At 40.6% G+C, this 46,878-nt stretch carries 52 protein-coding genes and 1 tRNA gene (1 of these 53 cut by a window edge); 19 read left to right on the top strand and 34 right to left on the bottom strand.

The features are described 5' to 3' along the window. Positions 1 to 346 precede the first annotated feature (346 nt). A complete protein-coding gene (locus H6G74_RS16775; RefSeq protein ID WP_190968749.1) occupies positions 347 to 820 on the top strand; it encodes a TspO/MBR family protein in 474 nt (157 codons plus the stop codon). Between the two features lie 69 nt (positions 821 to 889). Here the strand turns inward: H6G74_RS16775 and H6G74_RS16770 are convergent, their stop codons facing one another. Beyond that, entirely contained in the window at positions 890 to 1,597 is a 708-nt protein-coding gene (locus H6G74_RS16770) for a M15 family metallopeptidase (RefSeq protein WP_190968748.1), read from the bottom strand. A gap of 84 nt (positions 1,598 to 1,681) precedes the next feature. Continuing rightward, entirely contained in the window at positions 1,682 to 2,890 is a 1,209-nt protein-coding gene (locus H6G74_RS16765) for a hypothetical protein (RefSeq protein WP_190968747.1), read from the bottom strand. Between the two features lie 398 nt (positions 2,891 to 3,288). Here H6G74_RS16765 and H6G74_RS16760 point away from each other — a divergent pair, with 398 nt between their 5' ends. Beyond that, positions 3,289 to 3,909, top strand: coding sequence for a CBS domain-containing protein (locus tag H6G74_RS16760; RefSeq protein ID WP_190968746.1), 621 nt, complete (start codon positions 3,289 to 3,291; stop codon positions 3,907 to 3,909). A gap of 74 nt (positions 3,910 to 3,983) precedes the next feature. On the opposite strand, the gene gatC is transcribed toward H6G74_RS16760, so the two are convergent. From gatC to H6G74_RS16745, 3 genes are all read right to left on the bottom strand, one after another. Further along, positions 3,984 to 4,277, bottom strand: coding sequence for an Asp-tRNA(Asn)/Glu-tRNA(Gln) amidotransferase subunit GatC (gene gatC / locus H6G74_RS16755; protein WP_190968745.1), 294 nt, complete (start codon positions 4,275 to 4,277; stop codon positions 3,984 to 3,986). Between the two features lie 75 nt (positions 4,278 to 4,352). After that, positions 4,353 to 4,874 (bottom strand): photosystem I assembly protein Ycf3, encoded by a 522-nt coding sequence (locus tag H6G74_RS16750; RefSeq protein WP_190968744.1) that lies wholly within the window; start codon positions 4,872 to 4,874, stop codon positions 4,353 to 4,355. A 167-nt stretch (positions 4,875 to 5,041) separates the two neighbouring features. Further along, positions 5,042 to 5,743: an SOS response-associated peptidase gene (locus H6G74_RS16745; RefSeq protein ID WP_190968743.1), complete on the bottom strand. Its 702-nt coding sequence runs from the start codon at positions 5,741 to 5,743 to the stop codon at positions 5,042 to 5,044. A gap of 212 nt (positions 5,744 to 5,955) precedes the next feature. On the opposite strand from H6G74_RS16745, the gene H6G74_RS16740 reads away from it, so the two are divergent. Beyond that, complete coding sequence (locus H6G74_RS16740) at positions 5,956 to 6,594, top strand: glutathione S-transferase family protein (RefSeq protein WP_190968742.1); 639 nt, start codon at positions 5,956 to 5,958, stop codon at positions 6,592 to 6,594. Positions 6,595 to 6,610: 16 nt separating this feature from the next. Here the strand turns inward: H6G74_RS16740 and H6G74_RS16735 are convergent, their stop codons facing one another. After that, the gene (locus H6G74_RS16735; RefSeq protein WP_190968741.1) at positions 6,611 to 7,036 is read right to left on the bottom strand and encodes an acyl-CoA thioesterase; all 426 of its coding nucleotides are present in this window, start codon (positions 7,034 to 7,036) and stop codon (positions 6,611 to 6,613) included. A 167-nt stretch (positions 7,037 to 7,203) separates the two neighbouring features. On the opposite strand from H6G74_RS16735, the gene H6G74_RS16730 reads away from it, so the two are divergent. Beyond that, a complete protein-coding gene (locus H6G74_RS16730; protein WP_190968740.1) occupies positions 7,204 to 7,803 on the top strand; it encodes an MBL fold metallo-hydrolase in 600 nt (199 codons plus the stop codon). 106 nt (positions 7,804 to 7,909) lie between these two features. Continuing rightward, positions 7,910 to 8,788 carry a tRNA pseudouridine(55) synthase TruB gene (gene truB / locus H6G74_RS16725; RefSeq protein ID WP_190968739.1) on the top strand — a complete coding sequence of 293 codons (879 nt, stop codon included), beginning with the start codon at positions 7,910 to 7,912 and terminating at the stop codon, positions 8,786 to 8,788. Between the two features lie 216 nt (positions 8,789 to 9,004). On the opposite strand, the gene H6G74_RS16720 is transcribed toward truB, so the two are convergent. The 5 genes from H6G74_RS16720 to H6G74_RS16700 all read right to left on the bottom strand — a co-directional run bounded on the left by H6G74_RS16720 (position 9,005) and on the right by H6G74_RS16700 (position 12,145). After that, positions 9,005 to 9,511, bottom strand: a complete 507-nt coding sequence (locus H6G74_RS16720; RefSeq protein WP_190968738.1) for a GNAT family N-acetyltransferase — start codon at positions 9,509 to 9,511, stop codon at positions 9,005 to 9,007. Between the two features lie 4 nt (positions 9,512 to 9,515). Continuing rightward, positions 9,516 to 9,794: a type II toxin-antitoxin system TacA family antitoxin gene (locus tag H6G74_RS16715; protein WP_190968737.1), complete on the bottom strand. Its 279-nt coding sequence runs from the start codon at positions 9,792 to 9,794 to the stop codon at positions 9,516 to 9,518. Positions 9,795 to 9,910: 116 nt separating this feature from the next. After that, a complete protein-coding gene (locus tag H6G74_RS16710; protein WP_190968736.1) occupies positions 9,911 to 10,594 on the bottom strand; it encodes a J domain-containing protein in 684 nt (227 codons plus the stop codon). A gap of 195 nt (positions 10,595 to 10,789) precedes the next feature. Next, positions 10,790 to 11,383, bottom strand: a complete 594-nt coding sequence (locus H6G74_RS16705; protein WP_190968735.1) for an ATP-dependent Clp protease proteolytic subunit — start codon at positions 11,381 to 11,383, stop codon at positions 10,790 to 10,792. A 99-nt stretch (positions 11,384 to 11,482) separates the two neighbouring features. Continuing rightward, the gene (locus tag H6G74_RS16700; RefSeq protein ID WP_190968734.1) at positions 11,483 to 12,145 is read right to left on the bottom strand and encodes an ATP-dependent Clp protease proteolytic subunit; all 663 of its coding nucleotides are present in this window, start codon (positions 12,143 to 12,145) and stop codon (positions 11,483 to 11,485) included. A 324-nt stretch (positions 12,146 to 12,469) separates the two neighbouring features. Here H6G74_RS16700 and H6G74_RS16695 point away from each other — a divergent pair, with 324 nt between their 5' ends. From H6G74_RS16695 to H6G74_RS16685, 3 genes are all read left to right on the top strand, one after another. Continuing rightward, entirely contained in the window at positions 12,470 to 13,726 is a 1,257-nt protein-coding gene (locus H6G74_RS16695) for a vWA domain-containing protein (RefSeq protein WP_190968733.1), read from the top strand. Beyond that, on the top strand, positions 13,723 to 15,003 hold the full coding sequence (locus H6G74_RS16690; RefSeq protein ID WP_190968732.1) for a vWA domain-containing protein: 1,281 nt from the start codon (positions 13,723 to 13,725) through the stop codon (positions 15,001 to 15,003). The genes H6G74_RS16695 and H6G74_RS16690 overlap by 4 nt, the downstream gene beginning before the upstream one ends. Positions 15,004 to 15,362: 359 nt before the next feature. Further along, on the top strand, positions 15,363 to 16,127 hold the full coding sequence (locus tag H6G74_RS16685) for a hypothetical protein (RefSeq protein WP_190968731.1): 765 nt from the start codon (positions 15,363 to 15,365) through the stop codon (positions 16,125 to 16,127). A 121-nt stretch (positions 16,128 to 16,248) separates the two neighbouring features. Here H6G74_RS16685 and H6G74_RS16680 read toward each other — a convergent pair whose 3' ends face one another. The 4 genes from H6G74_RS16680 to H6G74_RS16665 all read right to left on the bottom strand — a co-directional run bounded on the left by H6G74_RS16680 (position 16,249) and on the right by H6G74_RS16665 (position 19,030). Continuing rightward, positions 16,249 to 16,830: a CPBP family intramembrane glutamic endopeptidase gene (locus H6G74_RS16680; RefSeq protein WP_190968730.1), complete on the bottom strand. Its 582-nt coding sequence runs from the start codon at positions 16,828 to 16,830 to the stop codon at positions 16,249 to 16,251. Between the two features lie 71 nt (positions 16,831 to 16,901). Further along, on the bottom strand, positions 16,902 to 17,939 hold the full coding sequence (locus H6G74_RS16675) for a DUF3326 domain-containing protein (RefSeq protein WP_190968729.1): 1,038 nt from the start codon (positions 17,937 to 17,939) through the stop codon (positions 16,902 to 16,904). 247 nt (positions 17,940 to 18,186) lie between these two features. Next, complete coding sequence (locus H6G74_RS16670; RefSeq protein WP_190968728.1) at positions 18,187 to 18,369, bottom strand: hypothetical protein; 183 nt, start codon at positions 18,367 to 18,369, stop codon at positions 18,187 to 18,189. Between the two features lie 343 nt (positions 18,370 to 18,712). Further along, positions 18,713 to 19,030: a 2Fe-2S iron-sulfur cluster-binding protein gene (locus H6G74_RS16665; RefSeq protein ID WP_190968727.1), complete on the bottom strand. Its 318-nt coding sequence runs from the start codon at positions 19,028 to 19,030 to the stop codon at positions 18,713 to 18,715. Between the two features lie 644 nt (positions 19,031 to 19,674). Here H6G74_RS16665 and H6G74_RS16660 point away from each other — a divergent pair. From H6G74_RS16660 to H6G74_RS16640, 5 genes are all read left to right on the top strand, one after another. Then, positions 19,675 to 20,091, top strand: coding sequence for a hypothetical protein (locus H6G74_RS16660; RefSeq protein WP_190968726.1), 417 nt, complete (start codon positions 19,675 to 19,677; stop codon positions 20,089 to 20,091). Between the two features lie 135 nt (positions 20,092 to 20,226). Beyond that, positions 20,227 to 21,147 carry a DUF4351 domain-containing protein gene (locus tag H6G74_RS16655; RefSeq protein ID WP_190968725.1) on the top strand — a complete coding sequence of 307 codons (921 nt, stop codon included), beginning with the start codon at positions 20,227 to 20,229 and terminating at the stop codon, positions 21,145 to 21,147. A 351-nt stretch (positions 21,148 to 21,498) separates the two neighbouring features. Then, positions 21,499 to 24,129: a bifunctional aconitate hydratase 2/2-methylisocitrate dehydratase gene (gene acnB, locus H6G74_RS16650; protein WP_190968724.1), complete on the top strand. Its 2,631-nt coding sequence runs from the start codon at positions 21,499 to 21,501 to the stop codon at positions 24,127 to 24,129. 57 nt (positions 24,130 to 24,186) lie between these two features. Further along, positions 24,187 to 24,435, top strand: a complete 249-nt coding sequence (locus H6G74_RS16645; RefSeq protein WP_190471851.1) for a type II toxin-antitoxin system RelE family toxin — start codon at positions 24,187 to 24,189, stop codon at positions 24,433 to 24,435. Positions 24,436 to 24,449: 14 nt separating this feature from the next. Beyond that, positions 24,450 to 24,647: a type II toxin-antitoxin system Phd/YefM family antitoxin gene (locus tag H6G74_RS16640; RefSeq protein ID WP_190968723.1), complete on the top strand. Its 198-nt coding sequence runs from the start codon at positions 24,450 to 24,452 to the stop codon at positions 24,645 to 24,647. 21 nt (positions 24,648 to 24,668) lie between these two features. Here H6G74_RS16640 and H6G74_RS16635 read toward each other — a convergent pair whose 3' ends face one another. The 5 genes from H6G74_RS16635 to H6G74_RS16615 all read right to left on the bottom strand — a co-directional run bounded on the left by H6G74_RS16635 (position 24,669) and on the right by H6G74_RS16615 (position 30,546). Next, complete coding sequence (locus tag H6G74_RS16635; RefSeq protein ID WP_190968722.1) at positions 24,669 to 25,139, bottom strand: hypothetical protein; 471 nt, start codon at positions 25,137 to 25,139, stop codon at positions 24,669 to 24,671. A 369-nt stretch (positions 25,140 to 25,508) separates the two neighbouring features. After that, the gene (locus H6G74_RS16630) at positions 25,509 to 25,994 is read right to left on the bottom strand and encodes a hypothetical protein (protein WP_190968721.1); all 486 of its coding nucleotides are present in this window, start codon (positions 25,992 to 25,994) and stop codon (positions 25,509 to 25,511) included. Positions 25,995 to 26,405: 411 nt separating this feature from the next. Further along, positions 26,406 to 26,960 carry an AAA family ATPase gene (locus H6G74_RS16625; RefSeq protein WP_190968720.1) on the bottom strand — a complete coding sequence of 185 codons (555 nt, stop codon included), beginning with the start codon at positions 26,958 to 26,960 and terminating at the stop codon, positions 26,406 to 26,408. Beyond that, a complete protein-coding gene (locus tag H6G74_RS16620) occupies positions 26,960 to 29,677 on the bottom strand; it encodes a TnsA endonuclease N-terminal domain-containing protein (RefSeq protein ID WP_190968719.1) in 2,718 nt (905 codons plus the stop codon). Before H6G74_RS16620 ends, H6G74_RS16625 begins: the two co-directional genes overlap by 1 nt. A gap of 296 nt (positions 29,678 to 29,973) precedes the next feature. After that, entirely contained in the window at positions 29,974 to 30,546 is a 573-nt protein-coding gene (locus H6G74_RS16615) for an endonuclease NucS domain-containing protein (RefSeq protein ID WP_190968718.1), read from the bottom strand. Positions 30,547 to 30,850: 304 nt separating this feature from the next. On the opposite strand from H6G74_RS16615, the gene H6G74_RS16610 reads away from it, so the two are divergent. The 3 genes from H6G74_RS16610 to H6G74_RS16600 all read left to right on the top strand — a co-directional run bounded on the left by H6G74_RS16610 (position 30,851) and on the right by H6G74_RS16600 (position 32,051). After that, entirely contained in the window at positions 30,851 to 31,180 is a 330-nt protein-coding gene (locus H6G74_RS16610; protein WP_242051252.1) for an endonuclease domain-containing protein, read from the top strand. Between the two features lie 162 nt (positions 31,181 to 31,342). Further along, positions 31,343 to 31,399 carry a hypothetical protein gene (locus tag H6G74_RS31745; RefSeq protein WP_313888488.1) on the top strand — a complete coding sequence of 19 codons (57 nt, stop codon included), beginning with the start codon at positions 31,343 to 31,345 and terminating at the stop codon, positions 31,397 to 31,399. A 40-nt stretch (positions 31,400 to 31,439) separates the two neighbouring features. Further along, a complete protein-coding gene (locus tag H6G74_RS16600) occupies positions 31,440 to 32,051 on the top strand; it encodes a 2OG-Fe(II) oxygenase (RefSeq protein WP_190968752.1) in 612 nt (203 codons plus the stop codon). A gap of 36 nt (positions 32,052 to 32,087) precedes the next feature. On the opposite strand, the gene H6G74_RS16595 is transcribed toward H6G74_RS16600, so the two are convergent. Together H6G74_RS16595 and alr are read right to left on the bottom strand one after the other, a co-directional pair. Further along, a tRNA-Leu gene (locus H6G74_RS16595) sits at positions 32,088 to 32,169 on the bottom strand. A gap of 206 nt (positions 32,170 to 32,375) precedes the next feature. Continuing rightward, a complete protein-coding gene (alr, locus tag H6G74_RS16590; RefSeq protein WP_190968716.1) occupies positions 32,376 to 33,563 on the bottom strand; it encodes an alanine racemase in 1,188 nt (395 codons plus the stop codon). A gap of 381 nt (positions 33,564 to 33,944) precedes the next feature. Here alr and H6G74_RS16585 point away from each other — a divergent pair, with 381 nt between their 5' ends. Together H6G74_RS16585 and H6G74_RS16580 are read left to right on the top strand one after the other, a co-directional pair. Beyond that, entirely contained in the window at positions 33,945 to 34,442 is a 498-nt protein-coding gene (locus tag H6G74_RS16585) for an HNH endonuclease (protein WP_062288673.1), read from the top strand. A 505-nt stretch (positions 34,443 to 34,947) separates the two neighbouring features. Then, complete coding sequence (locus H6G74_RS16580; RefSeq protein ID WP_190968715.1) at positions 34,948 to 36,237, top strand: DHH family phosphoesterase; 1,290 nt, start codon at positions 34,948 to 34,950, stop codon at positions 36,235 to 36,237. 79 nt (positions 36,238 to 36,316) lie between these two features. On the opposite strand, the gene H6G74_RS16575 is transcribed toward H6G74_RS16580, so the two are convergent. The 6 genes from H6G74_RS16575 to H6G74_RS16550 all read right to left on the bottom strand — a co-directional run bounded on the left by H6G74_RS16575 (position 36,317) and on the right by H6G74_RS16550 (position 42,727). Beyond that, positions 36,317 to 37,465 carry a cysteine desulfurase family protein gene (locus H6G74_RS16575; RefSeq protein WP_190968714.1) on the bottom strand — a complete coding sequence of 383 codons (1,149 nt, stop codon included), beginning with the start codon at positions 37,463 to 37,465 and terminating at the stop codon, positions 36,317 to 36,319. A 105-nt stretch (positions 37,466 to 37,570) separates the two neighbouring features. Continuing rightward, positions 37,571 to 38,017 (bottom strand): HNH endonuclease, encoded by a 447-nt coding sequence (locus tag H6G74_RS16570; protein ID WP_190968713.1) that lies wholly within the window; start codon positions 38,015 to 38,017, stop codon positions 37,571 to 37,573. Continuing rightward, positions 37,987 to 38,256, bottom strand: a complete 270-nt coding sequence (locus tag H6G74_RS16565) for a hypothetical protein (RefSeq protein WP_190968712.1) — start codon at positions 38,254 to 38,256, stop codon at positions 37,987 to 37,989. Before H6G74_RS16565 ends, H6G74_RS16570 begins: the two co-directional genes overlap by 31 nt. A 67-nt stretch (positions 38,257 to 38,323) precedes the next feature. Beyond that, positions 38,324 to 40,141: an ATP-binding protein gene (locus tag H6G74_RS16560; protein ID WP_190968711.1), complete on the bottom strand. Its 1,818-nt coding sequence runs from the start codon at positions 40,139 to 40,141 to the stop codon at positions 38,324 to 38,326. Further along, positions 40,134 to 41,243 (bottom strand): DEAD/DEAH box helicase, encoded by a 1,110-nt coding sequence (locus H6G74_RS16555; protein ID WP_313888487.1) that lies wholly within the window; start codon positions 41,241 to 41,243, stop codon positions 40,134 to 40,136. The genes H6G74_RS16560 and H6G74_RS16555 overlap by 8 nt, the downstream gene beginning before the upstream one ends. A 110-nt stretch (positions 41,244 to 41,353) precedes the next feature. Further along, positions 41,354 to 42,727 carry an HNH endonuclease domain-containing protein gene (locus H6G74_RS16550; RefSeq protein WP_190968710.1) on the bottom strand — a complete coding sequence of 458 codons (1,374 nt, stop codon included), beginning with the start codon at positions 42,725 to 42,727 and terminating at the stop codon, positions 41,354 to 41,356. A gap of 116 nt (positions 42,728 to 42,843) precedes the next feature. On the opposite strand from H6G74_RS16550, the gene H6G74_RS16545 reads away from it, so the two are divergent. Continuing rightward, entirely contained in the window at positions 42,844 to 43,074 is a 231-nt protein-coding gene (locus H6G74_RS16545) for a hypothetical protein (protein ID WP_190968709.1), read from the top strand. 73 nt (positions 43,075 to 43,147) lie between these two features. Here H6G74_RS16545 and H6G74_RS16540 read toward each other — a convergent pair whose 3' ends face one another. The 6 genes in view from H6G74_RS16540 to H6G74_RS16515 are tightly spaced (at most 55 nt apart) and all read right to left on the bottom strand, a layout consistent with a single transcriptional unit that may run on beyond the window. Next, positions 43,148 to 43,390, bottom strand: a complete 243-nt coding sequence (locus H6G74_RS16540) for a hypothetical protein (RefSeq protein WP_242051251.1) — start codon at positions 43,388 to 43,390, stop codon at positions 43,148 to 43,150. Positions 43,391 to 43,414: 24 nt separating this feature from the next. Continuing rightward, positions 43,415 to 43,702 carry a hypothetical protein gene (locus H6G74_RS16535; protein ID WP_190968708.1) on the bottom strand — a complete coding sequence of 96 codons (288 nt, stop codon included), beginning with the start codon at positions 43,700 to 43,702 and terminating at the stop codon, positions 43,415 to 43,417. A 55-nt stretch (positions 43,703 to 43,757) separates the two neighbouring features. Further along, positions 43,758 to 43,982 carry a hypothetical protein gene (locus H6G74_RS16530; protein ID WP_190968707.1) on the bottom strand — a complete coding sequence of 75 codons (225 nt, stop codon included), beginning with the start codon at positions 43,980 to 43,982 and terminating at the stop codon, positions 43,758 to 43,760. Positions 43,983 to 44,011: 29 nt separating this feature from the next. Further along, positions 44,012 to 44,173 (bottom strand): hypothetical protein, encoded by a 162-nt coding sequence (locus H6G74_RS16525; protein WP_242051250.1) that lies wholly within the window; start codon positions 44,171 to 44,173, stop codon positions 44,012 to 44,014. Then, the gene (locus tag H6G74_RS16520; RefSeq protein ID WP_015138867.1) at positions 44,170 to 44,511 is read right to left on the bottom strand and encodes a type II toxin-antitoxin system HicB family antitoxin; all 342 of its coding nucleotides are present in this window, start codon (positions 44,509 to 44,511) and stop codon (positions 44,170 to 44,172) included. The genes H6G74_RS16525 and H6G74_RS16520 overlap by 4 nt, the downstream gene beginning before the upstream one ends. 42 nt (positions 44,512 to 44,553) lie before the next feature. Further along, positions 44,554 to 46,878: the 3' portion of a hypothetical protein gene (locus H6G74_RS16515; RefSeq protein ID WP_190968706.1), read on the bottom strand. Its footprint extends 1,179 nt past the window's final position; 2,325 of the gene's 3,504 nt are visible here — the last part of the coding sequence; the start codon falls outside the window, past its right edge — the gene reads right to left on this strand; it ends in the stop codon at positions 44,554 to 44,556.

The raw sequence follows: 46,878 nt of genomic DNA, 5'->3' as shown, positions 1-46,878 counted from the left end.
CCCCTGGCGACTGTTCGAGTTCTGTCAAAGAGATTTTTGTAGTGACCCGTGCTACATAGCGGTCTATTGTGACCAAGGTTGGGACGGTCTACTACTTCCCTCAATATACAAGGTTGGGTGGAGGAACGGAACCCAACATTCACGCATACTTTGTTGGGTTACGCTATCGCTACACCCAACCTACTATTCTCTTAACTGAACCGTATTGCTATATCAACTGAAATATCTCCGACTGCTATCCAGTTCTCAGACTCAGGGATGATGAGTATTGAGAAAATAAATTGACAAAATCAGACTATAACTAGTGATATCTCAGCGATATGCAGCAATTACAAGGAATAAGGTCATGATTAAATCATGGATGATCATTGGAGGCGTAGCAATATTAGTGGCTTTGGGTGCTAATTTAATTCAACCACGCGATCGCCAATGGTTCAAACGCTTACAAAGACCAAGATGGCTGACTTTTGAAGCCGCAATTCCGGTGATTTGGAGTGTAATTTTTATTTGTGGTGCTTGGTCAGCTTATATTGTTTGGGAAACTAACCCAGGAACAACATCTACTTGGTTGTTGATGAGTTTATATTTAATTTTAGAAATTGCGATCGTTGCCTATACACCCGTGATGTTTCGGCTGCGGAGTCTGCAAGCAGGCACAATTATTGGTGGTACAGGCTTTATTATCGGTCTGATATTAATTCTGGCTGTCTTACCTGTCTCCGGTTGGGCAGCATTATTATTAGTACCCTTTTTACTATGGAGTCCCATTGGTACTTATACCACTTGGCAGATGCAAAGTCTCAATCCGCAAGATGCCTAAAGGTAAGGATTCAGGAGTGGGGGACAGGGAAGACAAGGGAGACAAGGGAGAATACTACTCAGCACTTTGTTACAGAATTCGACCATAACGTGCTGTAAAGTTATTAGCGGGATTTGCTTGATTATTTAGCCACGCCCACATTTGATCCCCAAAACAAAAATGCCACCACTCTCTGGGGTTGCGTTGAAAGCCAGCTTTTAACATCACATTGTTTAATAGCTGACGGTTAGCATGATATTGTTGTGCGTCTTGTTGGGGATGATTAGCATAGTAGTCGGGATGCGATCGCTCTGACAACTCATCAATCGGCGAACCCATATCTACTATTAGCCCTGCATCATCAACTAACGTCACATCCACCGCAGCCCCGGTACTATGAGGCGGCGGCGTTTTTTCATCCAAACTCGGAACCGCCCAAATTTGATACACCGCCTCCCAAATTTCTTGGCGTTGGGTTGGCGATAACTCAGCTTCCATCAGTCCCCTGTCTTGTAATGCTGTCGCAAAGCTATAATCAACCATAAACTGCTGCACAGTCACCGGACGATAACCATCAAAAATTTGAATATGCCAATGAGGACGCAGCAATTCCAAATAATTTTGGGCTTTGATTAAATTTTCAACAACAGTTTGGCGGAGATCATAAGGCGAATATTCTCCATAAATAGCGCCCAGTTTTTCATAAGGATGGGGAGACTCCACCGCAAACAAATGCAAAGGAATTTCTACCAGGGGTTCACCGCATTCAACAATCGGGATATGGTGATAAGGTCTCATACCAATTTTGGTGTGTAGATTTAAGATTTTGGTTGACTTCCCAGAATCTTAAATCATAATATCTATCCCAATTTAGTAAGAAAATTAATAACCATAAGGATTTCCTTGCACGCCGCCTGTATACTGTCCGGGAACGGAAGTATTAGAAGGTATTTGAACAGGTAAACCTCTAAAATAGCGGTTGTTTTGATAACTGGCAGGAGCCGCAGGTGTCACAATATATGCAGAAGAATTCTGTACAGCAGAAGGTGTAGTGTTAGTTGGCGCAACGGAATTAATAGGTTGTGTTGTGTTTATTGATGGTACTGAATTAGTCAAGGGCTGGGCAGTATTGACACCGTTATAATAATTTGTTGGTTGGCTGGGTATGCTTGGTTGAATGTAACTTGTACCGCTATTTAAACTGCTGTTAGGAAGAAAATTCTGCGTATTTGTCGGTAAACTTTGGGGAATTGAAGTATAAGAAGTTCTACCGGAATTATTGCTGAAATTTGTAGTTGTGCCGTTAATGTTCGATAAATTCTGCGAAAGCCCGGTGTATGGAGTTTGACCAAAGCTATTGCCGGGGTTGGCAGTTGCACTATTAATATTAGATGTTGTTGTTTGGTTAGTTGATGTTGGAAGTGTGGTTGTTGAAGGGGTAATTGAGTTGTAGGGGTTAGTTGATGTTGGAAGTGTGGTTGCTGAAGGGGTAATTGAGTTGTAGGGGTTGTTTGGTGTCTGATTAGTGCCTGTTCCTACTGCATAAGGGTTATTGGTTGACCCTTGTGGTTGAGAGGACGAATTTAACAACTGATTACCGCTACCATTTTGGATGCCAAACTGTAACAAACTTTCAGTTTGGGCAACAAAAGGATTTTTACTATCAAAACCAGATGTAGCACCACTAATTCCTAAGATGGAAGTTGATTTAGTGTTTTTAGAAGATTTTTGCTTGTTAATTACATCCTGTAAAAAATCTTTACCCTTTTTCGGTTTAGAGTTATCTGTAGGGGAACTGACAATTGCTTGAGTTTCTGCTTGTTCAACGTCATTATACAGAACTGGTAAGTTATCGATATCAGCTGCGATCGCTTTATCTTCCGCCGACAGAGAAGAATTATCAGCTTGTGGTGTTGTAACTTCGCCGTCTTGTTTGCCAGTAAACGCATCTGGGTTAGTCCAGTATTCTCGAATTACTAGCCCTAGCACTGATAAAAAAATCGCTGTTCCCCAAAAAGCAGGCTTGCTAAAATTCCATAACCTAGCTTTGAGATAACGTAAGTAAGCGGGTGGATAATGACGATTTGACATAGCAGAGTCTCAGAATTTACTGGCAGACGGTATACCTGGGTGCAAACTCACAACAAAACAGTTGCAGCCGTAGTTGGATGATGCTGTGATCATCCTAGCCTGATTACGGATAAAAAATGCAGGTTTAAGTATAAAATTTCATACTAAGGTTCCCCTACTTCATACTTTTACAAAATCATTATGCCGACATCGTGAGCTTCGGTCACTTTCGATAACATCATAAATTCAAACCTGCACTAACTTTGTGGTAGCGAATGGGGAATAGAGAATAGGGAGTAGGGAGTGGGGGAATAGGGAAGAAAAAATTAGCTAATTATCCTTCTACTCCGCTACTCCTCTACCTCCTCTGCTTTCCCTATCTCCCCTGCTCCTCTGCTATTTACCAGGAGACTACAGCAATGATGAAAGCTGAAGATATCATGACCAAGGATGTAATTACCATTCGCGGTTCCGCCACTGTTGCTGAAGCCGTCCGGCTGATGAAAGACCACAACTTACGTGCCTTGGTTGTAGATCGTCGCTATGATAATGATGCCTATGGTATGGTTAGCGAAACAGATATTGTCTATAAGGTAATAGCCTACGGTAAAGACCCAAAGCTGGTACGGGTTTATGAAATTATGAGCAAACCCTGTATTGTCGTCAATCCTGAGTTGAGTGTGGAATATGTAGCGCGGTTGTTTGCCAATACTGGTATTCGCAGAGCGCCAGTTATTCAAGGCAAGCTGTTAGGTATTATCTCAATTACTGATATTTTGACCAAGAGTAATTTTATCGAAGCCCCAACAGCACTCAGGTTAGAAGAAAAAATTCACAAGGCTGTTGAAGCCGCCCGCGCTATTTGCACCCAACATGGCGCTTATTCTAAAGCCTGTGCTGCTGCTTGGGATGAGGTGGAAGAACTGCAAGCAGAAGCCGCCCATCAAAAAGCTGAGGCTATGGTTTCGGCGAAAGTTTCCTTTGAAGAATACTGTCGAGAAAATCCCAACGCACCAGAATGCCGTAACTATAACCCTTAGAAATCAAAAGTAAAAAGTAAAAAGGCAAAAATTTTCTTTTTACTTTTACCTTTTACCTTTTGCCTTTACCTTTCTCACTCTTCGCTGTTGAGAATTTTCGGAACTTTGAAATAGTCGCCTTCTTGCTCAGGCGCACTATCGAGGATAGCATCTCGATCAGGATACGGTTGTAACTCATCCTCGCGTGTCACGTTGCTGACATCAATTGCGCGTGTAGTTGGTGGCACATCACTCACATCTAGTTCACTCAGTTGTTCTACATATTCCAAAATGTTACCTAACTGAGTGGTAAATTGCTCTTCTTCTGCCGATGTTAATTCTAACCGAGCAAGCAGAGCTACTTTATGAACTTGGTCACGATCAATCATAAATTGTCATTTGTCATTGGTGATTGGTGATTTGTCATTAGTCCTTTGTCATTTGTCAGGACTAATGACAAATAACTAAAAGAATACGTCAATTTGCATCCGGCCAGTGGTTTTTAGCCAGTTTTGCGCTTCAATATAGTTATTGGGAGCCATACGAATGGCTCTAATCCAATAATCTGCGGCTTGGTCAAATAAAGCTTCACCGCCGTCATCATCTCCAGCTTCTTTCGCTTTTTCGCCTTGGTAATGATAAATTACAGCGATATTATTCAAGGCTTGGGGTATACGTGGATTGATTTCAATTGCTTTGTGATAAAGTTCTAAAGCTTTCTCGTGATCACCGTTACTGGCATAAATTAGCCCCATATTGTAGAAAATATAACTGCGATCGTTGGGATCTTCTTCTAGGGTAAGGGCTTCTTCATAATATTCCAAAGCTTCGGCATATTCGCCTTCTGCTTGGGCGGACATCCCATCTCGGTAATAAACAAATGCTTCTTTCGCTTTTTTGTTAGCTGGCAGAATCTTCAGAATGATATCTGCCATAACTGTAAAAGATTTGTCAATAAAGTTATCGTTTTTCTGTGTTCTTGGCATAACTGCCTCTATAGTTGTACAGCTACTAGCTCAAAAGATGCTCTCAGGAATTGCAGGGTTTCGCGGTTGGGTGCAGTACACCTTATTAGGGTAGAGAGGCTCAGATTAGAGATGAGCGGCTTGTATTTTTACTCAGCACTCAGCACTCAGCACTCAGCACTCAATAGTTAATTTAACTGATTTGGCAGGCCATTCTCCTCACTAAGAGGCATAATACATTCTGGGCTATTGTGCTGGGGCTTGTTGACCAAATTGCTCACGGGGTAAGCTGTCATTGCTTCCACCGGATAAGGATCTAATAGTGGCTGAAGTTTTTCGGGTGTTTGCACTTGTGTATCTAGCCACAAATCGTAATCTTCGGGCGCTAAAATGACTGGCATCCGGTCATGAATTGGTGCTAACAATTCGTTGGCTGTTGTAGTGATAATTGTACAAGAAGCGATTTCTTCTCCTTCTGGTGAGTGCCATACATCCCATAATCCCGCAAAACCAAAGGGTTTCCCATCTTGCAGGCGAAAATAAAATGGCTGTTTTTGACTTTGTTGCTTTTGCCACTCATAAAAGCCATCAGCTATGACTAAACAGCGTCGGCGCTTGAAAGATGCTCGAAAAGCTGGTTTTTCTGATACAGTTTCGGCTCTGGCGTTAATCAGCTTGACTCCCATTTTTGCATCTTTTGCCCAACTCGGAATCAACCCCCAACGTAATTGTTGAAATTCATACTGTTCATTGCTGGGGTGATGTAGCACTGTTAGCACCATTTGTGTAGGTGCAATGTTGTATTGAGCAGCTAAATCAGGCACTTGTTGGAGATTGAAAGCTTTGCTGAGAGCCTCTGCTGACTGATTTAAGGTAAATCTTCCACACATATTTTGAATTTATCCCTTTGAATTAAATTGCACATTTAAAGTTGATAAATACTAAAAATTATCAATAATTTGTTTTTTATTTTTTCAGATAAATCTAGTTTTCATGAAGATGCTTAAAAGGAAAATAATTATCCTGTTTAACTCGAAACATTTTGTAAGATATTGTATTTTAGAGCCTCATTTCTCTTAATACTCTTCATCATCTTTTTGGCATGGAAACGCTACGTCTGTACGATTTTTTACCCTCTGGTAATGGCTATAAGATACGTCTTTTATTATCACAAATGGGTATTCCCTACGAAAGAATCGAGGTGAATATTTTAAAGGGAGAAAGTCGGACACCTGAATTCTTAAGTAAAAATCCGAATGGCAAAATACCTGTTTTGGAAGTTGAACCAGGGAAATACTTAACAGAATCAAATGCCATTTTGGCTTATCTCAGTGAATACACAGAATTTTTACCTTATGATCGCTTCTTAAAAGCACAGGTTTTGCAATGGTTATTTTTTGAACAATATAGTCATGAGCCTTATATTGCCACATCACGATTTTGGATTTCGATTTTAGGGAAAGCCCAAGAATATCAGGCTGCTTTAGCGCAAAAACAAGAACCAGGTTACGCCGCATTAAGAGTGATGGAAAATCATCTGCAATCTCGTTTGTATTTTGTTGGCGATCGCTATACCATTGCTGATATTGCCTTGTTCGCTTATACTCATGTCGCTGATGAAGGTGGTTTTGATTTATCCCGATTTCCCGCAATTCAAAAATGGATAGAACGTATCAAAGCTCAACCTGGGTATATCAGTATTACATACCAGCCAATGCCCTTAGAAGCAGAGTTTTGCTAAATACATTCTTTGTTGATTATTCAGCCACACTCAAGTTTTGAAGTTGCAAAAACTTGTCAGAAATTTTGTGTGGTATAGGTCTGGGACGCATAGTTTTAGCATCTACCCATACCCAAAGTGCTTCAGCAGTGACTAATAAATCATCTTCGTTTTGTTTGCGGATTTCATAGCATCGAAAAGCACGAGTACCACGCATTTCTTTTAACCAGGTGGTCACTTCTAGAGTATCACCTGCCACTGCTGGCCGGAGATAGTCAATTTCTACCCGTCGCATCACAAAAACACCACCTAATTCGCGGTAAACATCTAAATTTACACCAAGATATTCTGAGTGTTCGATGGCTGCTTGTTCTAAATAGTTTTGATAAACGGCATTATTAACATGTCCTAAAGTATCCATTTCATAGTGACGGACGCGGAGTAATGTCTTAAATTGTTGCATGAAAAGAATTCGGATGTGTTTTGATCAGGATGGGACAAATAACCAATCAGCTTGTGAGTAAGATTAAAAGACAATTGTAATTTGGACTCCAGACGAAATTACTGATACATTATTGATGCAACTCACTTAATTGACGATTTTATTGAAGGTACAGTACCAGAATCATTATGAAATCTCTACACCGTCCCGATTTATATGGCTGGTCTACTTTCAATCCTGCAAGAAATATTGATTTCAATGGGATTGCCTGGATTCGTCCAGAGGGTAATATCTTAATTGACCCGGTAGCTTTATCAAATCACGACTGGAATCATCTCGAATCTCTGGGTGGTGTGGATTGGATTATACTAACAAACTCAGAGCATGTGAGATCAGCCAAGGAAATTGCTGTGCAAACTTATGCTAAGGTAGCAGGCCCCGCAGCCGAAAAAGAATGTTTCCCGATAGCTTGCGATCGCTGGTTGTCTGATGGTGATGAGTTTGTCCCTGGGTTAAAGATTATTGAACTCCAAGGTTCCAAGACTCCTGGCGAATTAGCACTACTATTAGAAGACACTACTTTAGTTACAGGTGATTTAATCCGGGCGCACACAGCCGGGAGTTTAACTATTTTGGCAAAAGAAAAGTTACTTGATCCAGGTGCGGCGATCGCTTCTGTCCACAGACTGGCACAATTAAGCAAGGTAGAAACAGTATTAGTCGGGGATGGTTGGTCAGTGTTTCGAGATGGACACCTGCGTTTAAAAGAATTAGCAGCAACATTATGATAGGTAAGTTAAAGTAGTCATTTGTCATTTATCCTTTGTTATTGGTAAAAATTTTAGACATCTTTTATATACAGCAAAGCATCAGGAAGCTTAAAGAAATATTACTGTGCAAGGTTTTCTCAGCTTAAACAAACCATTTGATTGGACTTCTCACGACTGTGTGGCGCGAGTCCGCAAACTGCTGCGTCTCAAACGGGTAGGACACGCGGGAACTTTAGACCCCGCAGCAACTGGGGTTTTACCAATTGCAATGGGTAAAGCCACAAGATTATTGCAGTATCTCCCAGGAGAGAAAGCTTACAAAGCTACTATCCGTTTTGGTGTGTGTACCACAACCGATGATTTGCAAGGAGAAATTATCACCTCACAGCCTTGTGCGAATTTGAGTTTGGCTGAAATCGAAACTGCACTCACACGATTTGTTGGGAAGATTGAACAAATACCGCCAATGTATAGTGCGATTCAAGTTGAGGGAAAACGCTTGTATGATTTGGCGCGTCAAGGTGAAACGGTGGAAGTTCCTGTACGTACAGTTGAAGTTTTTCAGATAGAGGTTTTAGATTGGCGCGAGGGGGATTTTCCGGAATTAGATGTGGCGATCGCTTGTGGTAGTGGTACATATATTAGAGCGATCGCCCGTGATTTAGGTGCAGTCTTAAACACTGGCGGAACTCTCGCCGCTTTAACTCGCACTCAAAGCAGTGGTTTTAATTTAACTAATAGTCTTTCTTTCACTGACTTAGAAACACAGTTGCAAGCCGGGACATTTCAACCCATTTCCCCTGATGTCGCTTTGCAGCATTTACCCACTGTGAATTTACCTCCAGAACTTGCCCGCAAATGGTGTCAAGGACAAAAAGTTTTCCTCAATTTTGATAATTGTGGACTTGTGCGCGTATATGAAGATGAAACGCGATTTTTAGGAATTGGAAAATCGCAAGATGACTTATTAATTCCTCAAATGGTGTTTGAACCAGTTTCTTAAAAATGTCATTTGTTAGTAATACCAATTCTATGAGAGTCTGCATATAAACCTCTCAGACTGAAGTCTGGGGCTATACAAACAAAGCCTGCCTTTGCAGGCTAATTATATGCTTCTTCATATCGATTTGGTATAAATGATATTTCTAATTGGTTTACCTATTTTTGTTACTGTAACTCACCAGAATGATAAATGCTATATGCAGTACTAACGTTCTTTTTAGCTCTCTAATATAGCGCGGATATCTTTTAACATCAGAAATAAATGCAATGGATCTGTTGGGCTAGGTTCAAAATCAAATTGTTGATACCATTCACGCGCTTGCTCATCTTTCGCATGAACCAATAATGCACGAATACCAATCAGATCAGCAGCTTCATTGACACGAATTAAGCAGTTTTTTAGTAAGCCTTTCCCTATACCTTGTTTTTGAAATTCTTTGCTTACTGCTAACCGAGCTAATAAAGCAACAGGTATAGGATATTTTGGTAAACCTTTAGATATACGAGGTGGTGCATTTTCGTGAATAACTGATGCTACAGTCAGAGTATAGTAACCAATTACATTATCTTCTAAGCAAGCAATATAGGTAGTTGAACTATCAGATTGCTGATTTTTTAAAGCATATTTGATTAAATAATTATTTAAATCAACATTCCCACAATCAAAGTTTTTGAGATTATGAGATTTTGATAATTTAGCGATATATAAATTGTTAGATGCCACAAAACTACTCAAATACGCTAGGCTCAGTTAACAAACGACGTAACCGTGGTTTCTCAACACAGGGAGCATCCAGAGCGTCTTGAAAAGCTTGCCATTGCTCATCGTTCAACACAAACAGCTTTCGATTCGTTAAAGTTTCTTGTGCAGCTTGCAAACCATGTTCAAGTAAAAATTCACTAACATTTTTATGACTTGCTGCTGCTGCTTGCTGTAAAAGCTTTTTAACGCTAGAGCTAGTACGGATATCAATCCGTTCAGTTCTAGGTTCATTTGAGTAACTCATAGGTTTTAGTTAAGCTTTCTCTCTTAACTAAGTTAACATACACACATTGTCCTGACAATATTTTCAAAGGAATGCTGGAGGTAAACCATACCTGAAATTTTAATTATTGACAAATTTTAAAAAATTTGCTCAATTTTCTGAAAATCCCGTTGGACTTCATTCCACAAAGCTTTGTTATTAGGATCGGTTTTGAGGGCTTTTTTCAGGTAAATTCTGGCTTTGAGGACTTGATTATCGTTAATCAACGCCCTACCCCAAATTTGATAAGCGATCGCTAACCATTGGCGGACTTCCGCATCTTTGGGTAAACGGTCTACCAAGGCTTCCGCCAGGGCGATCGCTTGGGGAAATCTTTTTTCTTTCAAAAATCTTTGTAATTGTTCATAAGTCTTCCACTTCAGCCTTTGTTCAATTTCGGCAATATTTGCAGGCGGTGTTTGTGGCTTTTCGGTGGTGACTGTGGTTTTCGGTGCAGTATCTTGACGAGTTGCCTTTGGTTCCTCGCACCTAGCCACAAAGTTTTCTGTAGTGACTGTGGTTTTCGGCGTGGCTTTTGCTTCCTCGCGCCTAGACACAAACTGTTGACTTGATGGCTGCTCGACTGTTTCTTCTGGCGGTACCACCGTTAAGAGCAGCCTATAAGCTTCTGTCAAGGCAATAAACTTATCTTTAGCTTTTTTGTCATCTGGGTTGATATCGGGGTGATATTGCTGCGCCAGTCGTCTGTAAGACGATTTGATTTCTGCAAACGAGGCTCCCGACCTTAAACCCAATAAACGGTAGCAATCTCCTAGATCCATTTCGAGATATCAGCTATCTAATATACAGCTATCAGCATTCTGCCTCTAGCATGAGGTTTTAATGATAAACAAAAATTTTCTAATTTATAGTTCAAACTAGACAGTTTTGGGAAAGTAAAAAGGTAAAAGGCAAAAGTAAAAAAATTAAGTATTCTTAAATCTTTTGCCTTTTTACTTTTACCTTTTGACTTGATTCTAGATTCGCTCTTCAATCACACGGTCAATCAATCCGTATTCTTTGGCTTCTTGGGCGGACATAAAGAAGTCACGATCCATGTCTTTCTCAATCTTGGCCAAGGGTTGACCAGTATTTTGAGCGTAAATGTTATTGAGTTGATTGCGAATCCGCAGAATTTCTCTGGCTTCAATTTCGATGTCGGTGGCTTGTCCACGGGTTCCGCCGGAAGGTTGGTGAATCATAATCCGGGAATGGGGCAATGCTAGACGCTTGCCTTTAGTGCCAGCAGTCAACAAGAAAGAACCCATTGAAGCCGCCAGACCGACGCAAATGGTCACAACATCAGATTTGATGTGTTGCATCGTATCATAAATCGCCAAACCAGATGTTACCATCCCACCAGGGGAGTTGATATACAGATAAATATCTTTACCTGGGTCTTCTGAATCCAGATACAGCATGACAGCGATGATTTGGTTAGCAATTTCATCATCGACATCACGCCCCAAGAAAATAATCCGTTCCCGATAAAGGCGATCGTAGATGCTAATCCAATCTGTATACTGCCCTCCGGGCATCCGGTAAGGAACTTTAGGAACGCCTATAGGCATGATTAACTCCGTTAATAATTAATAAATTGATTGGGAGTGGTGAGTGGGGAGTGGTGAATTTTTTCTACTCCCTACTCCCAATTCCCGACTCCCTGAAGCTTAAAGGACACTAGTTGGTACTGGTGGATTAGCGAGTTCTTCTTTTTCAAACACGCGATCGATTAAACCGTACTCTTTGGCTTGATATGCACTCATGTAGAAGAGACGATCCATGTCTTTGGTGATTCTTTCGGCCGTCTGTCCGGTGGTACGGGTCAAAATCTCAACCATCGATGCTTTGTTGGCCAGAACTTCCTTCGCCCGAATCTGAATATCAGTTGCTTGACCTTGGGCGTAGCTCTTGGGCTGGTGCAGAATAATGCTGGCGTTGGGCAAGCTGGCGCGACAACCTTTAGTACCTGCACTCAATAACATAGCAGCCATACCCATCGCGGAACCAATACAAATGGTGTGGATGGGAGGTTTAATGTATTTCATTGTGTCATAGATGGCAAAGGCTTCAGTTTCAAAGCCAATGGGTTCGCCACTATAACCGGAAGTACCAGTTGAGTTGATATAGATTTTAATAGGCTTTTCGGGATCGTCTGACTGCAAATACAATAATTGAGCGACGATTAATTCCGTCACAGCAGGTACCAGTGGCATTCCCAGATAGACAATTCGCTCTTTTAACAGAAGGGAGGGTAAATCTGGCGGCGGTGTCCGGTAGAAGTTATCGCCGTAGTATGGGGCTTGAACAGCCTTGATGGGGGAAATGTCCATAGCAACTGATCGCCTGAAATTATGCCGTTAACTGTAATACATCCTAGCGTGATGCCGGCTAGAGTCAGGTGCGGTTTCCTCGCTAATGGGCGAGATTGCTGGCATCTGCTAAAGCTAGACTTCTAAGATTATTGTGAATATATTAATCTATCTACGCAAGATAAGTTTTCCGTAGCGTTGATCTGGCGGTTTGAAGTTATTTATAAATATGGTGGGAATTCGGGAGTCAGAATGTTTAGGAAGCTAAATTTTGATTTCTGGCTTTTGAGTGCTGGATTCTTAACTAAATTATTGTATATATCCTGAATTTAGGAAGTTTGGGTTATGAAGGTCAATTTGCAGCCTGCCCTGAATGATGTAAATGTTGATGCTAATCAAACTAGTAGTCAACGTCAGCTTTCGTTTTCTGTGTCCGCGATCGCAGATACCCAAGACCGGACTCTGCCGATTAATTTATGTTTAATTCTCGACCATAGTGGCTCGATGAATGGTAAACCCCTGGAAACTGTGAAAAAAGCCGCAAATTTGTTGGTTGATAGGCTTAAGCCCAGCGATCGCCTGAGTGTGGTAGTCTTCGATCACCGCGCTAAGGTCTTAATTGCAAATCAATCTGTGGAAGACCCAGAACAAATCAAAAAGCAAATTAACCGCTTATCTGCTGATGGCGGAACGGCGATTGATGAAGGTTTGCGTCTGGCGATTGAGGAGTTAGCTAAGGGCAAAAAAGACCGCATTTCCCAAGCATTTTTGCTCACCGATGGGGAAAATGAACACGGAGATAATAACCGTTGCTTTAAGTTTGCTCAGTTAGCTGCTGGTTACAATTTAACTTTAAATACTTTGGGCTTTGGCGACAATTGGAACCAAGATGTTTTAGAAAGAATTGCTGATGCAGGTTTAGGCACTTTATCTTATATTCAAAGACCTGATCAAGCTGTGAATGAGTTTGGGCGGTTATTCAGCCGGATTCAAACTGTGGGCTTGACTAATGCTTATCTGTTATTTTCATTAATGCCGAATGTCCGGTTAGCAGAACTTAAACCTGTTGCCCAAGTTTATCCCGATACGATTGAACTTCCTTTGCAACAAGAAGCCGATGGAAGGTTTGCGATTCGGTTGGGCGATTTAATGAGAGATGTGGAGCGAGTAATTTTAGCTAATATTTATCTGGGACAATTGCCGGAAGGTCAACAAGCGATCGCAAATGTCCAAATTCGCTACGATGATCCTGCCCAAAATCAAACGGGGTTATTTACCGCTAATCTCCCAGTGTACGCCAATGTTACCAGGGCTTACCAACCAAACATTAATCCCCAGGTGCAGCAATCAATTTTGGCTTTAGCCAAGTATCGCCAAACCCAACTCGCCGAAGCAAAATTACAACAAGGCGATCGCGTCGGGGCTGCAACTATGTTGCAAACTGCTGCTAAAACTGCCTTGCAAATGGGTGATACAGGTGCAGCCACAGTCTTGCAAACTTCTGCCACGCAATTACAATCGGGAGGAGATTTAAGCGAAAGCGATCGCAAGAAAACTCGTATTGTCTCCAAAACTGTGTTGCAAGATATCCCGCCACAATGAAGGTTAAATTGCTCTCGTTGCTAAGTGATCGTAACGTTGATGTGGCTCAAGTCAGCAGTCAACGTCAATTAGTAGTTTCGGTTTCTGCGCTTGCTGATCAGGTTGAGGGGCGTTTGCCGTTGAATTTATGCTTAATTCTGGATAAAAGCGGTTCGATGCACGGCAAACCAATGCAAACTGTGATGCAAGCAGTAGAGCAATTATTAAATAAGTTACAGCCTGGCGATCGCATCTCAATAGTGGCTTTTTCTGGTTCTGCGGAAGTGATTGTTCCCCATCAAGTAATTCAAGACCCCAGTACTATTAAATCGCTGTTGCCAAAAAAACTCATTGCCAGTGGCGGTACTGCTATTGCTACCGGGTTAGAATTGGGCATCACAGAACTGATGCAAGGTGCTAAAGGCGCTGTTTCCCAAGCTTTCCTTCTCACCGATGGACATGGTGAAAGCAGTTTACGGCTGTGGAAGTGGGAAATCGGCAACGATGACAACAAACGCTGTCTGGAACTGGCGCAAAAGGCAGCTAAAATCAATCTAACAATTAACACTCTCGGTTTTGGCAATAACTGGAACTCAGATTTACTGGAAAAAATTGCTGATGCTGGCGGTGGTAGTTTGGCTTATGTTGAGCATCCAGAACAAGTTTTAGAACAATTTGGGCGGTTGTTTGGTCGAATATCATCAATAGGGCTAACAAATGCTTATTTGCAGTTTTCCCTTGCACCTCATATCCGATTAGCAGAATTAAAACCCATCGCCCAAGTTTTTCCAGACACAATTGAGTTACCAGTGCAGCAAAACAGCAATAGCGGCTTTAAAGTCCGACTGGGTGATTTAATGCAAGGTGTAGACCGGGTAGTTTTAGTCAATCTTTATTTAGGAAAATTACCAGAAGGAGAACAAGTCATTGGACAGATGCAGATTTGTTACGATGACCCCGCCTCCAACCAAGAAGGCTTACTTTCTCCAATGATGAATATATCTGCTAATTTCCTGCGCCAACATCAACCCGCCCTCAATCCCCAGGTACAGCAGTCGATTTTGACATTAGCCAAATATCGCCAAACTCAGTTAGCAGAGATGAAATTACAACAAGGCGATCGCATCGGTGCTGCAACAATGTTACAAACTGCGGCGAACACTGCCTTACAAATTGGTGATACTAGTGCAGCCAAGGTTCTGCAAACATCTGCAACCCGCCTACAAACTGGCGAACAACTCTCTTCAGCCGAACTAAAAAAAACGCGAATTGTATCAAAGACAACTTTACAGAATTGATTATTTGTGCCAAAACTACCTAAATTGTCCAGCCATAATTGACCTTTTCAATTTATCTGGAATATTTCAGCTATTTTTAATAATTCTGTGAAGCAATGTTGTTATATTTAGTGCCAAGAGCAAGAAAAGGCTTATCTACTGAGCTTTTTAGATTGTTACGTCAGATTACATCGGCAAAGGTTATCTCCTAGGGAATAATCTTTGCTCAGATGTTAATTTGCAAAAATTTACCTAGGGCATACCTATATTGTATAGAGATCACACATAACCTGACTTTACTCTTATCTTAACCTAAAAATTAAATAATAACAAAGAAAGTTTCACTGATCAAATTTACAGGGTATAGGAAAATTGATTCCATGCTAACTAACAGAAGTCAATGCTATCTACTAGGACTCGTACTTGCAACTACCTTAAGTGCAAATATCCAATCTGTTAACGCTCAAAATGCTCAGTCTGTCAATTATTTAGAAGGTAGTGCAACCTCATCCACAATCAATTCGACCTTTGCCACTTTAGCGAGTAATCAATATCAAGCCAACACTCCTTTTATGGAGTCAACTCAAAATATTAACCCAACAGCCGTCTTTCCTAATTATGATGGTGGATTATTTCAGAATACAGATGCAATGTCTGAAGCTTTAATGGGTTTGACGGTGAGTAAATATGACAAAATGCCAGTTGGCATTAATAAAGTTTTCATGAGTAACGAAATGATTGCTAGTATGACATCTCAAGCAAATACTTCCAATGATGTACATAGCTTTCAGCCTCTCAGACGCGGTACGTTGGTTAGCACTAACTACAACGCTATTAGTATGCTGCGGACAATGGAAGATTCGCAAAACATCGCCTATGTAGGGATGAATGAAGTTAATACTGAACCTAGATCGGATGCTTTAAATAGAGAACTTAAAGTCACAACTTACTTAGCTTTTGCATCAGAAAACGCCTGCGTTAATTCTGAAAATACCGAACTACCAACAACTTGCCAAACCAAAAATGTGGAAAAAATGGTAGCGACTATGCCGATGATTCATCATAAAACTTGGTCAGCGCAGATGACCAAAGATTTTTCTTTTTGGCAGAACATGAATGTTTCTAGAGAAACAGCAAGCAGATAAAATCAAAGAAAATTGTTGAGCAATCCTATTAGTTTGTTAAACTACTTGTTCAGGTAAAGAATCGAGAAGTGAAAAAAGCTTATCTGAACTGTATTGCCATACAATCGGCCTTCTACTTTCTTTACCGTTGCTGCATTTTCCAAAAATAGCTGGAAATCCAATTTGTCATGATATGGGCAACAATTGGAACTAACAAATTGCCACTCAACAAGGCGCTATATCCTAAAATCAATCCAATCACAGTTGCCCATAGTACGTAAGGCCATTGTTGCGAACCACTGAGGTGTAAAACTCCAAAGCAAAGGCTAGAGACAATCACTGCTACATGGTCTAAGCCTAAAGCTGGTAGCATGACACCACGAAATAATAATTCTTCACTTAAACCTGGTAGTAAACCCAACCAAATTAAATCAGGCCAAGCTAAGGGTCTTAAGACTAGTTCTAAATAATAATCTGCGCTTTGACGATAGGCAGGCCACAAGCGATATGCTACACCACTCAAGCAGGTAATAATCATTCCTACAGCCAGCCCCCAAAGAAAATCTATTGGGTTCCATTCCCACTTGAATAGAAATACATTACCAAAGCGTAACCAAACTTTGGCAACTGTCCATAACAGAATTGCTGTTACACCCATTGCTATCAGCACTTGGGTACGGGTCAAATAGGGAATTTCAGGGTCTTGTTTTTGTTGTTCTACCACGGGAGTTCAGAGTTTAGGGAGTAGGGAGTGGGGAGTAGGGAGTTGGGGAAGAAAATGAAAATGACAAAGGACTATTGACCATTAACCAAAGCATGGGGATTGATGCCAGCTTTGAGGGCTACCAATACACCGACTGCCTCTAAATACGAGTTTACCTGGATAGATTTGATTCCTAAAGGTTGGGCTGGAACTTGGATTTGGGTTTGATTATCTTTGACGGTAATTATTTGGCAGTGGCTTTGGCTTAAACTGAGTAAAGCACTACTACCACAAGCGTTTGCAGGTACGATCGCAGCATCTATTTGATTAGCCCAAATATCATCTTGACAAGATGTAAATAATTGTTTCTCGACAATAAATTGCGGGGCGCGACTTAAACCAACAAGTACGCTTGGTAAAAAAGTATAGCCTAATTCTTCGGCGGCGGAACGAGGAGATAAATCGGGATAAGGTGGAGTACTAGCGAGTGCTGGTGAATGGGCGCAGGGAATTTGCAAGTGTCTGACTAATAAATGACTAATTACGGCTTCTGCGCCGGCTATTGTGTCTACGCCTTTGCCTTGGAGATAATTTTGTACAGCATCTTTATCTATATCATCGGGGAAACGGGCGACAACTGCGATCGCTTCTGCCCCAGTTTTTTGGATGAGTTTTTCCGCACCACGCAGTAAACTATCTGGGTTGCCAATAGTTCCCCAACTTGCCCCTGAAGTTGAAGTGCGTAATTCTACATTTAACGGGGCATCTGTAATTACATAATCTGTAATCGTTAATCCCAGGGTTGCCCTAGCCGCATCAGCAGCTTGCAGGTGACGCAGTAATAAGTCTGGTTCAATCCCTTGGTCTAAAAGCAAACCTACTTTATTATTACGAACTGGACGTAAACCCCAATTACCAGAAGCGAATTTATCTAACCCGTAACCTTCCACATAAAAAGCGTTGGGGATATTCCAATATAAACTTGCGCCGTTGAGGACATTGGGGTGAGTAATCAGGCGATCGCAAACCTGTGCTAAAGTTCGAGCAACAGGTATAGCATCACCCGCATAACCCCCAATTGCCGCCCCAACGCCAGTAGGTACAATTAAAATCGCGGTGTAAGGACGCATTTCAGTGCTGAGTGAGTAGATGTGTAAATTAAAGTGAGTTTGATTAACCTCTCCCCAACCCCTCTCCGACGCGGAGAGGGGCAAAAATACGACTAGTTTTCAACAAAAAAATAGAGTTTCAAAGCCTCTCTCCCACAGGGGAAGAGGTTTGGAGAGGGGTTTTTATCTTTGTTTAACTCACGTGAAACTACAAGTCTTAGACTTTACCAAGTAATACAATCTTTTAATACCACTCAGCACTCAGCACTCAGCACTCAGCACTTGTAGTAACAACTGCTTCTACAGTAGCCTTTTGCTGTGTTTCATCTACAGATGTAATAGCCCAACGCAGAGGTTCACCTTGTTTTTGCAACTCAGCTTCAATTGTTTTTTGCAACTCAGTAGGAGTTTCTTGAATGTCGATTTCTGCGGTAATAAAATGAGTAGTCATCGCTGTTCATCCTCTTCATTAATTTGTTCTAGAATAGCCGAATGAAGTATGAATTATGAAGTATGAAGTATGAAATTTTATTCTTCAGACTTCAGATGATGTTTGTCAAATACCGGACTGTATCAATATCTCTTTAAGCCTCCCTTAAAAAGCTAGGTGTACACACAAGTCGTATCAAGTTGCCTAGCATTATGATCCCCCCTAACCCCCCTTAAAAAGGGGGGAATTTTTCTTCAAGTCCCCCTTTTTAAGGGGGATTTAGGGGGATCTAAAAATATTTGATACATCACCAGCAACTTTTAAAACATCCTTTCAGACTTTATACTTCAGACTTCACACTTTATTAGTCTTTGCCAAATTGCAACTGATAAACTATTTCTTCTTTTTCAGTCTCAATTTTCAAATCAGAACGGGGATAAGCGACACAAAGTAATGTATAACCTTGTTTTTGTAATTCTAGACTAACGCCCATACCATCAGTTTGGTCTACAGTTCCTTCAGTAATTTGCGCGGCGCAAGTTGTACATACACCTGCATGACAAGAACTAGGTAGTTCTAAACCAGCAGCATCGGCAACAGATAAAATAGTTTCGGTTTCAGGAACTTGCAGAGTATGAACTTTGCCTTGGTGAAGCAGTTCTACGGTGTAGGTTTTGGACATATACTAAAAAATGAGTGCAATAGCCAAATTTACTATTATATCGGAATTGTTTAATCATATTACAGATATTCAATAAACTTTTGACTTTGCCAAACTTCCCATAACTCTTTGCGCCTCTGCGCCTCTGCGTGAGATAAAAAATTCTTGTTTTTCAACATTAAATATAGTTAAATTTGCTTAGTTATAATTATGCGCGATCGCATTTCTTTAAAGAATGTATCTTTTACCTAACCTACAAAAACTGTTAAAGTTCTACGATCGCTTACTATCAAAAATATACACTATGCGGCGATGATGGCACTCACTAACAAACTTTGGTCATCAATGTTATAACGTTGACCCTTAAAATTACAACATTAAGCCTTAAGATTACAGCACTAAGCCTTAAAGTTACAATACTAAGGCTTAAGATTACAACCTTAAGCCTTAAAGTTACAATATTAAGCCTTAAGATTACAACATTAAGGCTTAAGATTAAAGCGATCGCTCTTAACTATGCAGTAAAAATGCCATCTGTGATTAAACTCAGAGAAAACACGGGCATAAATAAAAAATTTTGTAAAGAAAAATGTGTTTTTTGCTGAACTAAAATCCAGGTTAACTAAGCCAAAATAGCTTTGTAAAGCTTTTAAAAGAGCAAATTGATGCCTCGAAAAAAACGTAGTTCCCAGATACTAGAAAAAGCTCAGTTTAGAGTCGCCGGACTAAAAGCTATTGATCCAAATCTTAATTTTGATGATACTCATAACTTGCAAAGCATGACGCAATTAATCGAGCAATTTAAAAAAATGCTTGAGGACTATAATTCTGCTCTAGCAATCATAGATTCTTCTAAACAAAAGCTCGATGAAATGGAAAAAACCTTAAAACAAGTTTCAGATAGAATGGTGACAGGAGTTGGTTTTAAGTACGGCAAAAACAGCAATGAATATGAACTAGCAGGTGGTATTCGAGAAAGCGAACGTGTCCGCAAAAGTAGATTGACACGCTTGAAATCTAACCCAGAGAAAACCTCAGATGAAAATACAGTAACCACCTTAGTACCCTTGCGTAACATTTGAAAACAGTTAGCCAAAATTCAAGTTTTACAAATCCCCGACTTCTTAAAGAAGTCGGGTATCTATACCATCACAAATAGTTCAGTACTGCTATATAATCTGGGCATTAATACAAAACTTCCGCCATCTTAAAATTAAATGACTAGGTTCATACATGATCAATTTGCTAAAGACTACCTTGAAGAAATATTAAAAAACTACGGAGAAGTCAAAGCCTCAGAAAAAGTCTCAGGAGAAATTAAAGAAATAGATGTTTTCTTTACTCCTTTTCCCCAACAAAATGCTAATTTACAAATACTAGGCTTGCTAGGCAGACTTGCCGAAAACCCTGCCATAATAGAACCTTTCCGCAATCCAGCTTCTACTGATGAAATTTGCGATTGTCTACTCAAACTATTAGAAGTCAAAGCTTATCTGCGACGAGAAGCGAAAACTAACAAAACCAAACTACAAGACTCAGAAATTCCCAAGTTGTGGGTGTTGACTCCCACCATCTCTGAAACTAAATTATCTGGCTTTAGAACTATCCAAAAAGAAGATTGGATATCAGGAGTACATTTTCTGGCTGATAACTTACGGACAGCAATTATCGCCATACATCAACTACCAGCAATACCGGAAACTTTATGGCTGAGGCTTTTAGGTAGAGGAAATGTGCAGTCACAAGCAATTGTTGAGTTGCAAGCGTTACCATTAGATCATCCCTACCAACAAGCTACGCTAGAATTAGTTTACAACTTGCGCCAAAATTTAAGATTAAATCAAGAACTAGAAGCAGATGATCGGGAGTTAATTATGCGTTTAGAACCACTTTATCAAAGAGATAGAGAACAAGCCAAACAAGAAGGTAGACAAGAAGGCAGACAAGAAGGCAGACAAGAAGAAGGACAAGGATTAATACTTCGTCTACTAAATCGCCGTTTTGGTGAAATTGAGGCATTATTAATTGAGCAAATTAGAAGCTTATCAATTGAACAGTTAGAAAATCTCGGTGAAGCATTATTAGATTTTTCTAGTGTTAATGATTTAGAAACTTGGTTAAATCAACACTCAGAATAACTCATCAGTATATATATTGAGAACGAGTTTTTTACATCATCGAAACAACAATGTCTCACTGAAGAATATAGCAATCCTAAATAGTTTCCAAACATCTTTTTACCTTGTCTACCTGTCTTCCTTGTCTTTATTGTTCACATATCAAATAGGAATGCTATAGCGATCGCACTCAGTAAAATATCTTCAGTGAGAATTATTACGCAAAACCATCATTTAAGTATTAGTCAAAATTATCGATGATCAATTACCAGTAAGGCTTTCAGCTATAAAATAGGCTAAACTCTTATAGCTAAGTCTTGCCTAAAAATAATTCATAATTAAGGGAAGAACATCCCAACGGAGAATAGAACAATGCTAGAACAATACCGTCAACAAGTCGCCGAAAGGGCAGCATTAGGAATTCCCCCTTTACCGTTGGATGCGAAGCAAACCTCAGAATTGTGTGAATTACTGAAAAATCCGCCCAAGGGTGAAGAAGAAACATTATTACATTTGTTACGCGATCGCGTCCCCCCTGGAGTTGACCCAGCAGCTTATGTAAAAGCTGGGTTCCTGACTGCTATTGCCAAAAAGGAAGTTAAAAGCCCCATCATTTCGCCCATTGAAGCAGTGCAATTACTGGGAACAATGGTAGGCGGCTACAACGTACAATCTTTAATTGAACTGCTGCAATTTGCCACCACATCGGTATCAGACTCTTCTGAAACACCCTTAGTAATGGGTGGCGAAGGTAAAGAACCCATTGCAGCCTACGCCGCCGCCGCCCTCAGCAAAACTTTATTGGTATATGATGCCTTCCATGATGTTTTGGAACTGTCCAAAACTAACCCCTACGCCAAGCAGGTAGTGAACTCTTGGGCAGAAGCGGAATGGTTTACCCTCCGTCCCAAACTCCCAGAATATATTAACGTCACCGTGTTTAAAGTGCCTGGGGAAACCAACACCGATGACTTATCCCCAGCCACCCACGCCACCACCCGCCCAGATATTCCCCTCCACGCCTTGGCGATGTTAGAGTCACGGCAACCAGGAAGCTTGGAAATTATCGCTGAGTTGAAAAAAAAAGGACATCCCGTAGCTTATGTCGGTGATGTTGTCGGGACTGGTTCTTCCCGCAAATCAGCCATTAACTCCGTGTTATGGCATACAGGGAAAGATATCCCATTCGTTCCCAACAAACGCGCTGGGGGTTATATTTTAGGTGGTGCGATCGCTCCTATCTTTTTCAACACAGCAGAAGATGCCGGTGCTTTGCCAATTCAATGCGATGTCACCAAACTCGAAACCGGCATGGTAATTACCATCTATCCCTACAGAGGTGAAATTACCAACGAAGACGGCGAAGTTATTTCCACCTTCACCCTCAAACCCGACACCATCCTCGATGAAGTCCGCGCCGGTGGACGCATCCCCCTATTAATTGGACGTACCCTCACCGACAAAACCCGCCAAGCATTAGGCTTAGAACCCAGCACCCTGTTCATCCGTCCCCAACAACCGGCCGACACAGGGAAAGGCTACACCCTCGCCCAAAAAATGGTCGGTAAAGCTTGCGGTTTACCCGGTGTCCGTCCCGGTACATCCTGCGAACCCATCATGACTACCGTCGGTTCTCAAGATACCACAGGGCCAATGACCCGCGACGAACTCAAAGAACTTGCTTGTCTCGGTTTCAGTGCAGACTTAGTAATGCAGAGTTTCTGTCACACCGCCGCCTATCCCAAACCCGTAGACATCAAAACCCACCACGAACTCCCCGATTTCATGTCCTCCCGTGGCGGTGTCGCCCTACGTCCCGGCGATGGTATCATCCATTCATGGCTGAACCGGATGCTATTACCTGATACCGTCGGTACAGGTGGCGACTCGCACACCCGCTTCCCCTTGGGAATATCCTTCCCCGCCGGTTCTGGGTTAGTCGCCTTTGCAGGTGCCTTGGGTGTCATGCCTTTGGATATGCCAGAATCAGTTTTGGTAAGATTCAAAGGAGAATTGCAACCAGGAATTACCTTAAGAGATATTGTTAACGCTATTCCTTATGTTGCCATTCAAAAAGGTTTGCTCACCGTCGAGAAAGAGAACAAGAAAAACATCTTCTCCGGCAGAATTTTAGAAATGGAAGGCTTACCAGATTTAAAAGTCGAACAAGCCTTTGAATTAACAGACGCTTCCGCCGAACGTTCCTGTGCAGGCTGCACCATTAAATTGAGTGAAGAAACCATTGCTGAATATCTGCGTTCCAACATTGTCTTGTTAAAGAACATGGTAGCCAGAGGCTATCAAGACGCACGTACAATTATGCGCCGTGTCGCCCAAATGGAAGAATGGTTGGCAAATCCTGTATTACTAGAAGCTGACGCAGATGCAGAATATGCCGCAGTAATTGAAATTGATTTGAACGAAATCAAAGAACCAATTGTAGCTGCACCAAATGACCCTGATAATGTTAAATTATTATCGGAAGTTGCTAATGATCCAGTACAAGAAGTTTTCCTTGGTTCTTGTATGACAAACATCGGTCATTATCGCGCAACTGCGAAAGTTTTAGAAGGTGCAGGAGAAGTCAAAACTCGCCTGTGGATAGCACCACCAACCCGCATGGATGAACACCAATTAAAAGAAGAAGGTATATACAGCATTTTTGGTGCAGCCGGCGCAAGAACAGAAATGCCAGGATGCAGTTTATGTATGGGAAATCAGGCGCGAGTTGCCGATGGCACAACTGTATTTTCTACCTCTACCCGCAACTTTAATAATCGCATGGGTAAAGGTGCAAGAGTGTATTTAGGTTCTGCCGAATTAGCCGCCGTTTGTGCGTTATTAGGACGCATTCCTACAGTACAGGAATATCTTGATATTGTGGCGAATAAAATTCATCCTTTTGCTGAGAATTTATATCGGTATTTGAACTTTGATCAAATCGCCGGTTTTGAGGATGAAGGGCGGGTGATTTCTAAAGAGGAGGAAGCTTTGTTGGTATAGTTTAACTAGGGTGAGTCTTCATGGCTCACCCTAATATATTTCAAGAGAGTCAAGTATGTGCAGTACCAAATAGAATTTAAGCCCAAAGCAATTAAAGATTTAGAAAAATTTCCTGTAGATATTAGAGAACGCATTATCAGTAAAATTGAAGCGATGCAAGATGACTTGCAGGGAGATGTCAAACGTTTAACCAACTTTACGCCAGAATATCGTTTGAGAGTAGGTGATTATCGAGTTTTGTTTGAATTAGAAGAACAGACTATCATGATATATAGGGTGAAGCATCGCAGTAAAGCTTATGAGTAAAAGGAGTTGTAAAAATGATTGAATTACATCCTGAATTTTTAACAAAAGATGGTCAAAAGCAATTTGCCGTTTTACCTTATGAGGAGTTTTTAAAAGTTCAGGAATTGCTGGAGGATTTAGAAGATTTAAAAGATTTACGAGAAGCTAAAGAAGAAGAAAAAGATAGTGTTTCGGTATCTTTATCCGAAGTTAAAAAAATGTTATTATCTTGATGTTTTTTAAAGATGATTATTTCAACTAATTTTGTCTAACCATATAGTTAATGCTTGATTAACTATATGTTGGATTGAATCAACAACAATCTCTCCATTTGCTGATTCTTTAAATATTAGCCGTCTACTTTTAAGATGAGTAATATTGTCCTTATCTAGTTTTCTAAACATTGAGTTACCATTTCTGGCGAAAGAAAGAAAGTTTTGTGAATTTCCTGGAACACTATAGAATGTATAATCAATACTAAGATAAGACAGTTTTTCCCTAGATATACTTCCTTCTTTTAAAGGAATATATCGCCAATATGTTAAGTAATCATCTAGTGTATCAATCTGCATTCTGGCAATAGTTTTATTTTGGCGACTGGGTATCATTAGCCAGAGAAATAATAGTATTTTTCTCGATTTTTTATCAAAACATAACTCTGCACATTGCCTGATCTTGTCTTTACCGTATTTACTTGCATATATAACGCTTTTATTTACTATCATCTCTTCGATTCTGGAGTCGAAGCTTAATATCTGATTTCTAATTTTTGTTAAATTTTCTATTTCTGTTTGTGTTAAAGCCCCTAACCAATCTAATAATAATCTTGGTGGTTCAGGAATATTATTGTGATTTGAACCATAAAATGAACTTTTAGCTCAAGATATGCTTCAAAAAGAGTTAACCATTTTATGCTTCAAAAATCAGCGTCAAAGTAGAAAATCACATCTACCAAGTAATTGCAGCACTTGATGAGGAATTATAGTTACGTCAGACAGCAACACAAGCGGCGTTAGGAAATGGTAGCTATAGCCGATGAGTAATGAACTGGGCAAGTCTGGTATTTGATTATTAGCCCTAGACAAAACCAAGGGCTAACCCCGCACAAGTAGATGCCCTGGATGCCAGCCATAATCAATAGCATCTTGGGCTTTTGTACTGTTTATATCTAGGGTAACTTTAATAAATTTTTTACCAGTATCCATATCATGATGTAGTGCATAAGGAAGTTCTACAGCTTCCTGCCATCCCCTAGCTTTGAGTTGTCGATGATTATTAATTATTTCAACTGTTAGCGTAGCCTTTGAGACTTTATAAGGAAGTTGTTCCGCTCTATCAAATCCTAAGTCTAATGCTTCTGGCGGAATTTCAAGGTATCTTCCCTTTTCATCCTGTCCAATAGTTAAGCATAAATCTTTATTGCTGTAAGTGTAAAAAAGTTCTACGGGAGAATCGTAGCCAGCTTCTCTTGCTTCTGGTGCTACCCAAGGGTCAACTTCTAGTGTTGGTATTTTCCATAGTTGATCTATTTCTGGAAGCCACTTTTGATACGGAAGAAAACACCATCTATTTTGACTCAAGAGTGCATTGTTCTTACAGGATTTGATATTAGGACATTTATCAGCAGGAAAGCCTGTTAACATCTCACAATCAAGAAATAGCCAACAGCTTTCTTTACAGGAGTATTTAGTTTTTTTATTGTATTTACGTTTAACCATATTCATCAATTGTTATCAAACTTTTATCATGATAAAAACTGTTTACTACTGAATTTTTTGATGTTTACTGTTGTCCTACAGCATCACGTTTAGGTTTGCGTTGGCCAACACGCCCCGAAGACTTTTTAGGCGTTTGCGGTTGCTCCGGTGTTTCATCTGTCTTCTGTGCATCTGTGGGAGATGGGGTAATATTTGTTTCCAGTGGTGTCTCACTAAGGTCAGAATCACCTGGTTTTGTCTTCTTCCGAGTTTGTTTTTTCTTAGGTGTTGGTTCTATAGAAGTTTCGCTTGGTGTCGTAGAAGCCGTTTCATCATTGTTCTGGGGTGCAGACTTTTTACGAGTCCGTTTTGCTTTTGACGTTGGTTTGTCAGATTTAGAGGGCGATGCAGCCGTAGTCTCCCCGCCCTTGGATAAATCCACAGCCGCTTTTGGTACAGAGGTCGAACCCATACCCATCTGTAGCAAAGTGCAGTGCGGTAGTAATCTGCCCGATTAAACACCCCACCGTCAGATGGTCGTGTTTCTAACAGCAATAACGGCATTGGGGGCCCAGAGCCGTTACGATAGCTCAATGAATTGGATACACCCGGTAACTGTTCAGGTATATTCTCATTTAACCGTTTAGCAATCTGGCGGATCATCGTTGTTTTACCCACACCGCTTGGCCCATACACCAACACATGAGCAAATCCGGCGGGTTCTCGAATCGCACGCATCAACAACATATCTACCCGTGCTAACTGGGGATGTAAAACTGCATACTCCTTAAACTGAGTAAGTTTGAGGTGTATTTCGCCGTTTTGATTGCCGGTTAAAAAATTATCCATTAACGGTATTCCCCCAGTATCGGCAGTTGTGTGAGATCCAACAGTTCAACGTTGTTTTGCAGTGGTGGCAATGGTTCGTCATCTTGACTGTGTGCTTCCATAGTCGGCTCAAGAGTGTTGACTCTTGGGAACTGGGATATACCTTCGGTATTAGGTGTTAAATTCTCCAGCACCCCAACCGCTTCCAAATCCCGCAATCTTTGCATGAGCAAGGTTTCATGTTCTTGCACCGCCGCGATGAAGTCGGCAAGGCGTTTGGCAGAGATATTTGTACTCACAGCATTACGCTTATCTTGTTGTCTAATTTCAGAGGCAGCTAATAGCACTTCTTTCTCTGTGCGTCCGGCAAAGGTGCTGTAATACTGGGAGATACATTTGACCCATCTTCCCTCCAGATACGCATAAGCTACACCCATATCAAAAGGGTCATAGCGCACACTGACTTTGGTTTTTTCGACAACCGGATTGCGGAAAGCATCGTTCCAGTAATAAAGATAATTGACTTTAATTCCCTGTCCCGGCTGGACTTTAGCGTTGCCTTTGGGTGTACTAGGGCGTGTTGCCATGAGAAAGTCTTCGTTGTATGCAATGCGTCGGTGTTCCCTCTCCCCTGTGGCAGCGATTGCGTCGGTATAAACTTGTAATGGTGTCTCACCCAAGGAATCATGTACGCTTGTGTCATAAATGGTGTATGCCCACTCACACAGGTAGGTATATAAATCTGCCAATGTCCAAACGGCAAGTTGTTTGGGGTCAACAACTTTGGTCAATTGGCGCGGTTGTTTACTGGCTTGGGTGTTGCCCAATAAGTTAAAGATAAATTCTGTATTGGTTGTGCCGAATAATCGCTCAACTACTGAGCCAAACCGGGGCTTACCACCAGGACGAGTCTTTTTGATGCAGTGGTAACGTGCTAATAAGGTATCAAAGTAAACGCTATGAAATTCCTTGCCACCATCTACAACTACGGATTGGGGAAAACGACCAAAACGCTGAACACACAACCTTAGTGCCATCATGCAAGACCTGTAAGAAGGTGGGTCAAAGGTGAGATAAACTGCTAAGATTCGTCGGGAGTAGGCATCCATCAGTAATGTCAGCCAAGGTCGTCCTAAGTTCCGACCAGTTACTTGAGAGCGTAATTCAATGTCGAGTTGGGTGTGGTCAAGATGGCAGATGGCAAAGGGCCTGTCTCCATGCCGGGGTGTAGTTTTAGCTAGTTCTAAAACAATCGGTTCAGTTGCGTATGCGGCTTTTGCTCCCTGACGTTTTAAAGTCTGCTCATGGATTGGTCGCTTTTTTAGGCGAGTATAAAATGTGCGCTGACTCAGTGGTGGTATGTTAGCTCTTTCGCAGGCTCTTGTATATGCTCGATAAACAGAAGCGGCTGGAGCTTGTCTTGGTGTCTCGAAGTGTTCGGTAATAAATTGATCTAATAATTTGCTTGCATCTGTTGGTGCTTTGGGTTGACGATTTCCTCTACTAGCGGTACGCGGCAGCAACCCAACATAACCGCAACCAAAAGTGGCTTCGGCTTCACGAAACTGTTTGACCCATCGAGATAATGTGCTTTGAGGTATGTCCTTATATATGTCTGTGCGGTGCTGGAAATATGCTTGTACTAGATGAAATCTGTGATTGGCTCTTTGTAGATCCGTAGGCGAGGCGGCAACCATCAATTCACGCACTTTTTCATTGATGGTTGCGTGTGCTTCTGAATTATGAATGTTGATAGTGCCGCTATCAAATAATTGCAGAAAAAATGCTGTGGGCAATTGCATTGGTTGCCCGACTTCGGGTAAGAGTGTGGTTGTCTTCTCGCCCAAGTTAACTAAAGTCCAAAGTTGTGCGTCCCAGACTAATAAGGTATTGGGCAAAAGTGTTGTGGGCGAGATGATTTGTTGATGATGCCCAGTTGTCCCTATGGCTAAATGTGTATGAGCAGTATGAGTTTGTTGGTCTACCCATAATTGAACTCGCCAATGTTCCACTAGGGGAACTGCATACAAGTCTACGTAGAGTTGCTCTGTAGCAATCATGGCGTAGATATCGTTGGCACGCACTCCAGGTATGGTTGCAAGTGTAGTGGCTATGGTTGTTCCTGGAGTGGCTTGAACTGCTGAAGAGATTTGTTTTGTGATGGAGTGGGGGATATTGGCACTGAACCTCAAGTAGTCTTCTAAAAACATTAGGTTCTGAGTGAATATGGGATTTAGTTCAGTATCGGTGCGAACATGGTATTTAAGTCCATAAGATGCGGCGTAAGCTTCTCCTGGTGGGCAATGCCAATGACCAGTTTCAGTTTTTTGGTAGCGTGAAGGGTATTTTTGGGCTAGTCGTTTTAATTCGGTTTCGGTTTTCCATTCTTCCCAAGCTGCACCTGTCGTCCGCAGTACGAAGAAGTCTGGGGTATGGTAATGACCTATTTTTCGTCCGTTTTGGTTTTGGTACTGAATTTTAAATGGCGGTGGTTGATCATAGAACTCTAACACCTGGGGGTCATGTTCCATTTGATAAATCGCCCACAGTTCTACTGTGTGGCTCTCAAATTGAATGGTTTGACCCATTTTACGGCTAGGGTAAACTCCACTAACGTTTTTGGCGCGTCCTTGTACTCTGCGAGAAGGTGGGGCAGCGCGAATTGCGCCGATTAGTAAGAGTGTTTGTGCCGTTAGTTGCTGTTGCTTACACCAATAATCAAATTCGTCGTCTGTCATGAGAGTTTTTCATCCAAGAAAAGAGTGTTTCTCTTGTCAGGAGACAGTTTTAGGCTTTCAGTACGCAATACAAAACTACGGAGTCATAGTTTTTAGTGAAGCATATCTTGGAATTTTGAACCATATTTTAAATTGAAAGTTTAAGTTAGAGCAATTTTAAGAGAGATTTTTTGTGCAAGTTTCATTCAATTGTATTTTTTCAACTCATTCTTTAATTATGCTTCAAAATTTCAACTCTATCTCATGATTTGATTCAAAGTTTTATTTTGTGATTGGTGAGAAAGCTTGAAATTGCGTTAACTCTTTCTCAATTTATGGATCAAAATTTTTCTCATATTATGATTCAAAGCATAATTATCTTGGGGTTGATTTTGGAAATTAACTTCTTGGTAATTGATTTTTATAATTTTTGGCTCAATTTGGGTAAAAATATGAGTCAAATAAAAATTAAAATCACTGTTTTCATGTTTAATAAAAAAAGTGAATAGGTCAAAATCTAATTTACTGTACTTTTCATCAATTAAATTATGCCTGTGAAAACTTGGACAAATAGCAAACAAACAAATAGGCTCATCATAATTAATATGAGTGTTCAAAGGTTTTTCTTCTAACAGATTTTCATAATATCGTGTCAACTGATTAATTACATATCTGTCTTCTGTATTTTTCAATTCAATAATAGTTAGTTGATTGTTTTCTCCTATTGCTAGGATGTCATAAATTTCTCCTTTAACAGATAATTGTCGCGCCAATGGTTTCAGTCCAAAAAGTTCTTCCAAATTATCCCAAACGAAATTTTCTAACTCAGACTCATCAATAAATTTCCAATCTTGTCCAGTTTTACGTAACGCTACGTTTGTCTTTGTCATTTTATATTAGAGAAAATATGTAAAAATACGGTAATTGACTATGAGAGGATTAATTATATATTCAGATTACTCCAAAAATTATTTGATGTCTTTATTTGATAGATTTGAAAGCTATACACTCACTTTATAAAAGTAAAATAAGAGAAATCTAGCTCCCCTCTCCGCGTCGGAGAGGGGTTGGGGGAGAGGTCAGGCATAATGTATGAATCAACACCAGCTTCCATAATTCATACATGAATAATTCAACACCAAAAAAAGACCAAACTAACAATATAGTTATCGGACAAAAATCAACACAGATAAAATGCAGCGTGCGAAAGAACTTCGTCACCAAATGACACCAGCAGAAAAAATTCTTTGGGAACATCTTCGCGGTAATCGTTTGCATGGGTTACACTTTCGTCGTCAGCAAATTCTTGATGGTTTCATAGCAGATTTTTACTGTCACGCCGCTAGATTAGTGATAGAGGTAGATGGGAAAATTCACGAGAAACAAGCTGAATATGATGCGGAACGTGACAAAGTTTTGTTAGCTAGAGGGCTACTTTTATTAAGAATTAAAAATGAGGAAGTGCAAAAGGAAATTGATCGGGTTTTGATGCTGATTTATCAGGTTTGTTGTGAAGAGACCTAACCCCCTAACTCCCTTCCCTACAAGGGAAGGGGGAACAGTTTTACTGTTTTTACTTAAATATGCGATCGCCTACCTTTATTCTTCGTTGATATAGTTAAATTTTAGTTGTCATTAATATGGATAAGGGAGTTAATACGGTTAAGTGTTCTATTTAGTGATATTGTGCTGCCTTTTCAGCCTCCAGATGTGAGACAATACACTGATTTTGCGATCGCTTAGAATAGTAAATCAAAACAAATACAGCGATCGCTCCCCACTTGTGAAATACTATCAACAACAACCAAATGCCTTCCCCAGCGACTACCTGAATAACTTGTGGGGAGAAATTCACGCTTGTCCTTACTTTGCTGTCAACAACCTCAACCGCGATTTTGTCGGTACTAAGGGATTTTCAGTGGTGTTCAGGCGATCGCACATCTCTACAGTAGAGCAGAAATTCCCCTATTTCAAACTATACCTAGATTTGGCTCTCCAAGCTAACTGTAACGCTTTTTACCTTAACCCCTTACTCCTCAAAGAAGGTTCTCGCGTTGACCCTCATATCGACCGTTCTCTGCGTTCCTACTGCAAAACAGTTGAACCACCTAACTTTGTCAGCGTTCTCTATGTGCGCGTACCAGAAAATATGGAAGGGGGTGAACTGGTACTCAAATCGCACAAACGCCAACTGGGACAAATTAAGCCGCAGATGAATACCTTACTCTACTTTCAAGGTGATTTAACTCATTCTGTCAACGCTGTGAAAACACCAGGAAGTCGCCTCAGTTTAGTTTGCGAACAGTATACTTTAAGCGATGCCGAACTCGTAGAAATACCAGAATTTACAGTAGAATCTAGAGTTGCTCAAAATACAACAAAGAAACGCAAGTAAGTTTTTTGACTTTTGCCTTTTGAGTTTTAACTTTAGTGCGGATGAAAGGACTTGAACCTTCACTCCTCTCGGAACTAGAACCTAAATCTAGCGCGTCTGCCAATTCCGCCACATCCGCATCATATCGAACTATCCTAGTATAGCATATTCTTTTAGGAAGATAAACACTAAAAGGATGAAGTTTAAATAATTAATTATGTATACTTTACCGAAAAGGCAGGGGGGAACAGGACAAGGAGCAGGAAGCGGGGAGCAAGGGGGAGAATATTCCCCTCCGCTCCTACCCCGAAGCCTACCACTACACAAAGTTCTCTTAGCAGACTACTAAATAACTCCCACACGCGGTAGGCGATGCTTGAACCCACACAGAATTTCCCAAGAAATCGTATTTAATTGTGCAGCCCAATCATCAGCGGTGATTTGTTCTTTTCCTTGGTCGCCTAGTAAGGTAACAATTTCCCCTTCTTGAATCTCAGGAAGCTGGCTAATATCAATCATTAACTGATCCATTGTAATTGCGCCAATTTGCGGTATTCGCTGACCACGCAACAACACTTGCATCTTGTTAGAAAGGTTACGTGGTACACCATCCGCGTAGCCAATAGCCACAACAGCAATACGCATTTCTCTATCAGCTACAAATTGATGACCATAGCTAACCCCAGTCCCCGCAGCGATGGTTTTTACTTGGGTAACTCGCGCTTTTACCTGTAACACAGGCTTTAAGTTAATCTTGTGTTGTAAATGTGGCGCTGGCGCAAGACCGTAAACCCCTAAACCCACTCTGACCATATCGTAGTGTAGTTGGGAATCTGCAAGGGTGGCGGCGGTGTTGGCTAAGTGCAAGCTCGGAATTTTGATGCCGATTTTTTGAATTTGGGCGATCGCAGTTTTAAATCTGCTATGCTGTTCTGCCATAATTGCCGGATCAGGACTATCAGCAGTGGCTAAGTGGGAATAAACACTCGCAATTGTCAAATGCGGTAAGCGTTCTACCAACTGTACAAACTCGGCCGCTGCTTGCCAATTCGTCCCTAACCGCGACATTCCTGTATCTAATTTAATATGTACAGATACAGGGGAACCGTAGTTAATTGCTTCTAAAATATTGGAAAAAATTAAAGCTTGTTTGGGACTGCACAAAGTCGGCTGGAGTTTCCAATGGGCGATCGCATGAATTTGTTCTGGTGTCTGGGTTGCCCCTAAAATTAATATGGGTGCTTGTATCCCTGCTTCTCGTAATTGAATCCCTTCGGGAACTGTCGCCACCCCTAACCAACTCGCACCCGATTGTAACGCTGTTTGTGCGACTGTAACTGCACCATGACCATAAGCATCAGCTTTTACTACCGCCATCAACTGAGTACGTGGTGATAACAACTGTTTTAGTTGCTTGACATTGTGTGACAACGCCTCTAGGTCAATTTCTACCCAAGCACGCTGGGAAAACCACGCATAAGTGTCACACTGTTGATTAGATGCAATACCCGTCATTTGATCACGACTCAGCATATTTCCGTTCTCCTATCACACCACCACTAATAGATATTCATACCCATATAAACTACTTCCGTGTTAATTGAAAAGTTTTTCTTAAGACCAATTAAATGTTGATATAAGAAGCATTTGAGTTTGAGAAAGATCATCAAACCCAGTTAATAAAAATTTACAAGTCTTACTTAATACCGCAAATTTCTGCTCAAAATCAGGCTGAACTGGCGATTTATCATCAAAATTGTGCCGTGCAACTTAACTTTTCTGGCTCTTATTTTTAAATTTCTAATTTAAATACAACAGTTATTCAATTATTCCGGAAGTATAATTTATTCTCATCTCCCAAGGAGAAGAGAATCGTGTTAATATATGTAAAACTAATACCTTGAGCGTTAATCAATGGGGAAGGTTTTAGTCTTAAACGCCTCTTACGAACCGCTTAATATTACGAGCTGGCGACGGGCTGCGGTTTTGTTAATTAAAGGCAAGGCAGAACGAGTCGAACACAACGGCAGACTACTTTACGCGGGTTTTCCATTACCCACGGTAATCCGCTTACGCCACTATGTGCGTGTTCCCTATAAGGAAATGCCTCTGACTCGTCGCAACCTCTTGCACCGTGACGGTCACACTTGTCAATATTGCGGCTATACAGGGGATGAGTTGACGTTAGATCATGTCATACCGCGATCGCGTGGTGGTGGCGATACCTGGGAAAACATCGTCACGGCTTGCGTCCGTTGCAATGTGAAAAAAGGCAATCGCACGCCTCAAGAAGCCCACATGTTGCTGCGTCATCTACCCCGCCAACCTTACAGCAGCCTCTATTTCGAGGTTAGTAAGCATCTTAAAAGTGGACTGCATCAAGAGTGGCAAAAATATGTGATAGGTCTTTGACACTAACAACTCCACCCTAGTTGGCACAGCCACAACGACTTGTTGTTGGTGTGATGGTTTTGTTTGAGTTGGGGCAACAGTAGGTTAGGTTGCTCACATACTACTTATGACTGGTGTTGCATCTGCTTACGGGGATGACCCGACAGTAGGTGCAAAAGCGGTGTGCTGGCATCTGCCTAAATAATTTAACAGTCTTTTATTGTATATCCATAAACCAAAAAAATCTAGACTTGCGTCAAAAATTCTCTCCAACTGAGAGAATGGTCTAGGGAAGGGAAAAATTGGAGTTTGATTACAAAACTGAAACATTGATTTTCTGCCGTTATATGTAATTTGGCAGAACTTCATAAAATTTTGCCGGGTTATCTTGACAAAAAATACACCAAGATACGTATCCCCAGGATTCTATATTTTTGCGAAGATCAAGGTGTGTGGCTAAATCAGTAAAACCCTGATTGTAACTTTCTCAATCAATCCAGCCTCACACTTAACAAAGATGTTTTCTATGCAACTAAATTCTTCCTTGAAGCAGTCAGAGAGTTTTTCATTGACCACAGAACCAAATCCAGAAGATGCTGAGGTAGACCACCAAGAAGTAGTTGAACTACCTCTGAACAGGCCATCCTTACCAGCATCTACCAGCGATGGGGTGAGTGTTTATTTTGGTCAACGTAACAATTCCTTAGTCTTTCAAAAAGCAGAGGAACTACAAAAGACCTTATTAGCGCATAGACATGAGCGCCAGCTAATTATTTTGCAGGATTTTCCTGACCCTGATGCGCTCTCATGTGCTTGGGCTTACCAGCTAATCGCTCAACAATATGATATTAAGTGTGAAATTATTTATGCTGGGACGTTGAGCCATCAAGAAAATATCGCCTTAGTCAAGCTGACAAATTTACCTGCACAGCGTTGGACACCGCAAAACGTCAAATCTAAAGATTTGTCTTGTTATCAAGGTTTTGTACTCATTGATAACCAGGGAACCACCAGTCAGTTGTTAGCTACTGTACAGCATTCAGGCATACCCTTAGTAGCGGTGATTGACCATCACAGCTTACAATCAGAGCTTAAATCAGAGTTTGTTGATGTCCGTCCTTATGTCAGAGCGACAGCAACAATTTTTACTCAATATTTACAAGCGGGGTTACTCGCTTTAGACAGCAGCATTAGCCAGCATGTTAAGTGTGCCACAGCCTTGATGCACGGCTTGCGATCGGATACAAATCGACTGATGCAAGCACAAGAAGAAGATTTTATGGCGGCTGCTTACCTGAGTCGATTTTATGATGCTCAATTATTAAACGCGATTCTTCAGGCGAACCGTTCTAAACGGGTGATGGATGTAATTGAGCGATCGCTCAAAAACCGCATCGTCCAGAATAACTTTTCCATCGCCGGCGTTGGTTATCTGCGCTACGATGACCGCGATGCGATTCCCCAAGCGGCTGATTTCTTAGTCACAGAAGAAAACGTCCACACCGCCGTAGTTTACGGTATAGTTCACGATGAAGACGATGAACTCGAAGTCGTCATCGGTTCCCTGCGAACCACCAAACTCACCCTCGACCCCGATGAATTTATCAAAGAAGCCTTTGGCCAAGACAGCACCGGACGCTTTTTTGGCGGTGGTAGAACCAGTGCTGGTGGTTTTGAAATTCCAATGGGTTTCCTCTCAGGTAGTAACGAAAATCCAGCCTACGCCAAGATGAAATGGGAAGTTTTTGATGCTCAGATCAAGCAAAAATTACTGAAGTTAGTTAACCCTAAAGATAACCCAATTCAGTCAGAGTAAATCTTGCGATTGAAGACAAAGGATAAAGTTTAACTTAATTTAAATTGGCAGCCAGAAATTTGTTTTTTTGGCTGTTTATTTACTTTATACTCTGAATTTGATTGATTGCACTGATTATCAAAGATGATGCTTTTTCTATTTCTTCTGTAGTAGTAAATTTTCCTATACCAATTCTTAAAGCTCCATCAATTATATTCTCTGAAAGATTCATTGCTGTTAAAACGTGAGATGCTGCAACAACACCTGATGAACAAGCTGCACCCGTGGAAATAGCTAATTGCTGGCGGACTCGTGCAATGATAGCGGTATTAGAAATATCGGGGATAGAAATGTGTAAGTTACCTGATAAGCGGCTGTTTAAGTCTCCATTCACCACTAAATCGGGAATTGCAGCTTGAAGTTGGTTTTGTAGCCGATCTCGTAAAATAGCGATCGCTTTTTCATCTTGTTCCATCTCCAACCCTCTCAATCTGCAAGCTTCCCCCAAACCGGCGATTCCAGAGACATTGAGTGTACCGGATCTGAGTCCCTGTTGATGTCCACCACCGTAAATCATTGGTGGGAGAAGATGATTTTTCCTCACTACTAATACACCAACACCTTTGGGTGCGTAGAGTTTATGTGCTGAAATCGCTAGATAGGTAATCCCCCAGTCTTGGAAATTGAGAGGAATTTTGCCGACAGCTTGGGATGCGTCGCATAAAAAAGGGATATTGTAGGAGGATGCGATCGCGCCAATTTTTTTGATGGGGTAAATTGTCCCGACTTCATTGTTAGCCGCCATCACACAAAGTAAAGCCGCACCATCAGCACAGACTTTTTCCAGATGTTCTAAATCAATCTGCGCTTGTTGATTGACTTTTAACCAAATAATTTCCGCCAGTCCTTTTTTAACTAAGGCTTTGCAGGTATCTATAACCGCTTTGTGTTCCACTGGGGAAACAATGATTTTGACGGGGGTATTTTGTTGTGTAATTTGTCCTTGAATTGCTAAATTAATGCTTTCCGTTGCGCCAGATGTAAAGATAATTTCTTTGGGGGAAGCATTGATTAATTCTGCTATTTGTTGACGAGCTTGTTTAACTGCTTTTGCTGCTTCGTCTCCATAACCATGATCTACACTATTAGCATTACCAAAAGCGGTAGTCATATAGTACATGACCTTCTCGGCTACTCTAGGGTCAACGGGAGTAGTTGAGTGGTAGTCTAGGTAGATTATGTGAGTCATTTTTTAACGCGGAGTAACGCAGAAAATTATCATAACAACTCTCTTAACTCTCTGCGCCTCTGCGTCTCTGCGTGAGATTTAATCTGGGAACTTGAGGTATTTTTCTTATTCCTGACGTGGATCTGATTGTGGAGGATGCCAACCAGCTTCTACCCAAAAACGACGAGCCACCTGAATCGAAGGCTCATCTCGACGCTCATCATTGAAATCAAATCTCTCGCTAGTAGCTCTCCCTGTAGGAGTTGTCCCTAAAATCTTGATCCCGTCTTTTGTCCAGATAAAATGGTCAGACCATTTTTGCTGACGGGGATGAAATAGAGGTACTTGTTCTTTAGTTTCGGGATCAGTAGCAGTTGTAAAATTATAGTGACGCTCATTACAGCGATGACAAGCTAAAGCCAAATTATCCAGTTCATCAGAACCACCCAAAGACTGCGGCATAATATGGTCAATGGTAAAACGGTCTGGACTTAAGTATTCTGGAGAGTGGCAGTATTCACAAAGATATTTTGCTCGTTGTCTTACAAGTTTTCGAGTTGATTCGGACACCATTTACTTTTCGCTGCTAGTTGAGCGTTAATCAAGGTAAAGATTCGCTCTAATTCGGAGATACCTATATATTCAGCTTCTTCTTCAGGAGTGAGCGCATCCGCTTTTTTCTTCTCTAACAGTTCTTCAAAACGATACTGTAGCTCATCGGTAAATTTAAACAAATAAATGTCACCAAATTCACTCATCTTGATACCAGAAGATATTAAAGATGAGGGCTGAACCATCAATTGAGTAGTCATTGTGTGTTGATAGCGTCTTTGATTCTATTGTGCCTCAATTAATCAGCGATCGCAGTTTATCACTTCGCTACTCATTCTCTAAAAACCTCCTAGCGACTCTCCCCCAATCAATGCGGGTATCTTGGGCATTTTCTTTGCGTTTACCATCTGTCTGTTCATCTTCATACCTTGCCCATGCCATTAGGAGTAATTTTAAACCATCTAAGGAGTTAATCAAACGAGAGCGTAAGGTATCTATGTCGGCTTTATCTACATCTTCTTCTAAGATTTCTACTAAGTTTTGATAAGCTGGATGATTAGTATTTAGAGTCACAATAATTGCTCCGCCTCTGGGTTTAACGGAGAAGAAAGCAGGAGTATCAAGGGGTGCTTCAATAAAGGTATACTTCAAGCCATCATCTACTGTTGTTGCTGCTAATAATTCGGCTTTAGTTTCTGTAACACCTTCTTCTTTTAAAGTTTCTTTAATAACTTGTTTGCGCTCTTCTTTGGGTAATTGTTCATCTGCATCACTTTTGCCTTTGTAACCCTGCGATTTACGTTCTTGAGTTACAGTAGTTGCTACTTTTTCAGGTTTATAAGGGTCATGGCGTTTTGGATTGCTACGAGTACCTTTACTTCCTGCTTGAATCCAACGACGAATAACATTTAATTGAGTCTTGATTTTATGAGCTATATCCAAAAGAGGAGCTTTTGGATCTTCATCTTCCTGAAGTTCTTCTTTGAGAGCAGTAATAGTTTTTCCATTTTCTAATAAAGACTCAATATCAAATTGTAAAATCTCGCTAAAATTACGAGCCGATTGTTTATTATTAGTTACTCCAAAAATTTCATCAAGAGAGGGTGGAAATTCTATTTCTACACCCCACCATCTTTCTCTTGAATCGTAAGAAATTACTACTCCTGTATCCATTTCTAATTCACGTCCGGCACGCACTATGGAAACCCCAACATTTTTAGCGGCGTGTTTTCCATGAGGTAAATCACCAGGATTTTTTCCACCATCTGCTTGACGAGCTTCGGGCTTCGCCAAGGAAAAGCGAACTTTTACATCATGTTCTTTATCTTGAAAATTAATCTTAAAAGGGACTTCATAGGTATCACCTGCCCAGGGTTCAAACATCGCTTGATTATCAAATGGGTAAGGACAGGAGGTTCTTTCCATTAGGTAAATAGGATCGTTGGGTAGTGCAAATTTTTCATCGGTTAGATGTTCTAAATTCTCTAAATCAAAGGCTACCATGCGGATTTTGACTGCACTGCTATTAATAAATTTGCGATACATTCTCCCAATTACAAATTCTGAGTTATCAATAATTGCTTTGCCGGTGCGCCAAATACAACGGTCGATTTTTGACCAAACTACTAATGTGCCACTTTCACCAAATTGTTGACCAATTCTTGTCCAAGTTAGAGGAATTGCTTTAGGTGTCGGTTTTGGTACTTCTGTCAGTCGTTGATTTTTTATTTCATCTAAATCTAGGTAACTGTGCAGTGCAGTTTCTATGCCATTTTGCCATGACCAGACATCAACTCTCTGACATTGGGAAATAGAAGAGGAAGGTAAACCCATCCCAAAACGACCGATTCCGGTGTGTTTGTCTTCGTCTAAATATGTCCCGTTACCAAATTGCAGGGCGAGACGTAAGACATTCGCATCCATCCCACAACCATTATCTAACACGGCGATTTGTTCAATGCGCGATCGCCTCCTCCCTTCTACCTGTTGTTTCCGTTCCCCACACAGCAGTTCTACTTGCGATGCACCGGCTTGAATGGCATTATCCATTAATTCGGCTAAAGCGTAGGCGGCGTTTTTATAACCGTTATCCCGCATGGCTTGGACTGCGAGGTGTGTGGGAACGATATCATGGGCGTTATTCATGGGTTTTCCTCCAAACGTCTTCCCAATTGTGAAAGGCTGATGCAACTGAACCAAAACCAGGAAGTTGACTATCGACAACGGTGACAATTTCGGCGGTAGCATTACCCCCAGCTTTGATTCCTCTGATGGCGCGTCCTACCATTTGGCTGTAGAGGACAAGGGATTTGGTAGGACGGGCGATAACAGCAGCACTGGTTTTAGGTGCGTCGAAGCCAGTGGTTAATACGCCGTAGTTACATAAAATTTTGGTTTGGGTTTGTTGGTCTTTAAAGCTGTGAATCAGCCGTTCTCGTTCGGATTTGGGGGTTTCGCCTGTGACAGCATCAGCATGGAAGCCGCGTAAACGCAAAATGGAAGCAATGAGTTGCGCGTGTTCCACGGAGGTGTTAAAGACGATGATGCGTTGATGATGTGGGGCGAGGGCTTCTAGTTCTAGGATGATGCGGAGGTTGCGTTGTTCGTCTGCGGCTAACCGATTGAGAATATAGGGGGGAATATCTAAATCTGTATGAATGCGCTTGAGGTCTTGGGGTGTGAGTTCAATGCCGGTTTCGTAAAATAATGAGCGATAGTTAACTTGTGCTAGGTATTGTTGATCTACGAGATAATCAATCGGGTTGTCATAACCCTCGATTTCTAAGGTAACTTTTTGGCGGGCGAAGAATTTAGCTAGTTGTGCATCGGTGTTAATATCCGCCCAAGTGCGTCCGGGTGTGGCGGTTAGTCCTAATAAGGCGGTTTTTTCGTAGGGGACGACGAGGGAATCTAAGACGAGTTTATAGGTTTCGGCTACTGCTTGATGGGCTTCGTCGATAATTACTAAAGAAGAACGCACACCCATTTGATTGATAAAGCGGATACTCTTTTTAGCGGCGTTGTAGACTTTGGCTAATCCTGCTACTACTAAGCCATCTTGCGCTTGTGCTAAATCTATCTCATGGTTGCCCCAGAAGCGGTAAGTTGAAAGGGTGCGATCGCCTAAACTATCCCAGGCTTTTTGAAATTCTGTAACCGCTTGTTCGCAAAGTTCTTCACTATAGGCTAACCATATTACTAATGTGGGTTCATAGCGTTGCTGATTAAAAATATGAATTTGCCTCACGCATTCGCCGCCAGGCGTTCCGCTTGCGGTAGGCGCAAAGTTATAAAGAACAATAAAAGCTAATTTAGTATTTCATGTTCTGATTCAGCAATGTCTAGATTCATTCTTTTTTAAAGATAAACCCAATTAGGGCTAAAACCTTGCAGAGTAGCTAAAGAAATCAAAGGTTGGATAGTTTTTGTATAAACATTCATCAGAATTTCTAAATTTAATAAATCATCTGGTTGATCAACTTTCAACTCCGCCACAAAACATTCAATATCATTTAACCATTTTGTTTGAGAGACATTTTGCTTATAAATAGTTAAGCCTAAATGCTGTAATGATACAAAATCTCGGAAATATGCTTCTGACGGTAAATTATTAGACTTAGAAGAATTAACAGATTTTGTAGTCGGAATTAAATTCCATAATTGATCATGAGCTACAAAAGACCAAGGCAAATAATGATCTAAAGAAATTTCATTTTTATTTAATTTAATTTTAGAGTAAATACATTCAATTTCTCGATCTTCTAAAATCGTTTTCCAATATTTAGTTTGATTACCTAGAGAATCTCTCTCTTGTGGCATAAACAATTTATTAACTACATTAGGGGTGCTGGGGTTTCTCTGCTGCATATAATTCAACCATTCCCAGGAAGCCCAACCCCTAATTATTGTGTAGTTTTCCTCTAAATACTGAATCCAATCAGGATGTAAAATAATGGCGTTACAATTTTTCTGGTCTTCAGCATCAAAGGAATATAAAGGCTTTTTCGTATCAAATTGATTGTTGGCTAAATTAATAATAGTGGGATTAACATCATAATCTTTTAATCCCTTTGTTTCTTGAGCAAAGAAAGGACGAATTAAACGATAAGACACATAACGATTAATCGAAATAACAATATCATCGAGATTTTGGTTATTAATAGCTGTCCGCAAAAGCTTTTTATCTGTATCTCTAAACTTTAAAATTGGTTCTGTAATTTCTAGCTCAAGAGCATCTAATTTATTAGCAATTTGGTCTTGCTTCCCAAAAGACAATTTAAAATAATTGTGGGGATACCAAGCATTAGCTAACATTTCTACAATTATTTCCCGAAAGCTAATAGGTGATAAAGTATCAAAGTTTCTTCTTTTGAGAATATCTAATATTGATAAAAAGTAAAGATATTTATATGAATTAGTAATATTGTTAAATATTTGGGATAAAACTGTAACATTAACTTTATCTGACAGTGGTAATTCCTGATTCATGATGGGATTTCTAAATAAAATTAAATCTCCTAAATATACTTGAATAAAATCATTTGCAGCAGATTGATTAATCTTATTTAACGCCTTGACAATTTCTGCAACAGTTTCAGCCGTAGGATCAATTTTTTCATGATACCAACGGAAGACAATCGGACGTTCAACACCTAAACCTGTCGCCAGTTGGCTTTGGCTGATGTCGTAAGTCTCTAAAACCTGCTTGAGTGCTTGTCCTGCTTTTCCCATGATTTCCATTATCACAGGATAGCGATCGCAATTTTGTTAACTTTTATGATAACTTTTGTCACGGACTGGTTATCATATATGATAACAAAACAGAGATAATGTTAAACAGGTGCGTTATGGCGGAAGAATTTATGAGATTAGAAGATAGCAGTAGCAATCAAGTCCAGGTGAGGCGAGAAAAGATAAAGCACATATTAGTCGGTAGTCCTGAACTAGTCAGGAGAACAATTTATCAGCTACATACTACAGGTTATGCAGAAGTGGGTTCTTGGTCAAAACCCGTCATAGCAGGAAATTTAGGTGAATTAGGCGATGTAGTGAGTGTATTAATTAGACAGCAAGGTTAGGAAATCAACGATACAGGAGTTAGGGCGATCGCACTAGCTCTTGTCAAAATAAAATATTTAATATTGGTCAGAATTACAAATGACAAACTAAACAAGGTGAATCATCTTTTTCTTGATTTAAGCTTTCTTCTAACGCTTCAACCAAATGAGAGTTAAAAGCCGTCTTTTTCTCTTTAGCCATTAACTTTTCATGTTGAGCAATAATTTCATCCTTGCGTGCTAGAAGCTGCAATAAACTTTCCCCATCAGTCCAAGTATAGGTACGTCCATCAGCATGATTAGATTCATACTCAACAGCCTTTTGAAATAGCCACACAAATATTAGTATCTAGTAGATACATTAGCCATTATCCTGATTACCAAATAAATCTATATTCCTACCTCGATAAGTATGACGCTGTTGTTCAATTTCTGCAAAAATTTCTGTTAATTCAGGTTGATTTTCCCAAGCTCCAAATAATTGATTAAGTCTGGCTAACCTTGCTTCATCTGTCAATTCCGATTCTGTTGCTTTGATTTGACCTTTGATAAATCCTATTTCTAGTATCATTTCAGTCCCATCGGGGATATTATTAATTTCTTCTAAGATTTCAATACTTTGCCCACGTTTTATCCCTCTAATCTTCATCTTTAATAACCTCCCACATTTGCTAACATTTATCAGCAACCTAACAGCACATAACTTACTTATCTTTTAACCGACGCTTCATTTCTAAGTATTGCTGAAACTTCGGATCAGATACGCACTGATCAATAAATTTCTCTAGCTCATCCTTCATTGTACTGTCAATAAACTGACAATACTCCTTAAACACATCCTTCTTCCCTTGTGGAAGATAGAAACCAAGATACTCCTGTCCCTGACGCTTCTCTGTCACAAGAAATTTTTGCTGGAAACGTACAATCACAAGCAATTATGGAATTGCAAGCGTTACCATTAATTCATCTTGATTCGCACCACCCAACCATTAAAAAATTCCTGAACTGTCACAATAGAAATCGCTACCTGTGAACCTACTTCAGCCACTCGACGGCTTACCTGTGGATGTCGTTCTAGTAGTAACGAAACATGATCTGTGTCTAATACCCAAAGGCTCATACATTATTATTTATATCTAACTCACGTTCGTCACGAAGTTCCTGCGCTAGTTGTGCAAACTCTTCATCTCCCTCAAAAATCCCAATAAAATCTGTCCAGGGATTATTGGTTACTTCTAGCGTCAGCACTTCCATATTTGCCAGTTTAGCCTGAACTTGCTCCTGTACAGATGCGATGCCTCCGGCAACCCCAAAGGGGAACGCAATTTCACGAGTTTCAGCTTCCACCATACAATCAGGTAACTCTGGAACTGAGGCGATAAAATTTCCTGACTCTGCTTGTTCAACTAGAACGTGAAGAGACAATTTATGTAAACTTGTGACGGCTAGAAGATTCATAACTACTGTTGCTAGGTTCTCTTTCTCATCATAATGCTTCTATTAACCGGCATTTTTCCCCGCTATTTCATCATTCCCCTTATCGCTAATTTGCACCACCGTCTCAGGTAAATCAGCATTTAAAATGCGTTCACTCAACATTGCTAAAATCGCCTGTCTTAACTGTTGATCATCAGGTAATTTTGCTAAAATTTCGTCCACAATCTTTTCAACTTGCGACTCTCGCCCATGATCTACCCATACCATTTGATGGATTTCTTGACCATCAGGACGAGTCATAGTAATGCGTCGCGCTTCAAAACCTTCGCCTTTGGCGGCGACTTCTTTTTGCAAAGCCTCCAAATTCTTAAACCGCCGCACCAAATCGGCTAATTTCATCTCAAAGGCAACTGCATCATCATCAGTCCAAGATTCTGCCGGTTTATCTGCTACAATCATCACCAAAGCTTCTAACCATTGAGCATCAGTTTTAGTTTCATCTGATGCAGTCCGAATAAAGCGTTTGAGTAAAGGTTCAATACATTTTCCGGCTAAATAATTCGCCCTAACTCGCAAATCTTCCCGCAATTTTGTTTCTGGACTTCTCACCCCAAAGGCTTCATAAATCAATTTTTGACAATCACTCAATAATTGATCATAAGCTGTATGAATATCTCTCAAAGCATGAACTAATTTAGTCCGTAATGTTCTTGCCGTTACCCCGTCATCCCCAGCTTCCGTCCCAATTGCAGGTAAATTACAAGCTGCGGGTAAAGCTTTAAATAATAATTCATCGGGTTCAACAGTGGTTTGTAATGCTTTTAAAATAGCTCTTGGTTCTGTTGCTAGTCTTTTAGTTTGTTGAGTATATTTCGGTAGTTTTTTCACAAATTGATAAAGCGGAGTCACCACAGTTAATAAAGTGGTGTTACGTACTTTCCCCAATTTCTTTAACTGGGGATTACGTAAAATAACTTCCAATTCTTTGAAAACTTCCGCCCTTAATCCCACAACTGCAAAATATTTAACTGCAAACCGTTCAGGATATTTAACTAATAATTCAAAATGTTCTGTTCCCAATACCGGAATAAATGTCCCGTCTTGATACAGCCCCAAATCATCCGTGTGATGCAACAATACAGCTGCTAAAATTACGGGAACTGCACCCTGTTTTACCCCAAATGGTGGTGCTGATAAATGTTGATAGAGTAAATCAAAACTTTGGCTTTTTTCTGTTGCTGCTAGACAAAAATCTTCAACGGCTTCCCACAGAGAATTTAAACCAGAATTTTCGGATGGTGGGTAAAAGTCCCAGTCTTCATCTTCTTGACGATGTATCCCTGTTTCCTCTAACAGAGAATAATACATACTCACTTCCGGGCCATATCCTTCTAAGCCCAATCTTTCCTCATGCTGATGTTCCAACATCGCTTGAATCAATTCCCGTCTAGCCTTGGCCCCTTGGGAGGTTAAATCACGGCGGTTGATTAATTCATTCCACAAAATGGGACTGTGATGATAAGTGCGATCGCAAATCTCCGACAGCTTACTATTAAAGTCAGTAATGTTGTTTAATGTCTCAACTTGTCCTTGAATCCAACATTGCTGATTTACTCCAATACTAAAGGATTGATCTAAAGTTTCATCTAAAAATTCTTCCGCTTCTTGTAAGCGATAGTTTACTTCTTTTCTGGCTACCCCATCAGTTTGCAACTCTTTAGCAGTTTTTTTGATATTACTTAAAGCCACAAACTCTAAAGTACGAATTCGTAATATATCTAAACTAGCCGCACTTAAAATAACTAATGGCTTACCATCGCTAGTATTAACAGGAACAGCATTTGGAATTACTTCATCTACCCAATACCCGACAAAACCATCTGCATCTGTGCTGCTACAAGTTAACTGAGTTAAATCTTGAGAACTATCTAAATAATGGCGTTCAAAATAACGCAAAGTCCCCGTTTTATAACTGTGACGCTGTGCAACTAAAGGCTTGAGAGGACGGTGTATAGTTAATAGTTTAACTAAAGGACTCCTCTCTTGTTCTATATATGTACTTAACTCACCATCAACATTAAAATCTGAACCTTGCCAAATCCGCAATTCATCTAATTGACGACGGTGGGTAATGAGATTTTGTTTGAGTAGTTTATCAATAATTTCCTGCCAATAATTAATATCTGCGGCTGTGGGGAAATTACACATCGCTAAACAAACTAAATTTCTCGTCGCCCGCATCGAACCTGTAATAGTAATCAGGTTAAAAATCCCAATCGTTTTTAATACCCTCAGACTATCTTCTTCTAAACGTTTAGCATCGTTAATTAAATCCTGCACTTCCACCCATCTTTGCAAATTTGGGCGAGAAGCTAAACCCATACCCGC

The sequence above is a fragment of the Nostoc spongiaeforme FACHB-130 genome, from assembly GCF_014698475.1.
Taxonomy (GTDB): Bacteria; Cyanobacteriota; Cyanobacteriia; order Cyanobacteriales; family Nostocaceae; genus Nostoc_B; species Nostoc_B spongiaeforme.
This window is presented reverse-complemented; position numbering and strand designations above follow the sequence as displayed.

Coding starts and splice junctions, on each gene's coding strand:
- H6G74_RS16775 (WP_190968749.1), top strand. CDS start 347: ATGATTAAATCATGGATGATCATTGGAGGCGTAGCAATATTAGTGGCT.
- H6G74_RS16770 (WP_190968748.1), bottom strand. CDS start 1,597: ATGAGACCTTATCACCATATCCCGATTGTTGAATGCGGTGAACCCCTG.
- H6G74_RS16765 (WP_190968747.1), bottom strand. CDS start 2,890: ATGTCAAATCGTCATTATCCACCCGCTTACTTACGTTATCTCAAAGCT.
- H6G74_RS16760 (WP_190968746.1), top strand. CDS start 3,289: ATGATGAAAGCTGAAGATATCATGACCAAGGATGTAATTACCATTCGC.
- gatC (WP_190968745.1), bottom strand. CDS start 4,277: ATGATTGATCGTGACCAAGTTCATAAAGTAGCTCTGCTTGCTCGGTTA.
- H6G74_RS16750 (WP_190968744.1), bottom strand. CDS start 4,874: ATGCCAAGAACACAGAAAAACGATAACTTTATTGACAAATCTTTTACA.
- H6G74_RS16745 (WP_190968743.1), bottom strand. CDS start 5,743: ATGTGTGGAAGATTTACCTTAAATCAGTCAGCAGAGGCTCTCAGCAAA.
- H6G74_RS16740 (WP_190968742.1), top strand. CDS start 5,956: ATGGAAACGCTACGTCTGTACGATTTTTTACCCTCTGGTAATGGCTAT.
- H6G74_RS16735 (WP_190968741.1), bottom strand. CDS start 7,036: ATGCAACAATTTAAGACATTACTCCGCGTCCGTCACTATGAAATGGAT.
- H6G74_RS16730 (WP_190968740.1), top strand. CDS start 7,204: ATGAAATCTCTACACCGTCCCGATTTATATGGCTGGTCTACTTTCAAT.
- H6G74_RS16715 (WP_190968737.1), bottom strand. CDS start 9,794: ATGAGTTACTCAAATGAACCTAGAACTGAACGGATTGATATCCGTACT.
- H6G74_RS16710 (WP_190968736.1), bottom strand. CDS start 10,594: ATGGATCTAGGAGATTGCTACCGTTTATTGGGTTTAAGGTCGGGAGCC.
- H6G74_RS16705 (WP_190968735.1), bottom strand. CDS start 11,383: ATGCCTATAGGCGTTCCTAAAGTTCCTTACCGGATGCCCGGAGGGCAG.
- H6G74_RS16700 (WP_190968734.1), bottom strand. CDS start 12,145: ATGGACATTTCCCCCATCAAGGCTGTTCAAGCCCCATACTACGGCGAT.
- H6G74_RS16695 (WP_190968733.1), top strand. CDS start 12,470: ATGAAGGTCAATTTGCAGCCTGCCCTGAATGATGTAAATGTTGATGCT.
- H6G74_RS16690 (WP_190968732.1), top strand. CDS start 13,723: ATGAAGGTTAAATTGCTCTCGTTGCTAAGTGATCGTAACGTTGATGTG.
- H6G74_RS16685 (WP_190968731.1), top strand. CDS start 15,363: ATGCTAACTAACAGAAGTCAATGCTATCTACTAGGACTCGTACTTGCA.
- H6G74_RS16675 (WP_190968729.1), bottom strand. CDS start 17,939: ATGCGTCCTTACACCGCGATTTTAATTGTACCTACTGGCGTTGGGGCG.
- H6G74_RS16670 (WP_190968728.1), bottom strand. CDS start 18,369: ATGACTACTCATTTTATTACCGCAGAAATCGACATTCAAGAAACTCCT.
- H6G74_RS16665 (WP_190968727.1), bottom strand. CDS start 19,030: ATGTCCAAAACCTACACCGTAGAACTGCTTCACCAAGGCAAAGTTCAT.
- H6G74_RS16660 (WP_190968726.1), top strand. CDS start 19,675: ATGCCTCGAAAAAAACGTAGTTCCCAGATACTAGAAAAAGCTCAGTTT.
- H6G74_RS16655 (WP_190968725.1), top strand. CDS start 20,227: ATGACTAGGTTCATACATGATCAATTTGCTAAAGACTACCTTGAAGAA.
- acnB (WP_190968724.1), top strand. CDS start 21,499: ATGCTAGAACAATACCGTCAACAAGTCGCCGAAAGGGCAGCATTAGGA.
- H6G74_RS16640 (WP_190968723.1), top strand. CDS start 24,450: ATGATTGAATTACATCCTGAATTTTTAACAAAAGATGGTCAAAAGCAA.
- H6G74_RS16635 (WP_190968722.1), bottom strand. CDS start 25,139: ATGATAGTAAATAAAAGCGTTATATATGCAAGTAAATACGGTAAAGAC.
- H6G74_RS16625 (WP_190968720.1), bottom strand. CDS start 26,960: ATGGATAATTTTTTAACCGGCAATCAAAACGGCGAAATACACCTCAAA.
- H6G74_RS16620 (WP_190968719.1), bottom strand. CDS start 29,677: ATGACAGACGACGAATTTGATTATTGGTGTAAGCAACAGCAACTAACG.
- H6G74_RS16615 (WP_190968718.1), bottom strand. CDS start 30,546: ATGACAAAGACAAACGTAGCGTTACGTAAAACTGGACAAGATTGGAAA.
- H6G74_RS16610 (WP_242051252.1), top strand. CDS start 30,851: ATGCAGCGTGCGAAAGAACTTCGTCACCAAATGACACCAGCAGAAAAA.
- alr (WP_190968716.1), bottom strand. CDS start 33,563: ATGCTGAGTCGTGATCAAATGACGGGTATTGCATCTAATCAACAGTGT.
- H6G74_RS16585 (WP_062288673.1), top strand. CDS start 33,945: ATGGGGAAGGTTTTAGTCTTAAACGCCTCTTACGAACCGCTTAATATT.
- H6G74_RS16580 (WP_190968715.1), top strand. CDS start 34,948: ATGCAACTAAATTCTTCCTTGAAGCAGTCAGAGAGTTTTTCATTGACC.
- H6G74_RS16575 (WP_190968714.1), bottom strand. CDS start 37,465: ATGACTCACATAATCTACCTAGACTACCACTCAACTACTCCCGTTGAC.
- H6G74_RS16570 (WP_190968713.1), bottom strand. CDS start 38,017: ATGGTGTCCGAATCAACTCGAAAACTTGTAAGACAACGAGCAAAATAT.
- H6G74_RS16565 (WP_190968712.1), bottom strand. CDS start 38,256: ATGACTACTCAATTGATGGTTCAGCCCTCATCTTTAATATCTTCTGGT.
- H6G74_RS16560 (WP_190968711.1), bottom strand. CDS start 40,141: ATGAATAACGCCCATGATATCGTTCCCACACACCTCGCAGTCCAAGCC.
- H6G74_RS16550 (WP_190968710.1), bottom strand. CDS start 42,727: ATGGGAAAAGCAGGACAAGCACTCAAGCAGGTTTTAGAGACTTACGAC.
- H6G74_RS16545 (WP_190968709.1), top strand. CDS start 42,844: ATGGCGGAAGAATTTATGAGATTAGAAGATAGCAGTAGCAATCAAGTC.
- H6G74_RS16535 (WP_190968708.1), bottom strand. CDS start 43,702: ATGAAGATTAGAGGGATAAAACGTGGGCAAAGTATTGAAATCTTAGAA.
- H6G74_RS16525 (WP_242051250.1), bottom strand. CDS start 44,173: ATGAGCCTTTGGGTATTAGACACAGATCATGTTTCGTTACTACTAGAA.
- H6G74_RS16520 (WP_015138867.1), bottom strand. CDS start 44,511: ATGAATCTTCTAGCCGTCACAAGTTTACATAAATTGTCTCTTCACGTT.